The organism is Algoriphagus sp. (assembly GCF_029254265.1).
Taxonomy (GTDB): domain Bacteria; phylum Bacteroidota; class Bacteroidia; order Cytophagales; family Cyclobacteriaceae; genus Algoriphagus.
On record NZ_JAQWXX010000027.1, the window covers coordinates 1 to 57,671 of the forward strand.

At 39.0% G+C, this 57,671-nt stretch carries 48 protein-coding genes and 1 other RNA gene (1 of these 49 running past the window's edge); 13 read left to right on the forward strand and 36 right to left on the reverse strand.

What is annotated here, in order from left to right:
- Nucleotides 1-301: 301 nt before the first annotated feature.
- Complete coding sequence (locus P8O16_RS03525; RefSeq protein WP_300310925.1) at nucleotides 302-3,529, reverse strand: S41 family peptidase; 3,228 nt, start codon at nucleotides 3,527-3,529, stop codon at nucleotides 302-304.
- A 576-nt stretch (nucleotides 3,530-4,105) separates the two neighbouring features.
- On the opposite strand from P8O16_RS03525, the gene P8O16_RS03530 reads away from it, so the two are divergent.
- Complete coding sequence (locus P8O16_RS03530) at nucleotides 4,106-9,433, forward strand: CHAT domain-containing protein (protein WP_300310927.1); 5,328 nt, start codon at nucleotides 4,106-4,108, stop codon at nucleotides 9,431-9,433.
- A 36-nt stretch (nucleotides 9,434-9,469) separates the two neighbouring features.
- Here P8O16_RS03530 and P8O16_RS03535 read toward each other — a convergent pair whose 3' ends face one another.
- The 15 genes from P8O16_RS03535 to P8O16_RS03605 form a co-directional block, all read right to left on the reverse strand.
- Complete coding sequence (locus P8O16_RS03535; RefSeq protein WP_300310929.1) at nucleotides 9,470-11,038, reverse strand: glycoside hydrolase family 99-like domain-containing protein; 1,569 nt, start codon at nucleotides 11,036-11,038, stop codon at nucleotides 9,470-9,472.
- A 43-nt stretch (nucleotides 11,039-11,081) separates the two neighbouring features.
- The gene (locus P8O16_RS03540) at nucleotides 11,082-11,624 is read right to left on the reverse strand and encodes an N-acetyltransferase (RefSeq protein WP_300310931.1); all 543 of its coding nucleotides are present in this window, start codon (nucleotides 11,622-11,624) and stop codon (nucleotides 11,082-11,084) included.
- A gap of 86 nt (nucleotides 11,625-11,710) precedes the next feature.
- Entirely contained in the window at nucleotides 11,711-12,673 is a 963-nt protein-coding gene (locus P8O16_RS03545; protein WP_300310933.1) for a transketolase C-terminal domain-containing protein, read from the reverse strand.
- Nucleotides 12,674-12,697: 24 nt separating this feature from the next.
- Nucleotides 12,698-13,549 (reverse strand): transketolase, encoded by an 852-nt coding sequence (locus tag P8O16_RS03550; RefSeq protein ID WP_300310935.1) that lies wholly within the window; start codon nucleotides 13,547-13,549, stop codon nucleotides 12,698-12,700.
- Between the two features lie 10 nt (nucleotides 13,550-13,559).
- The gene (gene bcp / locus P8O16_RS03555) at nucleotides 13,560-14,009 is read right to left on the reverse strand and encodes a thioredoxin-dependent thiol peroxidase (protein WP_300310937.1); all 450 of its coding nucleotides are present in this window, start codon (nucleotides 14,007-14,009) and stop codon (nucleotides 13,560-13,562) included.
- A 30-nt stretch (nucleotides 14,010-14,039) separates the two neighbouring features.
- A complete protein-coding gene (locus tag P8O16_RS03560; RefSeq protein WP_300310939.1) occupies nucleotides 14,040-15,914 on the reverse strand; it encodes a M23 family metallopeptidase in 1,875 nt (624 codons plus the stop codon).
- Nucleotides 15,901-16,512, reverse strand: coding sequence for a fumarylacetoacetate hydrolase family protein (locus P8O16_RS03565; protein ID WP_300310941.1), 612 nt, complete (start codon nucleotides 16,510-16,512; stop codon nucleotides 15,901-15,903). The genes P8O16_RS03560 and P8O16_RS03565 overlap by 14 nt, the downstream gene beginning before the upstream one ends.
- Nucleotides 16,509-17,222: a hypothetical protein gene (locus P8O16_RS03570; RefSeq protein ID WP_300310943.1), complete on the reverse strand. Its 714-nt coding sequence runs from the start codon at nucleotides 17,220-17,222 to the stop codon at nucleotides 16,509-16,511. The genes P8O16_RS03565 and P8O16_RS03570 overlap by 4 nt, the downstream gene beginning before the upstream one ends.
- Before the next feature lie 111 nt (nucleotides 17,223-17,333).
- Nucleotides 17,334-18,020, reverse strand: coding sequence for a DUF4377 domain-containing protein (locus P8O16_RS03575; RefSeq protein ID WP_300310945.1), 687 nt, complete (start codon nucleotides 18,018-18,020; stop codon nucleotides 17,334-17,336).
- Nucleotides 18,017-18,718 carry an SGNH/GDSL hydrolase family protein gene (locus P8O16_RS03580; RefSeq protein ID WP_300310947.1) on the reverse strand — a complete coding sequence of 234 codons (702 nt, stop codon included), beginning with the start codon at nucleotides 18,716-18,718 and terminating at the stop codon, nucleotides 18,017-18,019. The genes P8O16_RS03575 and P8O16_RS03580 overlap by 4 nt, the downstream gene beginning before the upstream one ends.
- A 7-nt stretch (nucleotides 18,719-18,725) precedes the next feature.
- Nucleotides 18,726-19,769 (reverse strand): LD-carboxypeptidase, encoded by a 1,044-nt coding sequence (locus P8O16_RS03585; RefSeq protein ID WP_300310949.1) that lies wholly within the window; start codon nucleotides 19,767-19,769, stop codon nucleotides 18,726-18,728.
- A gap of 229 nt (nucleotides 19,770-19,998) precedes the next feature.
- Nucleotides 19,999-20,292 (reverse strand): D-alanyl-D-alanine carboxypeptidase, encoded by a 294-nt coding sequence (locus tag P8O16_RS03590; protein WP_300310950.1) that lies wholly within the window; start codon nucleotides 20,290-20,292, stop codon nucleotides 19,999-20,001.
- Complete coding sequence (locus P8O16_RS03595) at nucleotides 20,259-21,290, reverse strand: D-alanyl-D-alanine carboxypeptidase (protein WP_300310952.1); 1,032 nt, start codon at nucleotides 21,288-21,290, stop codon at nucleotides 20,259-20,261. The genes P8O16_RS03590 and P8O16_RS03595 overlap by 34 nt, the downstream gene beginning before the upstream one ends.
- A 10-nt stretch (nucleotides 21,291-21,300) precedes the next feature.
- On the reverse strand, nucleotides 21,301-21,681 hold the full coding sequence (locus P8O16_RS03600; protein ID WP_300310954.1) for a DUF423 domain-containing protein: 381 nt from the start codon (nucleotides 21,679-21,681) through the stop codon (nucleotides 21,301-21,303).
- A 28-nt stretch (nucleotides 21,682-21,709) separates the two neighbouring features.
- Entirely contained in the window at nucleotides 21,710-22,375 is a 666-nt protein-coding gene (locus P8O16_RS03605; RefSeq protein WP_300310956.1) for a YggS family pyridoxal phosphate-dependent enzyme, read from the reverse strand.
- A gap of 50 nt (nucleotides 22,376-22,425) precedes the next feature.
- Here P8O16_RS03605 and P8O16_RS03610 point away from each other — a divergent pair, with 50 nt between their 5' ends.
- The 3 genes from P8O16_RS03610 (at nucleotide 22,426) to P8O16_RS03620 (ending at nucleotide 25,581) form a co-directional block, all read left to right on the forward strand.
- A complete protein-coding gene (locus tag P8O16_RS03610) occupies nucleotides 22,426-23,979 on the forward strand; it encodes a GH3 auxin-responsive promoter family protein (RefSeq protein WP_300310958.1) in 1,554 nt (517 codons plus the stop codon).
- Nucleotides 23,976-24,590 (forward strand): LysE family transporter, encoded by a 615-nt coding sequence (locus P8O16_RS03615; protein WP_300310959.1) that lies wholly within the window; start codon nucleotides 23,976-23,978, stop codon nucleotides 24,588-24,590. Before P8O16_RS03610 ends, P8O16_RS03615 begins: the two co-directional genes overlap by 4 nt.
- 61 nt (nucleotides 24,591-24,651) lie before the next feature.
- Entirely contained in the window at nucleotides 24,652-25,581 is a 930-nt protein-coding gene (locus tag P8O16_RS03620; protein ID WP_300310961.1) for a nucleoside hydrolase, read from the forward strand.
- 169 nt (nucleotides 25,582-25,750) lie between these two features.
- Here P8O16_RS03620 and P8O16_RS03625 read toward each other — a convergent pair whose 3' ends face one another.
- Complete coding sequence (locus P8O16_RS03625) at nucleotides 25,751-26,143, reverse strand: DUF302 domain-containing protein (protein WP_300310963.1); 393 nt, start codon at nucleotides 26,141-26,143, stop codon at nucleotides 25,751-25,753.
- 121 nt (nucleotides 26,144-26,264) lie between these two features.
- Between P8O16_RS03625 and P8O16_RS03630 the strand changes: the two genes are divergently transcribed.
- Nucleotides 26,265-26,870 (forward strand): hypothetical protein, encoded by a 606-nt coding sequence (locus P8O16_RS03630; RefSeq protein ID WP_300310965.1) that lies wholly within the window; start codon nucleotides 26,265-26,267, stop codon nucleotides 26,868-26,870.
- 158 nt (nucleotides 26,871-27,028) lie between these two features.
- On the opposite strand, the gene ald is transcribed toward P8O16_RS03630, so the two are convergent.
- Nucleotides 27,029-28,147 (reverse strand): alanine dehydrogenase, encoded by a 1,119-nt coding sequence (gene ald, locus P8O16_RS03635; protein WP_300310967.1) that lies wholly within the window; start codon nucleotides 28,145-28,147, stop codon nucleotides 27,029-27,031.
- 434 nt (nucleotides 28,148-28,581) lie between these two features.
- Between ald and P8O16_RS03640 the strand changes: the two genes are divergently transcribed.
- Entirely contained in the window at nucleotides 28,582-30,996 is a 2,415-nt protein-coding gene (locus P8O16_RS03640) for a thiamine pyrophosphate-dependent enzyme (RefSeq protein ID WP_300310968.1), read from the forward strand.
- 44 nt (nucleotides 30,997-31,040) lie between these two features.
- On the opposite strand, the gene P8O16_RS03645 is transcribed toward P8O16_RS03640, so the two are convergent.
- Nucleotides 31,041-31,709: a hypothetical protein gene (locus tag P8O16_RS03645; RefSeq protein WP_300310970.1), complete on the reverse strand. Its 669-nt coding sequence runs from the start codon at nucleotides 31,707-31,709 to the stop codon at nucleotides 31,041-31,043.
- A gap of 67 nt (nucleotides 31,710-31,776) precedes the next feature.
- Between P8O16_RS03645 and P8O16_RS03650 the strand changes: the two genes are divergently transcribed.
- Nucleotides 31,777-32,772, forward strand: a complete 996-nt coding sequence (locus P8O16_RS03650; RefSeq protein ID WP_300310972.1) for an acyl transferase — start codon at nucleotides 31,777-31,779, stop codon at nucleotides 32,770-32,772.
- Between the two features lie 183 nt (nucleotides 32,773-32,955).
- Here the strand turns inward: P8O16_RS03650 and P8O16_RS03655 are convergent, their stop codons facing one another.
- Together P8O16_RS03655 and rnpB are read right to left on the reverse strand one after the other, a co-directional pair.
- Nucleotides 32,956-34,113: a sigma-54 dependent transcriptional regulator gene (locus tag P8O16_RS03655; protein WP_300310974.1), complete on the reverse strand. Its 1,158-nt coding sequence runs from the start codon at nucleotides 34,111-34,113 to the stop codon at nucleotides 32,956-32,958.
- A 17-nt stretch (nucleotides 34,114-34,130) separates the two neighbouring features.
- Nucleotides 34,131-34,537: RNase P RNA component class A (rnpB, locus tag P8O16_RS03660), an RNA gene on the reverse strand.
- A 224-nt stretch (nucleotides 34,538-34,761) separates the two neighbouring features.
- On the opposite strand from rnpB, the gene P8O16_RS03665 reads away from it, so the two are divergent.
- Both P8O16_RS03665 and P8O16_RS03670 read left to right on the forward strand, forming a co-directional pair.
- A complete protein-coding gene (locus P8O16_RS03665; RefSeq protein ID WP_300310976.1) occupies nucleotides 34,762-35,235 on the forward strand; it encodes a DUF4442 domain-containing protein in 474 nt (157 codons plus the stop codon).
- A gap of 50 nt (nucleotides 35,236-35,285) precedes the next feature.
- Nucleotides 35,286-35,849 (forward strand): DUF3109 family protein, encoded by a 564-nt coding sequence (locus tag P8O16_RS03670; protein WP_300310978.1) that lies wholly within the window; start codon nucleotides 35,286-35,288, stop codon nucleotides 35,847-35,849.
- A gap of 12 nt (nucleotides 35,850-35,861) precedes the next feature.
- Here the strand turns inward: P8O16_RS03670 and P8O16_RS03675 are convergent, their stop codons facing one another.
- The 3 genes from P8O16_RS03675 to P8O16_RS03685 all read right to left on the reverse strand — a co-directional run bounded on the left by P8O16_RS03675 (nucleotide 35,862) and on the right by P8O16_RS03685 (nucleotide 38,645).
- Nucleotides 35,862-36,416, reverse strand: a complete 555-nt coding sequence (locus P8O16_RS03675) for a DUF4287 domain-containing protein (protein WP_300310980.1) — start codon at nucleotides 36,414-36,416, stop codon at nucleotides 35,862-35,864.
- Between the two features lie 12 nt (nucleotides 36,417-36,428).
- Nucleotides 36,429-37,421: a hypothetical protein gene (locus P8O16_RS03680; RefSeq protein ID WP_300310982.1), complete on the reverse strand. Its 993-nt coding sequence runs from the start codon at nucleotides 37,419-37,421 to the stop codon at nucleotides 36,429-36,431.
- 78 nt (nucleotides 37,422-37,499) lie between these two features.
- Nucleotides 37,500-38,645: an acyltransferase family protein gene (locus tag P8O16_RS03685; RefSeq protein WP_300310984.1), complete on the reverse strand. Its 1,146-nt coding sequence runs from the start codon at nucleotides 38,643-38,645 to the stop codon at nucleotides 37,500-37,502.
- A 109-nt stretch (nucleotides 38,646-38,754) separates the two neighbouring features.
- Between P8O16_RS03685 and P8O16_RS03690 the strand changes: the two genes are divergently transcribed.
- Nucleotides 38,755-39,636: a PPK2 family polyphosphate kinase gene (locus P8O16_RS03690; protein ID WP_300310986.1), complete on the forward strand. Its 882-nt coding sequence runs from the start codon at nucleotides 38,755-38,757 to the stop codon at nucleotides 39,634-39,636.
- A gap of 94 nt (nucleotides 39,637-39,730) precedes the next feature.
- Nucleotides 39,731-40,951: a S8 family serine peptidase gene (locus P8O16_RS03695; RefSeq protein WP_300310988.1), complete on the forward strand. Its 1,221-nt coding sequence runs from the start codon at nucleotides 39,731-39,733 to the stop codon at nucleotides 40,949-40,951.
- Nucleotides 40,952-41,157: 206 nt separating this feature from the next.
- Here the strand turns inward: P8O16_RS03695 and P8O16_RS03700 are convergent, their stop codons facing one another.
- The 12 genes from P8O16_RS03700 to pdxA all read right to left on the reverse strand — a co-directional run bounded on the left by P8O16_RS03700 (nucleotide 41,158) and on the right by pdxA (nucleotide 56,167).
- Entirely contained in the window at nucleotides 41,158-43,392 is a 2,235-nt protein-coding gene (locus P8O16_RS03700) for an adenylate/guanylate cyclase domain-containing protein (protein ID WP_300310990.1), read from the reverse strand.
- 239 nt (nucleotides 43,393-43,631) lie between these two features.
- Nucleotides 43,632-44,366, reverse strand: a complete 735-nt coding sequence (locus P8O16_RS03705) for an SIS domain-containing protein (RefSeq protein ID WP_300310992.1) — start codon at nucleotides 44,364-44,366, stop codon at nucleotides 43,632-43,634.
- 3 nt (nucleotides 44,367-44,369) lie between these two features.
- Nucleotides 44,370-46,496 carry a c-type cytochrome domain-containing protein gene (locus P8O16_RS03710; RefSeq protein WP_300310994.1) on the reverse strand — a complete coding sequence of 709 codons (2,127 nt, stop codon included), beginning with the start codon at nucleotides 46,494-46,496 and terminating at the stop codon, nucleotides 44,370-44,372.
- 6 nt (nucleotides 46,497-46,502) lie between these two features.
- The gene (locus P8O16_RS03715) at nucleotides 46,503-47,957 is read right to left on the reverse strand and encodes a DUF1501 domain-containing protein (protein WP_300310996.1); all 1,455 of its coding nucleotides are present in this window, start codon (nucleotides 47,955-47,957) and stop codon (nucleotides 46,503-46,505) included.
- 1 nt (nucleotide 47,958) lies between these two features.
- Nucleotides 47,959-50,274, reverse strand: coding sequence for a PSD1 and planctomycete cytochrome C domain-containing protein (locus P8O16_RS03720; protein WP_300310998.1), 2,316 nt, complete (start codon nucleotides 50,272-50,274; stop codon nucleotides 47,959-47,961).
- Between the two features lie 222 nt (nucleotides 50,275-50,496).
- Nucleotides 50,497-51,846 carry an acetyl-CoA carboxylase biotin carboxylase subunit gene (gene accC, locus P8O16_RS03725; protein WP_300311000.1) on the reverse strand — a complete coding sequence of 450 codons (1,350 nt, stop codon included), beginning with the start codon at nucleotides 51,844-51,846 and terminating at the stop codon, nucleotides 50,497-50,499.
- Nucleotides 51,847-51,866: 20 nt separating this feature from the next.
- Nucleotides 51,867-52,340: an acetyl-CoA carboxylase biotin carboxyl carrier protein gene (gene accB, locus P8O16_RS03730; RefSeq protein ID WP_300311001.1), complete on the reverse strand. Its 474-nt coding sequence runs from the start codon at nucleotides 52,338-52,340 to the stop codon at nucleotides 51,867-51,869.
- Nucleotides 52,341-52,432: 92 nt separating this feature from the next.
- Complete coding sequence (gene efp / locus P8O16_RS03735) at nucleotides 52,433-52,996, reverse strand: elongation factor P (RefSeq protein ID WP_075352336.1); 564 nt, start codon at nucleotides 52,994-52,996, stop codon at nucleotides 52,433-52,435.
- A gap of 18 nt (nucleotides 52,997-53,014) precedes the next feature.
- The gene (locus P8O16_RS03740) at nucleotides 53,015-54,013 is read right to left on the reverse strand and encodes a beta-ketoacyl-ACP synthase III (RefSeq protein ID WP_300311002.1); all 999 of its coding nucleotides are present in this window, start codon (nucleotides 54,011-54,013) and stop codon (nucleotides 53,015-53,017) included.
- A gap of 232 nt (nucleotides 54,014-54,245) precedes the next feature.
- Nucleotides 54,246-54,437, reverse strand: a complete 192-nt coding sequence (gene rpmF, locus P8O16_RS03745) for a 50S ribosomal protein L32 (RefSeq protein WP_075352334.1) — start codon at nucleotides 54,435-54,437, stop codon at nucleotides 54,246-54,248.
- 17 nt (nucleotides 54,438-54,454) lie between these two features.
- On the reverse strand, nucleotides 54,455-55,033 hold the full coding sequence (locus P8O16_RS03750) for a DUF177 domain-containing protein (RefSeq protein ID WP_300311005.1): 579 nt from the start codon (nucleotides 55,031-55,033) through the stop codon (nucleotides 54,455-54,457).
- 111 nt (nucleotides 55,034-55,144) lie between these two features.
- On the reverse strand, nucleotides 55,145-56,167 hold the full coding sequence (pdxA, locus tag P8O16_RS03755) for a 4-hydroxythreonine-4-phosphate dehydrogenase PdxA (protein WP_300311007.1): 1,023 nt from the start codon (nucleotides 56,165-56,167) through the stop codon (nucleotides 55,145-55,147).
- A gap of 119 nt (nucleotides 56,168-56,286) precedes the next feature.
- Between pdxA and rsmA the strand changes: the two genes are divergently transcribed.
- Nucleotides 56,287-57,072 carry a 16S rRNA (adenine(1518)-N(6)/adenine(1519)-N(6))-dimethyltransferase RsmA gene (rsmA, locus tag P8O16_RS03760; RefSeq protein WP_300311089.1) on the forward strand — a complete coding sequence of 262 codons (786 nt, stop codon included), beginning with the start codon at nucleotides 56,287-56,289 and terminating at the stop codon, nucleotides 57,070-57,072.
- A protein-coding gene (gene mgtE / locus P8O16_RS03765) for a magnesium transporter (protein WP_300311009.1) crosses the window boundary here: on the forward strand, nucleotides 57,059-57,671 show its 5' end (the start). Its footprint extends 755 nt past the window's final position; only the first 613 of its 1,368 coding nucleotides appear in the window; the start codon lies at nucleotides 57,059-57,061; the stop codon falls past the right edge of the window. The genes rsmA and mgtE overlap by 14 nt, the downstream gene beginning before the upstream one ends.

The window sequence follows — 57,671 nt, forward strand, 5'->3', positions numbered from 1 at the left end:
GAAAGAATACCTCTGAAAAACTAGTTTTCAAAGGACTGGCTTCGTCGGCCTACGGCCTCCTCTGCCAGTCCTTTGAAACATAAATTTAAACCTAGACACAGTTTAATGAACTATCCCTCCAATAATGTACTGATTACTCCCCTTTAAACGATTATTTGACTACACTGAATAGGTCTACCATTTATCAGTGATCCTTTTGAGGCCTCCATGTCCATCTATCGGGAGTGGTCATAAAAAAGGTTCAAGTCCGAAGACTTGAACCAATTTGTGGATATTCAAAATCGGTTACCCGACATTTTAATCAATTTCCCTTCGGTCTGAAATATCGAATCGGAGCTTTTGGCTCAGGTTTCAATTCGATTCCTTCGGTCTTCAGCAATTCCAAAGCTACTTGTACTGCTCGCTCCAGTTGAGGATCTTTGCCTGCGATTACATCTTTTGGCAATTGTTCTACTGCGATATCAGGCGAAATACCGACACCCTCTACAGCCCATTCTCCATCTGTATCATAGAATCCACCTCTAGGAGCTACCATTCGGCCTCCATCTACAAATAGTGGCGTATCCCAAGTCCCAACTAGTCCGCCCCAAGTTTTGGTGCCAATCAATGGACCGATTTCCATTTTGTTGAATAGGTAGGGTAGAAGGTCTCCACCTGAGCCCGCACGCTCATTGATCAGCATGACTTTTGGTCCCCAGATTCCAGACATCGGTTGGGTAAAAGGTTTGTGATCATTGGCCCGCGAGTTGAAATAGCCGGTCAATTTCCGATTCATAATATCTACCATATAGTCCGCAGCTGATCCACCACCGTTATTTCGCTCGTCGATCACTGCACCTTTCTTATCCTGCTGCGCAAAATAGTACCGATTAAAAGAAGTGTATCCTGGCTGACCGGTATTTGGAAGGTAAACATAGGCTAGCTTTCCGTCGGAAAGTTCATCAACTTTTCTACGGTTTCCTTCGATCCAAGCGATGTTTCGCAATTGATTTTCATTACTTACAGGAACTACCAATATACTTCGTGAACCTTCCAATCCCGGTTTTGAATTCAGATGAATTTTGGTTGGAACATTGGCGGATCCTTCAAAATAGGTGTAGAGATTAATTCCTTTTTCGATTGCTTTTCCATTCACCCCAACGAGGTATTCCCCAACTTTCGCCTGGGCTCCCACCTGTGCTAAAGGCGCATCCAATCCAGGATTCCAATCCTCGCCATTATAGATTTTTTTGATTTTGAAATTTCCATTATCCATTTCAAAATCTGCTCCTAACAAACCAATAGGAACTCTGTCAATGTCAGGAAAGTCACCACCTCTGGTGTAGCTATGGCCTACTGCTACCTCACCACCAATGATATCAATGATGTAATTCATATCCGTACGGTGACGAACTGAGGCTACCCAAGGCTTGTACCATTCGAAGATTTCATTCCAAGGAGCGCCGTGTACATTCTCTACATACAAGAAGTCTCGCTGATAGCGCCAGCCTTCTCGATAGATCTGCTGCCATTCTGCCATCGGATCAACCTTAACTTTCATGGAAGCGATACTCTTCAAAGCGCCGTCCCCTACTTTTTTACCGGCTCCAGAAGTTTCTATGATTCCCCAGGTATTTCCAGACTGGTAAAGCAAAGATTTACGATCATTGGAAACTACTACTTGATTCACTTTCGGAAGAAAATCTTCAGACTTCCGCTTGATCAAATCATACTTTTTCATTGCAGTTCCTTCATTTGGAATGACTTCCATGTAAAAGATCTGATTCTCTGGAGCAGGAGCTAGTGCGGAATAGTTTCGGGTTGGGATATCAATTGCCACAATTCGCTGCTGAATACCTGCCTCCGAGATTGTCACAGTCACAGCTTCTTTTTCATCTTTCTTTTTTTCTTCTGTCTTTTCTTTTTCCTCATCACTTTGAGGAAGGAGCGGGGAAGAATCAGTAGCATTTAATACCGTGAAATATAATGCCCGAGTCACAGGATGATCGTAGCTACTCATATCCAGCCAGCCTGTATTTAATCCGAAATCAGTGCTTGCCAAGAAATAGAGGTATTTGCCAGAAGCATCCCATACTGGTGAAATGGCATCAGCCATGGTATCAGTTACTTGGATTTTCTTTCCTGAAGCGACTTCGTAGACAAAAATTGATTTCAACTGATTATCCATCAATCGGGAATAGGCAATCCATTTTCCATCAGGAGACCAAACTGGATTCATGCTTCGATTAGGATGAGCAAACCGATCAGTATCTGCGATTTTGCTTGTTCCCGAAGTCACATTGGTCACCCAAATATTGTAATCGGTATCCGTATAGGCGATGTGAATATTATCACTAGACCACTCGGGCTTAAAGAAAAAGCTTGGATCAGGAATAGCGATTGTCTTCGAAACAATGCCTGCTTGATCCGCAATGATCAATTGATATTCCCCTGAAGCATCAGAGAAATACGCGACGTTTTTCCCATCTGGGGACCAAACAGGAGAACGCTCGGCAGATCTGGATGTGTTAGTTAGATTTCTTCCGGCGCCATTTTCTTTGGGGAAAGTCAGGATCTCTCCTCTATATTCAAAGATTGCTCTCTGGCCTGTCGGTGAAAGCTGTGGGTTCTGAAGCCCATTTGCAGAGACACTCGTCCAACGCTCACGAGCCCAGTGAAAATCTCCATTTACTGTAATGTTGACTTGAGTTAAATTTCCATTGCTTGGATTATAAAGTTGGAGATAGCCTCCTTGTTCAAGAATGATCGCTTCAGGGCCGGCATCGATGCTTTTGATATCGAAATCTTTCAAAAAGGTCTCTTGCTTTTCTTGCTTTGTGCTAGGATCATAAGACCAAAGATTTGCAAGATTATCGCGCTCAGAGATGTAAAAGACTTTATTACCAAACCAAACTGGATCAGTATGACGTTCATTGTCAGTCTGAGGAGTCATCTGAAGTGAGTAATCTTTAAGGTCAAGAATCCAAATGGGTTTCGCTTGTCCACCGCGGTGATTTCGCCATTCTGGATCCCAAAAAGAAATTTGCTGATATGCCATGTGCTTTCCGTCTGAAGAAATCTCTCCGTTAACTGCTCGCGGAACGATCATTGGACTTGGCATGCCGCCATTCACACTCACTTCAAAAAACTTGGACTCTTGGGTCGCATGACCTTCTCTTCCTGAGGAAAAAATCACTTTAGATCCATCAGGACTCCAGCCGGTCACCATATCTGCACCGGGATGCCAAGTTAATCGCTTTGGTTCACCTCCTACAGAAGGGATCAAATAGACATCGGTATTGCCATCGTATTCCCCGGTAAATGCAATCCAATTTCCATCTGGAGAGAAATGCGGGAGACTTTCTTCTCCTTCATTGCTCGTCATTCGGATGGCATTTCCCCCTGTTCGGGGAGCTTTCCATAGGTCATTGGCATATACAAAGACAATCTCTGATTGGCTGAGCGTGGGTTGTCGGAGAAGCTGTGTTCCTTGGGAAAAAGCCGAAAAGGCAAATCCAAGAAGGAGGGAGGTGGTTATGAGTTTTTTCATATGCTTATATTTTTTGATTTTTTAATGGCCATATGGAATCTCGCAGAATATAATCATTCCAAAGTGTAACGTTCTGTGTCATGCTCGATTTCATAAATGATAAGAAAAGTGTTTGTTAAAAATAGGTCAATGCAAAAAGCTATACCAACCGATGGTAAAATATTTTATGATTATCCACAAGGATGGTAGCAGTCTTATTCCTTTGTTAATGCGGCTTGAAGACCGATGACGGAATATCGATTCTACGTGATTCATGAAATATCCTTCTTGCCCTTGTGGGCAACAATTAATTTTCTAATACTTCAGATTTTTAAGACTTCCAGATTTCTCATTTTAACTTTTTGATTTTTATACTTTCCGGTTGGAAAAATGAATGGGAATTATAGTAGTGGAGGTTTTCCATTCCTCAATAGTTTAAATCCTCTTAATAATTGAAAATCCACCCATAAATACTTATTTTAATGCCTCTGTTTAAAAGATTTTTCTCAAAAGTGGGCAGATAGTTTAACAGCTTTTATAGGGTATGGAACTTTGTTCCAAATCATTTATCCATCAACCGTTTTAAATTTTTAAAAAATGGCCAATCTAAAAATTAAATTAAAGGGTCAAGATCAGGCAGCATTTGTTACAGGAGAGGATCAGGGTTTTGAATTTTACCAACTGAATAAAGCCTTTTCTGTTCTCAGCCCAACTCGTGGAGACGTTCCTGAGCAATCTTTTGAGATCAGAGATGATCAACTTATCGAACTCAATCTATCAGATGACACAGTCTGGTTGGGGGATAATGATACCCTTCGAGAGCTTTTTCCATCTCAATTCAAAAGGTCTGGAGAAGGTGATGAGCTGTTTCTTCCGGATGAAATCGAAGTCGACGCGCAAAACAGGGGAGTAGTCAGCAAAATTGGGATTAAGATTTTAAAGATTTTCTCCAAAAAAGAAGTCGCTTTTCCCCTCGTCAAAAATCTGGCTAAGAATCTGGAGAACAAGCAACTTTCCATAGATGGGGTAGATTTCCAGCATGTGGGTGCAGGAGTTTTGCTTTCTTGCTCTTCGACTTTTGGACTCAAAAGAGCCGAAGCTATCGATGCCTCCAAACCTCATTTGTTATTCCTTCACGGTACTGCCTCGTCGACCTTGGGTTCATTTCTGGACTTTAAGGATTCGGAAGATTGGAAACAGATTGTACTACTTTATCCCAAAGATTCGATTTTGGCTTTTCAGCATCGTACGCTTACGTGCAGTCCGCTAGAGAATGTATTGGATCTCGTCAAGTCCCTTCCAAAAGGAATTCAACTGGATTTGGTCAGTCATTCCCGAGGAGGCTTGGTGGCGGATACCTTGGCTAGATTCTGTGTGCCTGATACCGAATCTAAAGGATTTGACGCTTATGAGCGATCGGTTTTGCTGGAAAAAGAGCGAAGTAGAGACTTAGAGCTTATTGCCGAAATTGAAAAAGAAGTCAAATCCAAAAACATCCAGATCCGAAAAATGATCCGGGTAGCTTGTCCTGCCAACGGGACCACCTTGGCATCGTCTCAATTGAATCTCTACCTCAATGTCTTTTTCAACATCCTTGGCTTGGCTACTGGGCAAGTGGGCAACCCGATTTTCATTTCGTTCAAAGAGCTCATTATGGCGGCAGTGGAGTCAAAAGACAACACTTCGGTGCTTCCTGGTCTGGAATCGATGAATCCCAAGTCTCCTTTTGTAGAAGTACTTAATTTTCAGGGTACTGAAATCAAAATTCAGGCACCACTATATGTTGTCGGTGGAAGCAGCGAACTGAGCATGCAATGGAAAAGCATAGTTGTTTTAATTGGTAAGTTTTTCTTTCTGGGAAAAAATGACCTTGTCGTCGATACCGAAAGTATGTATTGGGGTGGCGCTCGTGAAGAAGGCAAAGTTGCGGCATTTATCGAGGCCAGTGGTCAGATTGATCACATGAAATACTTCATTACGGAAAGTACTCGCGAAGCCATTCGCTTTGGACTGGAATCAGATGGATCTACCATTCCTCGCAAATTTGAGCTAGTCTCCAAGTCGACTATAGGACAAAAGGACCGTGGTGTATTTGGAATTGAAGGAGGGGAATACAAACGAGATCAGGCAAAAGGAAAGCGACCAATTGCGATCTTGCTTCCGGGTATTATGGGTTCCAATCTTCAGGTAGGTTCCAATCAAATTTGGATCAATTACATACGATTTCTAAAGGGAGAACTTACCCGTTTGGATTATGTGAATAATCCAGAGAAAGTCGAAGCAGATTCTTTAATAGGTACATCCTATAAAGGACTTGGTAAGAATCTTGAACGAACCTACGATGTGGTGACCTTTGAGTTTGATTGGCGCTCACCGCTTCCGGAAACAGCCAAGAGACTGAATCAAAAGGTTAAAGAACTATTAGCTTTCAACCAACCAATAAAGATAGTTGGTCACAGTATGGGGGGAGTTCTTGTAAGGGATTTTGCGATTTATTTCCCTGATACTTGGAAGCAATTGAATGAAACTCCCGGTTTCCGAACCTTATTTTTAGGATCTCCTTTGGGTGGATCGTATCGAATTCCATATGTACTTTTTGGCAAGGATGATATTATCCAATTGCTCGGAAAAATTGACATTAGAAATTCCACTAAAGGGCTTTTGAATTATTTCACGAATTTCCCTGGAATTCTAAATCTGCTCCCAATTAATCGATTAGGAAAGCATGATTTTTCGGATCGGGAATTCTGGAAAAAACTACGGACAGCATTTGGTGATCAATCATGGCCTATACCGGATCAGAAGTTCTTGGATGAATTTGGTAAGTATCAGGAGAAAATCCTGGCAGAAGCAGATCGATTGGATTATTCCAACGTGAGCTATATCGCAGGTCAAAGCCGAAAAGATAAATTTACGATCTCTGATCTTGAAATTGAAGACGGGGAATTGGTTTTCAAGGCTACAAATGCTGGAGACGAAAGCGTGACTTGGGAATCGGGTATTCCGAAGGAAATCTTGCGAACCAAAAATTATTTCTACGCGAATGCAACACATGGAGCACTTTCTACAGAAAGCAAACTTTTTGCTGCAATCGATGAGATCCTGATTTATGGTAAGACCAGCAAGTTGCAAAATAGCCTTCCCCAAGTGAGAGGAGTAGAAAAGGACTTTGTCGCAGAGCCAAATCAAGTGTTCGATCTTAGCGAGGAAAATGTCGAGAATACATTGCTTGGTTTGGGACAAACCGGTGAGCGCTGGATGAATGATCTTCCAATTCAGGTGACAGTGACCCATGGAAATCTTGTTTACGCTAGATATCCAGTTATGGCTGGACACTTTGAAGGAGATGCTATTTTGTATAGTGAAAGTGCAATCGATAAAAAACTGAATAATGAACTTAGTCGATTGCATTCTTTAGGACTTTATCCGGGGCCGATTGGTACCCATCAGATTGTTTTGAACCGGGGTTGTAGCAAGGGTGATTTTCAAGGTGGAGTAATAGTTGGCTTAGGAAAAACCGGAGAATTGACTGGCTTTCAATTGATGAATACTGTTGAAAAAGGGATTTCAAGGTATTTGACAATTTGCAACCCAACTGATAATTATTCAAACGATGAACCTTTGGGGATTTCAGTGATCGCTATAGGAAATTCATTTGGGGGATTATCCACCGAAAGTTCGATCAGAGCGATTATCCTGGGAATTCAAAAGGCAAATAAAAATATCACAGCGACTTACAAAGGGCTGAAAAAGGGAATAGAGGAAGTAGAAATCATCGAACTTTATCATGATAAGGCCTTGGCGATCTTGAAATCCATGAAAAATATTGAAGCAAATCAAAGTCGTGAATTCAATATTGTATTCCGAGGTACAGGAATGGAAACCAAAATTGGTAGACAGTGGCGAATTCCTCAGGAAAACTCTACGGATTGGTGGACCAGAATTACAGTCTGTGAAGAAAGTGGTTTTGAAGTACGTGGAGAATCCCCAGGTGGTAAGAAAATAAAAATGGCTCTTGCGACTACAGGGGCAAGTGAGCGTGTGGAATACATGCCTTCCAATACCAAAGTGCTGGAAATACTGTTGAATCAAATGACACACAAAAACATGTATTCTCCGGAGATTGCGAAGACCATGTATGAGTTGTTGATTCCATTGAAATTTAAAGAGGAGCTCAAGCGTCAGAATAATATTTCTTGGGTCTTGGACTTGGATACAGCAGAATTTCCTTGGGAAATGATGCAAGAGGATATAAATTCTGTTCCTCTTTGCATCAATTCTGGAATGGTGCGTCAATTGGCCACTGAGAATTCTAGGGGAGCGATTTCCAGAGTCTCCACCAAAAGTGCCTTGGTCATTGGAGATCCAAATCTGGAGGGTTTTATGGGGCAATTACCGGGAGCAAAACGAGAGGGAGAGCTCGTTACAGAACTCCTTCGGCAGGAGAAATTTGAAACAGAAAGCTTGATTTTCAGCAATGCTTCAAGTATTCTTCTAAAGCTTCTGACCAAAAAGCACAAAATTATTCACCTTGCCGGACATGGTCTCTTCAATTATGGAGAAGACAAAAATACCGGAATGGTCATTGGGAATAATACCTTTTTACTGCCAGGACAATTGGCAGGAATGTCTGATGTGCCTGAATTGGTTTTTGTCAATTGTTGCTACCTCGGACAGATGGACTCTGTGGAAGAGAAGGGAAGTCAGAATCGAAATCGTTTTGCTGCAAATATTGGTACGCAGTTGATAGATAATGGTGTGCGTGCGGTGATTGTAGCTGGTTGGGCAGTGGATGATGCAGCAGCCTATGATTTCGCAAAGCTATTCTACCAGTTTATGTTTGCCGGATTGGGATTTGGAGAATCTGTCAAAAGAGCTCGAAAGAAAATCTATGAGGATTATGGAAATAGAACTAATACTTGGGGAGCATTCCAGTGCTACGGTGATCCATTCTATACTTTGACTGATAAGAAGCAGTCAAAATCAGAAAATAACAGTCCTTTACTTCAGGAAGAAATTGAAATAGAATTGTTGAATTTGATTCATAAACTTGAGACCTCTAATTATGATGTAGATAAAGTTATAAATCGAGTAAAGGAAATTGATCAAATGATCTTCAAGGGTTCGGAGCGAAATGATACAATTTTGGAGTATCTGGCCAAGCTCTATGGTAGTTTGAATCTCTACAAAGACGCTATTCGAATCTACGCGGTGATGATGAAATCTAAGAAAAATGAATTTTCAGTTCAATCATTAGAGAAATATTGCAATGTCCGTGTGAAGGAGTGCCTTCTTCGATACAAATCAAAAACCACTTCTAAAAAAGAGGCCATTCAAGAAATCTCTGAGGTGGTGAAAGATCTTGAAAGCTTAAATCGTTTTGGGGAGACTTCTGAGCGTTGGAGTCTGATCGGTAGTGCTTACAAAAGATTAATTCAGTTGAACGATTCTGGTAAAATTCAGGAAATGCTTTCTGCTGTTATTAATGCATATGAAAGGGCTTCTGAACTTTCAAATTTAGAAGAAATCTATCCCCTGACTAACTGGCTTCAGTTTCTTCAGGTACGAAATGAATTAGAAGCTAAAAAAGGTTTGAAGTTTACTCCGATAAAAGCACGAAATGCGATGGCAGAATTACTTGATAAGCTCGAGAATAGCTATAGCCCAAAAAGCTCCTATTGGGATATAGCAGGAAAAGCAAATATTCTGCTCACACAAATGTTGATAGAAGGAACCGAAACAGCCCATAAAAGAGTTTCCGAAGCATATGAATTTCTTTGGAAAAAGGCGGGAACTCTTGGCCAAAAACAGGCTGAATTAGAGCATTTTGACTGTTTGCTACACACTCTTGGTGATCAGAAAACAGAAAAAGGACTAAAAGAAAAATTATTAGAAATCAGGCAAGAGCTTTCAGAGAATATGTAAACTATAATGGTCCTGAATAATACTCAGGACCATTTCTTATTTTTTGAAGGTATCTCTGATAGCTTCCAAATAATCAAACCCGTGACCTTCTGTCGGCTCGATGTAATTACCTTCCAGGTATTCATTCCAGCAGCAAATCATTACGGTATTGCCATTGGAGTTTCTGTATTTTCTGGATACAGCCTGTGCATCTCGAAGTTTTGCGGAGAAAGAAGCTTTATCTGAGTGAACTCGATCCTTTTGAGGTTCGCTTGGGAATCCGCTTTGCTGTGGCCATGTGCCACCAGCAGGTCTCATATCCCAGCCCATGGCTACAGGGACCTGGTATTCGAAGTTGGGATCATCTTTGAACTTCTCAGACCACATATTCCAATGCCCTTTGTAGGTCTCACGCATATCAGCATAGGATTTATTTGACTTTTCCATGAAGTTATGGTAAACATAACCTGTCATTCCCTCAAAGCCCATTCCTTTCAGTCTTGGCACATATTCTTGTAACAATTGCTTATTTCGGTATTCTCCACCTTCCCAGGGTCTTTGTGGGTTTTTGGGAACCCATTTGGTGGGAAGACCATAAGCTTTTTCGTTAGGCATCATTGGACCTGCTGTGATAGCTATGAATTTTATTCCAGGAAAACCTTGCTTTTTGGCGACTTCCTGTGAAAGGTCTAAGAGGTTCTTCAAGGTTAAACCATAATAAGCAGCTCTAGATTCTGCATCCTGTGGAAAATAGAAATAGATAATTGGCCGCCCATCAGGGGCTTTTAAATAGTCCTTTCTCTTGAAATAATTATCAGTCCATTGTCGTGTGATTTTCTCATGAACTTTCAGGTAAAGTTCACGATCAGGTTTTTCTCCATCATAGTTCGCTTTTCTTGCCATTTCATTCGGAGAACCAATTTTGAGCCAAGCCATCCAGCGCTCATGACTATCATCACACCAGTTGATCGCCCATTTCATTTGATCTTTTTCGGGTAAGCTGGAATTCACTTCCAGCATTACTTTCAGCTGGTCATTCCATTCTTCCAGCCCGGGAACAGCTACACGTCCATCGCGATTTGGATCTATTTTCCATCCTTCTGGATAGAATATTTTTGATTGAGGGCCAAAATATAAATGGTAATAATAATTTCTGCCATAAAACCAGTTATAGGCAAAAAAGTCAATGCCATAGCTTTTCATCATTTGAAGTTGCTTGCGAATTACTTCTGGGTCATCTCTTTTATAGAAGCCTTTCAATTCGGAAATTGGCTTTCGGTCGAGGTAAGGGCCTTCATAAGGATACTTAGCATTGTAAATTCTACCTTTTGGTCCCCAAATTCCTGGATTTTGTAGGCTTGAGCAATTGGCAGGATCTTGAAGGCAAGACCAGAAACTATCACGATCAGTAGCTGGGTCGGGAGAGGTATTCCAAGAAGGCATAAAATAAACTCCAACGAGTTCATCTGCTTCTGTATCTGTAGTATTTGAAATCAGATTTGACTCACTCAATAAACCCGCATTGAGTTTTATGAAATCAGAAGGTGGGGATTGTTTTGAGTGGGAATTACATCCTGCTATAGCTAATGCGGAAAAAAATAAAAACAGAATAAATCTCGTCTTCATAGTCTTAGAATTTAGTCAATAAGAATACTTCTAATTTAAAGTTTTACCCAGTAATTTTCTTTTGATAAGTCTGAATTCCTCTATAATCAGGCTTTAGTTGTTCAAAATCCAATTGGTAGGAATGAATTAATTCAAAACCCATTTTCTCGTAGAAACGCCTAGCCTGTGGTTTTTGCTCCATCGCCTCAAGCCAGATTGAATCGAGTTTGACTTCCATTGCAATTTTTTCTAACCAATCCATCAACGCCTTCGCAACTCCCGTTCCATGTAAATCTTCATGTAAATAAAGTCGATGAAGTTTCATGGAATTTGGGATCTCGATTTGCTTTGGAGAAAAAGGGAAATCGTATTTGAGAATTCCTGCTTTGATGCCGTTGTATTCGATGAAAAAATAATGTGAAGTATTCCTGTTGAGTTCTTTATTTAGGTTTTTGGTAGAAAAGCAAAGGTCCAAGTACCAAGAACAGTCATTTTTCCAAAAGTCCTGATAAGCAGATGTATAAATCTCTTGCATTAAAGCAAAAAGGATGGGTTGATCCTCAGGTTTGATTGGGCACAACGAAAGTTTAGAATTAATCGCAATCATTGGAATTTGAATCTAGGTGTAAAATAGAAAACAATAAAAAACCACAGCCAAATGACTGTGGTTTTAAGGCTAAAATAGCTTTCAATTTATTTTCTTGCCAAGGCCTTTTTAGCAGCTTTCACGATATTCTCAGCATTCAAGCCATATTTCTCAAGTAATTGGGCTGGTGTACCTGATTCTCCGAAACTGTCATTTACGCCAACATATTCCAGCGGAGCAGGATGATTTCGAGTCAGAGTCTGGGCGATACTGTCGCCTAATCCTCCATTGATCTGATGCTCTTCGGCAGAAACAGCACAGCCGGTTTTTTTCACGGACTCCAAAATAGCCTCTTCATCCAAAGGCTTAATGGTGTGAATATTGATTACTTCGGCATAAATTCCTTCTTCACGAAGCATCGCCTCAGCTACTACAGCTTCCCATACCAGATGACCAGTCGCGAAAATGGTAACATCTTTACCATCAATCATTTTCCAAGCCTTTCCAATTTCAAACTTCTGATCAGCAGGAGTGAAGATTGGCCAACTTGGTCTTCCGAATCTCAAATAAACCGGTCCCTCATGTTCAGCAATAGCTAATGTGGCCGCCTTTGTTTGGTTGTAATCACATGGATTGATGACTGTCATATTTGGAAGCATTTTCATCATTCCAAGATCTTCCAAAATCTGGTGTGTGGCTCCATCTTCTCCTAAAGTCAAACCAGCATGTGAAGCACATATCTTGACATTTTTTTCTGAGTAAGCTACGGATTGGCGGATTTGGTCATAAACTCTCCCAGTAGCGAAGTTCGCAAAAGTGCCTGCAAATGGAATTTTGCCGCCTAAAGCTAAACCAGCAGAAAGTCCAATCATATTTGCCTCTGCGATGCCTGTCTGGAAGAAACGTTCAGGAAATTCCTTTTGGAAATCTCCCATTTTCAATGATCCGATCAAATCGGCACAAAGTCCGACTACATTAGGATTTCTTCTTCCTGCTTCCAAAAACCCATCACCAAATCCGGAACGAGTATCTTTTTTTTCTGTATAAGTATATTTTAAGTCTAAGCTCATCTTTTGTCAATTTGAAAAATGGAATTAATAATCACCAAGGGTTTCCTCAAGCTGTGCCAAAGCTTTGGCAAGTTGCTCGTCATTAGGTGGTGAACCGTGCCACTTATGCGTTCCAACCATGAAATCTACTCCATAGCCCATCTCGGTATGCAAAAGATTCATTACCGGCTTGCCTTCACGTGTGAGGTTTTTCGCCTTTTCCAGACCGATCAATACAGACTCCATATCATTTCCATTTGGAGTCTCCATCACTTCCCATCCAAAAGCCTCAAACTTATCTCTTAAGCTTCTCAAGCCCATGATTTCCCGAGTGGGACCATCGATCTGCTGACCGTTAAAATCCACTGTGGCAATCAAATTATCAACTCCATAGTGCGCCGCATACATAGCAGCTTCCCATACTTGTCCTTCCTGAAGCTCTCCATCTCCCATCATGACGTAGACTAGTTTATCGTCACCGTCGATTTTTTTTGCTTGCGCAGCACCAAGTGCCACCGAAAGGCCCTGACCTAATGAACCTGAGGCGATACGTACACCTGGAAGATGTTCTTCCGTAGCTGGATGGCCCTGAAGTCTTGAATTAAGTTTTCTGAAGGTTTTTAATTCGGCAACTGGGAAATATCCACTTCTCGCTAAAACTGAATACCAACCTGCTGATAAGTGTCCGTTTGAAAGAAAGAAAAGATCTTCACCTTTTCCATCCATTTTGAAATCAGGATTGTGTCTCAACTGGTCAAAATAGAGTGCTACAAAGAATTCAGCACAGCCAAGTGGCGCACCAGGATGTCCAGATTGAACTGCATGCACCATTCTCAACACATCTCTTCTGAGTTGAGTAGCGATTTTCTGGAGTTGTTCGATTGATTGTTTTTCCATTAGGGCTGGGTTATTTTAAAATTTGTGCTGTGTGATCTTTGGTATTTACTTTTTCTATGATCTCAGCGATCATACCTTTTTCATCAATGATAAAAGTCGTTCGGGCTGTGCCCATGTATTTTCTGCCATACATGGATTTCTCTACCCAAGTGCCATAAGCTTCATGGACTTTCAAATCTGTATCTGCGATCAATGAAAAAGGAAGTGATTGCTTTTCAATGAATTTCACATGGGATTTTTCAGCATCAGAGCTGATTCCCAAAACAATGTATCCTGCTTTTTGCAAGGCTTCGTAATTATCTCTCAGATTACAGGCTTGAGCTGTACATCCTGGAGTAGCATCTTTAGGATAAAAGTAAAGTACTACCTTTTTGCCCAGGTAGTCTGAGAGTTTGATAGTTTCTCCTGTTTCAATTTTTGCTTCGAATTCTGGTGCCTTTTGGCCTACTTCTAACGACATATTTATTTAATTTTTCAATTGAATAATAAATTATAGTGTTCCTTTCCACTCAGTAATATTTCCTGCTTGGTCGGTAACTTTTAGAATAACAGGTCCTTTAAACGGTTGTTCATCTAATTTTTCGGACCATATGACCGACTGTTTGTGCTCGTATCGCATCAAAACCCATTTTCCATTAACCATTGCCTCAAAGCTCTCGATTCCAGATAAATCATCCTTGATGATAAACCTGAGCTCTGATGAAGTGACTCTCACAGGTGAGATAGTTGGTTTTTGCAAATCCTGGCCTAAAACAAAAGTACCAAAATTTCTGGTTTTGAACCGGATGGAATTGCCTTCCCAAGTTCCACCTACAAATGATTTCCTTCCATTTGAAGATTGTTGGTATACTTGATAAGCAGTTTTATTGCCTGAGAAACCCGAAAGATCCCAATTTACCTCTATAGAGTTCCATAGGTTATCCGAAGCATCGTTTATTTCAAGTTTAGGATTAGAAGGAGAATCCTCATGCTTGATTCTTAAAAATAAATCGTCTAAAACAGACTCTTTATCAAACCTGATCTGAACCTTTGGATCTGCATAGGAATGTTCTTTTCCAAAAGGTATTTTGGCTTTTATTGGAAGAATAATTACCTCTGAGCATACATCTATTTCCTCAGGAATCCCAAAATTCATATCCCAGAGATAAGTCCTGCTTTGTGCATCTTGATATGCTGGCAACATTTCAAAGGAGTTTGCTCCTACGTAAAATTTTGCCAGACCTCCATTCGGTGAGATAGGTGCTTTGATTTTTAAAATATCATCCAAATAGTAAACCGTAGATCTTGCAGGCGCTCCTCCGTCATTAACATTGTGCTCTAAGTCTTGACCCTGAAGGGTGAAGCTGATTTTACGTTCATTTCCATAGGCATCAATCAGGGAAAGCGAATATGATTTTTTCTCTTTTGGCTCCAATTCTAGATGTCCTGAATTGGGTTGCTTTGGATCAATAAAATCAAACTTCAGATTTTCCTGAAAGTACAATTTGCTGAAACGGTTCTGGTGGGTATAAAGTAAAAAATGCCTGCTGTAATTGAAATCTACTTTATCTACCACTTGCTTAAAAACTGTACTGTCGTTTTCCTTTAATATAAATGTGGGAAAACCGTTTCGATTGCTGGCTCCATCCAATTGATCAAAGCTTTGAATCTCAATCCCAACTTTTCCTGTGACTTGCACTGTAGCTGGGAGCCTGTAAGATGAACCGGCAGCGACTGGGGTGATTTCAAGTCGCTGGAATTTGCCATTGACACGAGAATCTATATCTAGCGGTACGATAGCGATTTTTTGTGGAGTAGGAGGGGTATTATCTAAAATCTCAGGAAATCCGAATAATAAAGGATCCATAGCGCGATCGAGACTATCTCTTATTTCGAAGTGTAAATGAGGACCTCCTGATGATCCTGTATTTCCTCCATTAGCGATTTGTTCTCCTTTTTTTACCGACAATTCTCCGGGTTCTGGATAAACTTCAAGATCGTTTGCCTTTGCTTCATACATTTTCTTTCGGATGTAGGAAGCAAGCTTTGGATTGAAGTTTCTCAAATGTCCATAGAGCGTGATATGTCCTGAAGGGTGCTTCAAATAAATAACATTTCCATACCCAAAAGTGGAAACCTTGATGCGATGTACCCATCCATCTGCGGCGGCAAAGATTGGTTCGCCTTCTTGACCACCAAACTTAAAATCTAAACCGGTATGAAAGTGGTTAGGTCGTAATTCAGAGAAATTTCCGGATAAGTAATTGCGTCCTCCTGGCTTTACAGGTGACTTGAAATAGCCTTTTTCAACTCCTTGAGAAAGAGCAATAAATGGAACAAAAAAAATAAACAGAATTAATTGGCTGAGGAATCTATTTAACTTCAAAATCAAGCATTTTTTTAGAGCCAATAAATCCTTCCAATCGATCACCAACAGCAACTGGTCCAACTCCGGCTGGGGTTCCTGTATAGATCAAATCACCTTTTTTCAAAGTGAAAAATTGGGAAACATATTCGATGATCGTTCCGAAATCAAATAGCATCAATGCCGTATTTCCTTTTTGCTTAAGCTCACCATTGATGGTCAGATGGAAATCAATATTCTTCAAATCACTAAAGTCTGCCACAGGAGCAAAATCACCAACCGGAGCAGCGCCGTTGAATCCTTTTGCAATCTCCCAGGGAAGACCCTTAGCTTTGCATTGGTCTTGTAAGTCACGCGCTGTAAAGTCTATCCCCAATCCGATCTCTTCGAAATAGCGATGCGCAAATTGCTTTTGAATGTATTTGCCTTCCTTACAAATTTTCAAAACTAATTCGGCTTCATGATGAATATTTTTTGAGAAATCAGGGTAATAAAAAGGACTTCCATTTTTCAATAAAGCCGTGTCTGGCTTGAGAAAAACTACTGGATTCCCTGGAGTTTCATTCTTTAACTCCTCAATATGTGCCGCATAGTTTCGGCCAATGCAAATAATTTTCATTTTTTTCCTGGACCGTATGGATTATAGCCTGGTAATCTTTTTAAAATTAGGGTGATTTTTTGATTTTGGTCTTTTAAAATCAAAGAATCAGAGTTTATCAAATTATATGATTTACTCGTCAGAATAGCATCTTTCAAACCGAAATCATCACATTCTGTATTTTCTGTAAAGTAATCAGTTGACAAGGAAAAGACTGAAAATTCAGATTCTCCTACCTTTCCAAGGTTCCCACTATAGAATTTACATTCGGTATTTGCAGAAATTATTCTTCTCCAATCCTCAAAATTAATCTTAAAATAGGCAAATTTCTCCTCTGGCACTTTAAAAGAATTAATTTGTAAAATATCCCATCCAGCGTTTAAATTCGTACTAAAGTCTTTTACTTTTTGAATTACATCAATCACCTTATAATCAAAAGGATTTGTGGAGCTTGCTTCTGGTATTTCTACTTTTAGCTGATAAAAATGACCTGACTGATAGTCAAAATCACTAAGAATGTATTTTTCATCTAAACGTATCCAATTATTGATGTCATAGTCTAGCGTATTTTCTTTCAGAACGAAAAGACATCGAATCGTGGTATCGAAATCACAAGGAATTCTAGATGTCCAAACCCAAAAAGTTTCCTCTATTATTTTTGGTGAATCTTGTTCTTTACAACTTGTAAAAATAAGAAGTCCATAAATCAAAAAATAGTGATATGCTTTCATAATCAAATAGTTATAAATTCATTACCAAGTTAATACTATTTTGAAAAGATCTCAAAAAAGGGATTTGTTCTTAGAAATAAGTTGATAGTAAGAAACTTTGACTTTTTGGATTTAATCAACGGCCATAAACTTAATTAATAATTTACCCTCTTCATTAAAAAGTAGGAGATGATTATCTTCGATCATGTATTTGCGACAATCTATTAAAGCCTTACCTATTGCTTGCTCCACTGACATGTCCGGACAGGCCATCATAGTGGAAGCTCCAGGGCCTAAGAGTAATTTTTCCCCATCATTTTCTTTGATTGAGCCACGAATCGAATTACATCCTGTATCTCCAAAATAAGTTTTGGCAGATGCATTGAATTCGAATATCAATGCTTCCTTTGATTTGAAATTGACAGGATTTTTGATTTCACCGACTTCTACCACTTTCCAGATATTGGTAATTCGTAAGCTTTTATCAACTTCCTTACTTATTACCTCTATTAATTTAAAAGTCTTTGAAGATGCATCAGCTGGGACCGGAGCTGGCCGATCTTCTATACTAAGTTTTATTTGGTAAATGTGACCAGGTTGGTATTCAAAGCCTTCAATGGTAGAATAGAAAAATTCCCACTTTTCAGAATCAATGATTTCCCCTTTTTGGATTTGCAAACAAGACATTGGAGCAACTCCAGTGCAGTCAAATTTTGCGCTATTGATCCACCAAGTCTCGACAATAGCATTTTCTTTTGAATCAGTACAATTAACTAATCCTAGTAAACTTAGCAATGTGAAGATTAGGGTTAGTTTCAATCTTTTAAATTTAAAGATTTCACTTGCTCAAACAATTTATCTGCCCAAAACGAATAGACTAATCCACTTGGATGAAGTTTATCGGCAACAACCATCTCGGTTTGCGCGCCAACAGCTCTGTAATGTTCAGTGATATCGATAAAGAAAACACCGAATTGCTTACAAATTTCTTTTTTAGCTGCGTTATATTCATCGATTTCTGAAGCCACTTTTAATTTATCCGATCCTTTTTCTGTTGCGAAAGGAGTTACTCCCCAATCTGGAATGGATAGAACTACAACATGGTCTGGAAGATTTCCAGCAAAGCCAATTGCTCGAAGAAGGACTTGCTTAAACTCAATTTTGAATTCTTCTACTGATCTTCCTCGATATTGATTGTTAACTCCAATGAGAAGCGTCACCAAGTCATAAGGCGGAGCAATGTTCTTGGATTTATTGATTCCTTCTTCCAATTCGTCTACAGTCCAGCCTGTTTTGGCAATAATAACTGGGTCACTCATGCCGATATTCAATTCCTCATTTAATCGCTTAACCAATTGGTTTGGGTAGCGATCTTCTTCCGGAACTCCTTCTCCGATGGTATAGCTGTCTCCCAGCGCTAAATATTTCAAAGGTCTTTTTGCGTCTCCCATTTGCGTATTTGAATCTGAGCAGGCTAAAAAGCTCATCATTACTAGTAGTGCTAATAAACTTTTCATTTATAATTTAAGATTGAAAAACTGATTCTATTAATTGAAATGTGCCAGTGGAAGCGTCCATTTTGACCCTTGCCCCAACCGGAATAATAAATTGCTTCGAGATATGACCAATCATCGCTCCCGTATAAGCTGGAATATTCAAAGGTAAAACATAATCATCCATTACCTGATCTACACTTAGCGAACCATAGCCACCTCCAGGCTCGCAATCGGAGCACTGACCAAAAATAAACCCTTTGATCTGAGCTAAGGTTCCGTTTAGCTTGAGGGTACTCATCATTCGATCGACTTTATAAGGATCCTCGCCAATATCCTCGATAAATAAGATCGAATCTTTAAAATCCGGATAGTAAGGAGTGCCTGACAAAGAAGTTAAAACCGTCAAATTCCCACCTAGAATTTTTCCTTCTGCCACGCCGTCTTTTAGTGTTTGAATTCGATTTGCTTTTATTACCAAATCATCTCCCTTTGGTTGCTCATTTTGGTAGTTGACCAAAGCTTTTTCAAAGAAGATTTGCTCAAACTGATTTACATTGAAACTATTCCAGCTCCCGGTCCCATTTGGTCCGTGAAAAGTAACTAAGCCGGTTTGAGAATGAATTGCGCAATGCAAAGCCGTGATGTCAGAATAGCCCATCAGCGGTTTTGGGTTCTTCTTGATCAATTCATAATCAATCATCGGGAGGATTCGAGCTGCTCCCGAACCTCCACGGATGCAGATTACTGCTTTTACTTCTTGATCTGCGAACATGCTGTTGAGATCCTGCGCTCGTTCCTCATCCGTTCCTGCCAAATGCCCACGACGGTTTTGGAGATTTTCCCCCAACTTCACCTGAAAACCCAGCGCTTCCAGAGCCTCCTTTGCGAAAGTGAATTGCATTCGATCTGAAGTGGCTGCCGATGGACTGATTAAACCGACTAGATCTCCTTTTTTTAAAGACTTTGGCAAAAGGGTTTTTGGATCAAAATTAGCTTGAGAAGTACTCCAAGAAAGTAGGGGAGCTACTCCAGCCATAAGCCCCAGAGATTTAAGAAAAGCGCGTTTTTGCATTCGTAAAGGTTTTTTACAGAATGTGAAATTAAGCTTTTTCTCTCTAGAGAGAAACCCAAATTTGACTAAGGGTATACGAATCCTAAATGGATTTCGACTTGCTTATAATTTCACCCAGTTAATGACTTAGAATTCGTAACGAAGGTTTGAAAAGAGATAAAAAGAATCGACTTTAAAGGGAGAAATTGGGAGAGAAAAAAATAATAGAATTTCAAATGAATAATTTGAATCAAAGCATATCCCTCACCATCAAAAGCACTTTTTCCATTTCACTTCTTACTTCAGATGCTTTGTTAAGGTAGTTTGAATTCATAAAAGCAAAACTGTAGGTCTTCCCACTTTTCGTTTTGATAAGACCAACAAGACTATGGTTATTACTCATTGTACCTGTTTTGGCAAAAATGTAAGGCTGAGCTGCCTGATAATTATTTTTGAGGGATCCGGACACTCCTCCGGTCGGTATTAGCTCAAAAAGCTCCTGATCAGGTATCATTCGATATAATTTCTCAAAAAGCGTAACCATAGTTCTAGGAGTGAATAGATTATGCCGACTAAGGCCACACTACCGTCCACCCATTTAGGTTGATCAGGGAGATCGAAGAGGTAAGTCTTAAGTATAAATTCAATTGCCCGCTCGGTATCCAATCGCTGAAAAAGGCGGTCAGAAACCATTAGCATCAATTGTTCGGCTAGGAAATTATCACTTTCAAGCATCATTTCTTTTAGAATGGGAAAGATTGGACTTCCTCGATAAGCAAGGTGATTTTCAGGCAATACATCACTTCGATAATGCCATGTTTTTCCTGTTGCTTCAGATGCGAGTTTGACAAAAAGCTCAGGAGAAGTCAAAAGTGGAATATATCGCTCCGATCCTCGAAAATTTGATGGATTGTAATAGAATTTATTTTGATGAAAGTCGCGTTCTAATTCGCGTATGGTTCGGCTGGTTTGGAAAACGGAATCTTGAAATCGCTTTGGAAACACAACAGGTCTTGTTCCTTCTTTTCGAACTTCAAGTAGATTGCCAAAAATCGGCAGGGAAGTCAGCTCGGCGGAATAATCGTAATAGTAATCGTCCCATTGCCAGCCATAGCCAAAAGCCGGGGAGTCCATGTTAGCATCTGAATAAACCACATGGGTAAAAGGTTGAATGAGTTTTTGGATACCGGGATCCTGAAATTTTTTATACTTCCAACTAGGATCTCCGCTTCCCCAAATGTGAATCGTATCCCCAGAGGTTACATATCGGAGTGTTTGCGTACTGTCATTTAAGATAGTGATCGCTGAAAAAAGCGTGAAAAGTTTGGTAGTAGAAGCCGGAATAAAATTTAAATGTGAATTCTTTTCATAGAGGACGGTTTTTGCATCCATATCTTCTAAAATGAACCCGGAAAGATGGTTATAAAAAAAACTTCCCGGACCTAGTGCCTTTTCCATTCTTAGAAATTGCTCAGGAGTCAACTGCCCTTTTGCAGCAAGGGAGATAAAAAATAGAAAAGCAAAAAGCAGTGATTTCTGCATGAAAATGGATTTATGAATTTTTTGTAGCTGCTAAAAATAGAAATGCCCAGCCTAGAATAAAGGCTACTCCACCCAGCGGAGTGATTACTCCCAGCCAAGTAATTCCTGTGAGGGAAAGGATATATAGCGAACCTGAGAAAATCAGAATTCCTATCATCATCAAGATTCCAGCAAGTTTTAATTGTTTCCAATCAGGCTTAAAAAGGAATAAAATCCCGATTATTAAAAGTGCCAAAGAATGATAGAAATGATACTTGACGGCAGTTTCAAAGGTTTCTAATCTACCAGTTTCTGCTAAAATGTCTTTCAATCCATGCGCTCCAAATGCTCCGATTCCAACAGCAATTGCTCCAAATATGGATGCCATTTGAATTAGTTTTTTTCCATTCATGATCTCAAACTCTTGATTTTAAAATGAACTACCGAGCTCCGAAAATTGCCGAACCGATTCTAACCATTGTACTACCTTCTTCCTGAGCAATCAGATAATCGCCGCTCATTCCCATTGAAATTTCCTCCAATTGTACAAAAGGTGGAAGTGATTGTGATTTCAAATCATCGAATAATTGCTTGAGCCCTCGAAATTCTTTTCGGACTTGACCCTGATTTTCCGTGAAAGTCGCCATCCCCATCAGTCCCTTGATTTGCACATGACTTAAAGTCAAAAATTCAGAATCTGCAAACATTTCGGTTAGTTCTGCTCTGTCAAAACCAAATTTACTTTCTTCCTCTGCAATATGAATCTGGAGTAAAACAGGAATTGCCCGATCGATTTTTTTCCCTTGCTTATTGATTTCTTTCAGAAGTTTGAAAGAATCCACTCCATGGATCAGATGGACAAAGGGAGCGATGTATTTGACTTTGTTGCTTTGTAGATGCCCAATCATATGCCATCTGGTATCAGCTGGCATTTCAGGCTGTTTCCATTGTATTTCCTGAACTTTATTTTCTCCAAAGTCTCTGATTCCAGCTTCATAAGCTTCTTTCAAGGCCTCGATGGGTTTAGTTTTACTAACCGCGATGAGTTTGCATTCCGGATTTTGAAAAGATTTTTTTACTGCTAGAAGGTTTGCTTTGATATCCATTGGCTATTTTTATTCACTAATTTTTTTGCCCGATTGACTAAAACAAAGATATGGCGATACTCAGTACTTTACTAAAGAAAGGCATTAGACTGAAAGAAAGTTTAGAGCAGGACTATTCAAGTCCGATTGATCTGCAAAGACAAACATTAAAGAAATTGATGATTCATAGCCGAGAGACAGCAATAGCAAAGCGATATGACTTTAAATCAATATTGTCGTCTTTTCGGAAACCAGGGGGTGAGTATTATACTAGGTTTAAAACACAAATCCCGATCTATGATTACGATAAGATTTATCAGGAATGGTGGCATTTATTACTTGAAGGCAAATCCGATGTCACTTCTCCTGGGGTTGTGAAGCATTTTGCGCTAAGTTCCGGAACTTCAGGAGCTACGTCCAAATATATTCCCATCACCAGAGATATGATCAAAGCCATTCGTAAGACTGGTGTGCGACAGATTCTTTCACTTTCTCATTTTGAAGGATTACCTGCTTCCTTGTTCAAAAGAGGGATTTTGATGCTTGGAGGAAGTACCGATTTAGAATTCAACGGCACGTATTTCTCAGGAGACCTTTCGGGGATTACCACTGGAAGGCTGCCTATTTGGTTTCAGCGATTTTATAAGCCAGGTAAACAGATTTCAAGAAATAAAAACTGGGGTGACAAGCTGGATCAAATAGTAGAAAAAGCAAATACTTGGGACATAGGAATTATAGTGGGTGTACCGGCTTGGCTGCAGATTTTATTGGAGAAAATCATCGAGTTTTACGATGTGAAGCATATCCATGAGATATGGCCTAATCTTCAGATTTTTGTTCATGGAGGAGTTTCATTTGAGCCTTACAAAAAGGGTTTCGAAAAGCTCCTTGGTAAACCGCTAACCTACATTGAGACTTATTTGGCCTCTGAGGGCTTTTTAGCTTTTCAGGCTTTTCCGAATAAGAAATCAATGCGATTGGTCCTGAATAATGGAATATTCTATGAGTTCATCCCATTTAATGAGGAGAATTTCGATAGCGAAGGGAATATTTTACCCAATGCCAAAACACTTAAAATCGACGAGGTAGAAGAACAGGTTGATTATGCCTTGTTGATTACCACTTGTGCCGGTGCATGGAGGTATTTAATCGGAGACACAATTCGTTTTGTCTCGAAAGAAGAAGCCGAAATTATCATTACCGGGCGGACTAAGCATTTTTTAAGTTTGTGTGGGGAGCATTTGTCAGTCGACAATATGAATAAGGCAGTTGAAATGGTTGCTGAAGAACTGAATACGAGTTTTACGGAATTTACCGTGTTGGGAATTTCGGAAGGAAATCTGTTTGCCCACCATTGGTATTTGGGAGTTGAAGATCAATTAGATACCCAAATTATACGGAATTTGATTGATCAAAAACTCTGTGAGCTAAATGATGACTACGCGGTAGAGCGAAAGCATGCGCTTAAGGAAGTCTATGTAACACTTTTGCCATCTGATCTTTTTTATGATTGGATGCGAACTCAAGGTAAAGAAGGTGGACAAAATAAATTTCCAAGGGTATTGAAAGGGGCGAAGGCGACTTCTTGGCTTGAGTTTCTTTCACTTAATTCGGATAAAAATTGATAGCTGCATTAGGAGAGGGGTTTAGTGTTGGGCTATTATTGTCGGCTTTGATAGGGCCGGTATTTTTTGCTTTGATCCAAGCTAGTCTTACCAATGGATTTCGCTATGCGGCAACTTTAGCAACAGGAATCTTAGCAAGTGATTTGATCTATGTATTGATCACTTTTTTTGGAATCAAGTTTATTGCGGGTTTTGAATCCTTCCAAACTTATTTGGGCTATGGAGGTGGATTGATTTTAATTGGCTTTGGCATCAGTTCTATTTTAAAGAAAAAAGTAAATCGTCCAAACTCCGGGGGAATTGATTTACCTCGTGCGAAAAAACGAACAGCATTTGCAAAAGGCTTTGGAATCAATGGGATCAACCCGTTTGTGATGCTTTTTTGGATCTCAATCGCTTCTGTAGTTCAATTGAAAGAGTCTTTCACTCAGTCTGATTTCCTTCTTTATTATGTAGGGATTTTAGGTACAGTATTTCTGATAGACTTACTCAAAGCTTTTATTGCGAAGCAACTGGCTCCTTTGGTCACCGATCGAGTACTTTTTTGGTTAAATAAAGCTGTTGGAGTATTGATGATCGGATATGGGATTCGGATGATATGGATGACTTGACAAAAAGGAACGAATGCCATCCTGAATTCTGTTGGTTAAAATATTCACATCTTTCAATCCTATGATTTTCGCTATAATTCGAGTTTTGGGCTTTTTTAGTTTTCTCATTTTTTTTCAGGAAAGCGATAAAACTGAAAAGCTTCAAGTAATTATTGACGCTGACACAGCTAATGAAGTGGATGATTTGTATGCTTTAGCTCGTGCGATTGAGGAACCTAACATCGATTTAATTGCAATCACTTCCGCGCAATTCCACACTTCACCTTTAGCTTCTGATTCTTCTGTTTGGGAAAGCCAAGAGATTAATGAAAAATTGGTTGAGCTGATGGGACGTGCCTCACTTGAATTGCCGCTTGGAGCCAATGCACCGATTGAGAATTTGTATGAGCCCCAAATTTCGGAAGCTTCCACTTTTATAGTAAATACTGCATTAAGTCTCAAAAAAGGAGAAAAGCTTGATCTGGTTATTTTGGGGAGCTGTACGAATGTTGTTTCTGCAATACTTCAGGATCCAAGTATAATTTCTAGAGTTCGGGTTCACTATTTAGGTTTTTGGCATGATCCGAAAACCAATATCTATAATCTAAAAGAGTTTAATTCTGGCAATGATACACTTGCTGTTCGAGTCCTTTTGGAAACAGAAGGTCTTGACTTAACTGTCATGTCAGCTACAACCAGTCAGAATTTGGTTTTTGAAAAAAGGATTGTCGACCAAAACCTTAAAGGGAAATCAGCTTTGGGAGATTATTTGGTGGATCGGTGGGAGACTTTTGAGCGATGGTGGACGAAAGCTGACCCTGAAAAAACCAAGTGGACCATGTGGGATTTGGCAATAATCGAAGCACTTATTCATCCAGAATGGACGAGCGTTTCTAAATTCACAACTCCTGAAGGTTATAAAAAAAGGGAAATTAAAATCCATACCGCTATAGATCGAGAAGCTATGGAAGCTGATTTTTGGCAGTCTATGCGAAACAGCAATGCCAATTAGTGAACTCTAAAAAAAATCCTTCAAGTTGAACGCTTGAAGGATTTCTGTTTTTGTAGTCAATTGATGTTAGTCAGCCACATACTTGCTATAAGGCATGTTGAAAGCTTCTTTATCAGCCGAATAGACGATATCGATATTAATAATATTTTACCCAGGTACTAATTTTGAATTAATTAAGCCCTTTCAATACATTCATCAGCTTTTCCCGAACCTCTGCTGCAAAGCTTTCAATTTCCGAATTATTTACGACTGCCATTGCTGTTTTTGGATCCATTACGGATACATCATATTTTTCAGAACCTATTTCTCTAATGACCACATTGCATGGTAAGAGAGTGCTTATTTGAGGGTCAATTTGTAATACTTTGTCTGCAAAAATAGGATTACAAGCTCCCAAGATCAAAAAAGGGGGATACGCTTTATCTAGCTTTTTCTTCATCGTTGCCTGAATGTCTATTTCGGTTAAAATACCGAAACCTTCTTTTTTTAGTAACTCTTCGACCTGCTCTCGGACAGTTTGAATAGATTTTGCGGAAACTTGTTTTGATTGAAAATAGCTCATGTTTTTGTTATTTAATACCTTAATTTACCATGAATCGATATGTTTTTCTTTGTGATTTATCACATTGGACCATTCATTCTTTAATCAAAAAACACTTCTTCTGAAAGCAAGTTTTATTCTTATGAAAAATCAGCCATATTTTATTTTTATAGCATTACTTCTACTATTTATTCCCTGGCATGCCTTTGCACAAGAAATCCCAGAGTTAAGTGCTTTCAATCAAACCAGGATAAATTACAATGAATCCGGAATGATCATCCTGGGTTCTTGGGCAGTTGGTAATATGATTTGGGGAGGCATTGGAGCTAGTAATTCTACTGGACAAACGAAGGCTTTTCACCAAATGAATATCTATTGGAACTCTGTCAACCTAATTATCGCAGGGTTTGGCTTCTGGCAGGCTAGTAACGAAGGGCTATCTAATGATCTCTTTGGTACATTGGATGCTCAACAAAAAATAGAGAAAATATTACTGTTTAATACCGCATTGGACGTGGCCTATATGGCAGGAGGGATGTATCTAAAAGAGCGGGGCCTTAGGTTGAATAAAGATAAGTTTATAGGTTTCGGAAAATCCATTATTCTGCAAGGAGCTTTTCTGTTTACGTTTGATGCGCTTATGTATACCTTTCACGCAGTCCATGCTAAAGAATTGCCAGGCCTTGTGCAACAAATCAGTTTAAATCCAAATGGTTTCACTATGACCATTCCTTTGTCTAAAAGATGAAAAAGCTAGTCTCAGCTTTAGAAAACAATTTTTTTGGATTTTTCAAATTCAGAAGTAATGGATTTTCTAATCTATAAATAGGAATGTCTAAAGTTTAAGATTGCAAAAAAAATCCCCCTTGTTTTCACAAGAGGGATTATATAGTGGACTAGTACAAATTAGTCAGCTAAATACTTGCTAACTGGTACATATGGCATATCAAAAGCTTCCGCAACTGCTTGATATACGATGTCTCCATTGATTACGTTCAATCCAGGTACTAATTCAGCGTTTTCTTGAGCAGCCTTTTTCCATCCTTTATTAGCCAATTGAATCGCATAAGGAAGTGTGGCATTTGTCAAAGCAAGGGTAGAGGTGTAGGGTACTGCACCTGGCATATTAGCTACGCAATAATGTACTACATTATCAATGACATAGGTAGGATCTTGGTGCGTAGTTGGCTTACAAGTCTCAATACATCCACCTTGATCGACTGCAACGTCGACGAGAACAGTTCCTGGAAGCATTTCCTTTAACATATCTCTAGTGATCAAGTGAGGCGCTTTTGCTCCTGGGATCAATACTGCACCAATAATTAGATCATGATTTTGAATCAGTTTTCGAATGTTGTATTCATTAGACATCATCGTATTCACATTTGCGGGCATTACATCAGCTAGGTAACGTAAACGCTGTAAATTAACATCCATGATAGTCACATCTGCTCCAAGACCAGCTGCCATCCAAGCGGCTTGAGTACCTACGATACCCGCACCCAAAATCAATACTTTAGCAGGAAGAACACCAGGTACGCCTCCAAGAAGAATACCTCTTCCGCCTAGCGGTTTTTCTAAGTAATTTGCACCCTTTTGAATAGCCATTCTACCTGCTACTTCTGACATAGGAACCAAAAGCGGTAAGCTTCGATCAGCTTTTTCTACGGTCTCATAAGCCAAACAAACTGCTTTTCTTGCAACCATTGCTTTGGTTAAAGGCTCATAGGAAGCAAAATGGAAATAAGTAAAAAGTAACTGTCCTTCTTTAATCAGGTTGTATTCTGCTTCGATAGGCTCCTTTACCTTCATGATCATTTCAGCAATTTCATAAGTTGCTTCGATGGTAGGAAGGATTTTCGCACCAGCCGTCTCATAGTCTTCATCCAAAAAACCACTACCTTCTCCAGCAGTATGCTGTACGTAGACAGTATGGCCTCTTTTTACCAATTCTTTTGCACCGGCAGGCGTAAGCGCTACTCGGTTTTCATTGTTTTTAATCTCTTTGGGAACACCTATTATCATGTCTTTGCTTTAGATGAAGTGAATAATGTCGCAAAGATAAGAAGCTAAAACAAACTGAAAAGTCAGAAAGAAAATAGTATTTGGTGTGATTTCGAAATATTTGGTTTTTCAAAACTTTCTACCGTTAAAATCACTGAAGATTAAGAAAATTTCAAAATATAAATTTTAAGCAAGGATAATTTTGCAAATTTATTTTCGTAAAAAAACTTATTTAACGAAAAGGATCGATTATCAAATTATCAATTAATTCGATTGTATTTTTTATTTTTTCAAAATAAAATTCTAAATGATTATCGATTATGCATTTCATTCCGAATTTTTGATTGATAAATTATATTAATGAAATTTGTAAAAAAATAAGATTTGGCTATTTTTGGAAAGAGGTAAATTGACGAAATTGCCTCAACCCAAAAATAATGATAGATTACAAGATCATGTCAAAAATTCAATCAGTCCCTAAAACCTCATTAACACCCGATTTAACCGTAGACGCAATCCTTGCTGATTTCCGTTTAGCAATGCTAAGTCGGCATGCCTCCTTAATTGGCAGAAAAGAAGTCTTTATGGGAAAGGCAAAGTTTGGAATATTTGGCGATGGGAAAGAACTAGCTCAGTTAGCCATGGCGAGAGCTTTCCAGATCGGTGATTTCAGAGCCGGCTATTATCGTGACCAGACTTTTATGATGGCTTTAGGCGAATTGAATGTGAGCGAGTATTTTGCTCAACTCTATGCTCATACCGATGTAGAGGCGGAGCCAGCAAGTGCCGGTAGATTGATGAATGGTCATTTTGCAACCCGATCTCTCAATGAAGACGGGAGTTGGAAAAATCTCACTGAAATGTATAATTCTGCGGCTGATGTTTCTCCAACAGCTGCACAAATGCCAAAACTTTTAGGCTTGGCTTATGCCTCCAAAATCTATCGTGAAAATAAAGGCCTTAAGAACCTGAATCAGTTTTCTATCAATGGAAACGAAGTCGCTTGGGGTACTATTGGAAATGCTTCTACTTCCGAAGGGATGTTTTTTGAGTCAATCAATGCCGCAGGAGTAATGCAGGTACCAATGGTTGTTTCTGTATGGGATGATGGGTACGGTATTTCAGTTCCCAAAGAATTTCATACAACAAAAGGCAGCATTTCTGAAGTGTTAGAGGGATTTGCAAGAACTGATTCTCAAGCTGGGATTGAGATCATCCGTGTCAAAGGATGGGATTATGAGGCGCTTTTAAATGCCTATTTAAAAGCAGGGGAATTAGCACGAGTTTCTCATGTACCGGTTTTGATTCATGTGGAAGAGTTGACACAACCACAAGGACATTCTACTTCCGGATCTCATGAGCGCTATAAGACTGAGGAAAGATTGAAGTGGGAGAAGGAATGGGATTGTATCAATAAATTTAGAGAGTACATATTATCCAACCAGATTGCTACTGCAGATACTTTAGAAGCAATCGAAGCGGAGGCAAAAGCACAAGCAAAAAAAGAGAAAGAAGCCGCATGGGCAAGTTTTTCAGGTGAGTTTAAAGCTGAGCTTGCCGAGGCAGTGAGATTAATCAATGAAGCTGCGGAAAACAGTACTAGAAAAGTAGTGCTGAATCAGATGGCACATGAACTGTCCAAAACAATCAATCCTATCCGAAAAGATGTTATTTCCACTGTTAGGAAAGTCTTATTAATGCTTCGATCAGATTCTCCTTCTACAAAAGCTGGCTTGAAGTCTTGGTACGAAAATCAAACTAGCTTGAACTTTGATAGATACAATTCACATCTCTACAGTCAATCGCAATGGAATGTGGGTTCAGTTGAAGAGATTTCACCGGAGTTTACCGAGAAATCTCCTATGGTAGATGGAAGGGAAATTTTGCAGGCTTTTTTTGATTATACATTGGAGAAAAATCCTGAATTTTTTGCTTTTGGAGAAGATGTGGGAAAGATCGGTGATGTGAATCAAGCCTTTGCGGGCCTTCAGGCAAAATATGGCGAGAACAGGGTAGCAGATACAGGTATCAGAGAGTGCACTATCATTGGTCAAGGAATCGGTACCGCATTAAGAGGATTACGTCCAATTGCTGAGATTCAATATTTGGATTATCTCCTTTATGGATTACAGATGTTGTCCGACGATTTGGCTTGTCTTCAATACCGAACTAAAGGAGGTCAAAAGGCACCGCTTATCGTCCGAACAAGAGGACATAGACTGGAAGGCGTTTGGCATTCCGGTTCTCCAATGGGTATGATCCTTTCCTCCCTCCGTGGAATGGTGATTTGCGTGCCAAGAGATATGACACAAGCAGCTGGAATGTACGCCACTTTGCTCAAGTCAGATGAACCTGCTTTGGTAATTGAATGTCTTAATGGATACCGACTGAAAGAAAAAATGCCCAGCAACCTGGGCGAGTTTACTGTTCCTATGGGTAAACCAGAAATTTTGAAAACTGGTAATGATCTTACAATAGTAACTTATGGCTCCATGTGTAGAATAATTATGGAAGCTGCGACCGAACTTGCTGAAATAGGAATTGATATTGAAGTTATTGATGTACAAACTTTGCTTCCTTTTGATATTTATGGAATAATTGCAGACTCTGTTAAAAAGACAAACAGAGTGATTTTTGCAGATGAGGATGTCCCCGGCGGAGCTTCTGCATTTATGCTTCAGCAAGTTATTGAGGGACAAGATGCTTTCAAATATTTGGATTCCGAGCCACAGACAATTACGGGAAAAGCTCATCGACCAGCTTATTCATCAGATGGCGATTATTTCTCCAAGCCAAGCGTGGATGATGTGGTAGAAAAAGTATATGCGATGATGAATGAAGTAGATCCCAAGAAGTTTCCTGGGATATAGATATCAAAAAAAAGACTATTCTTCAATAGTCTTTTTTTTTGATGTTACCGGGTGATTTGCCTTAGAGTAACCTCCTCGCTTGAAACTTGATTACTTCGATTAAGTGCACGATCTTGAATCTCTACATCGACTCGAATGGTGTCATTTCTGAAGATTGCCTCCCAGCCTGAGGAAAGCATTCCATACCTGATATTGCCCTCAATGGATTGTCCTTCCTCAGTGGTTAATATTCTTGGGAATCTTCCATTGAAAGTAGTGAAAAATGGAGGATCCTGCCATCTGAATTCCGTAAATGTTCCATTTCTCTTAATGAAAAACCGAACAAAAATATTGTATTGATTCGGGTTTTGTTTGATCCAGATAGTATCTCTTACGACTTGATTGTTGACAATTGGATCAATGATCCAATCTATGGGATTATAATTTGGGGCTTCGATTGGTCTTTTGCTGTAGGTGATCAGATTTCCTGCTGCGTCACGCTGATAGTTTACCGCATTGAAAGGAGGGTTGATGTCCGTTGCCTCTAATCCCAAATCACCTTCTGCATCTTGAAAATCAATCCCTATAATCAACGAATCCGGTCCAGATGTTGGCACGTATTCCAGTGATTCGAAGGTGATTGAAGGAACAGATGGGAAATTATCAGGAGGACGAATACAACCTGTAGCAGCTACAAACAAAAAGATAATCCCTAAATAGTTTTTGAAACGCATAAGGCGAAAGTAAATTTACATTCAAAGTAACATCAATTTTACTTCGATTGATGCAAAATATGAAACGATGCAGGATTTTAAAAGTTTTTCTGAAAAGCTAAAGAATTTATCCCAAGATGGATTTGATGAAATGGCTTTGGACATTTTTCAATTTCAAGCTTTTAACAATCCGGTATATTCAGCCTATCTCCAAGCAAGGCGAATAGTCCGAAATGAAATCAAAAAAGTATCAGATATTCCATTTCTTCCAATTCAATTTTTTAAAGATTTTGAAGTCATTTCTTTTCCCAGAGAAAATTATGAGGATTTTTTCTCATCCAGTGGTACTACTGGAATGATTACTAGCAAGCATTTTTATTGGTCTGAAGCTTGGTATAGAAAACATTGCCAAAATATATTTGAGGCATCCTATGGTCCACTTCAGAATTTCCATATTCTAGCTTTACTTCCGGCATATCTTGAGCGAAAGGGAAGTAGTCTTGTAAGTATGGCGGATCATTTTATCAAAGAATCAGGTTCTATTCATTCTGGATTCTATTTGTACAACCATAAAGAGCTTATCAATAAAATCAATTTCTTAAGCGGTGATGGAAAAAAGATTTTGTTGCTGGGAGTTACTTTCGCGCTATTGGACTTAGCCGAATCAGGTTTTAAGATATCTGATTCCCAAGATTTGATTGTCATGGAAACTGGAGGTATGAAAGGCAAGAGGAAGGAAATGATCCGAGAGGAAGTCCATGATCGCCTAAGATCCTACTTTCACAAAGATCAAATTCACTCAGAGTATGGTATGACCGAGTTGATGTCCCAATCTTATTCAAAAGGAGAAGGGAAATATACGATGCCTTATTCCATGCGCGTTATTCTACGGGATACAAATGATCCGCTTTCTATTTCTCAAAAACCTCAGGGTGGTATTAATATTATAGATTTGGCAAATTTCCATTCCTGTAGCTTTATAGAAACTCAGGATTTAGGTAAAATAGATGCGGATGGAAAACTGGAAGTATTGGGGAGATTTGATAGCAGTGAAATTAGAGGCTGCAACTTGTTGGTTCAGTAATTGCTATCTTAAAATTAATTAGACATATTTGAAAAGATCAAAAACTATATCATGAAAAAATTAGCAACGGCTGCATTATTGATTGGGATTTTAGCATTGGGAGCATGTGCTTCCAGCAAACCATGCCCGGCTTATGCCAAAGCCCCAACAGCACAAAAAGCAAATAGCTAAAAATATGCTGACTTAATAGTCAGCATATTTTTTTATATCCTCTAGGCTAATTTCCTGTTCTCCTAAAATCACAAGTCTTTCGACTACATTTCGGAGTTCCCGAATATTTCCAGTCCAGGGAAATTCCTGGAGTTTGGACATTGCAGCTTTGCTTATTTCTTTTTTCGCATCGCCATTTTCTTGGGCGATATCCTTCAAAAACTTTTCTACCAATAAAGGAATATCGTCTTCCCGGTCCTTTAGTGCAGGTACCTGAATTAAGATTACGCTTAATCTATGGTATAAATCTTCCCGAAATCGATTCTCTTCTATTTCCTTTTTCAGATCCTTATTGGTAGCGGCAAGTACACGTACATCTACTTTGATATCCTTATCACTTCCAACTCTATTGATCAGATTCTCTTGAAGTGCACGTAATACTTTTGATTGTGCAGAGAGCGACATGTCGCCGATTTCATCCAAAAAAAGCGTTCCTCCTTGAGCCTGCTCAAATTTCCCTTGCCTTAGCTTATGGGCTGAAGTAAATGCGCCTTTCTCATGTCCAAAAAGTTCGCTTTCAATAAGTTCTGATGGAATTGCTGCACAGTTTACAGCTACAAAAGGTTCTGAAACCCGATTACTTTTCTGATGAATCCAATGAGCAACGAGCTCTTTTCCTGTTCCATTCGGCCCAGTAATCAATACTCGCGCGTCCGTAGGAGCGACTTTCTCAATCGTTTCTTTGACTAGCTGTATAGGCTTGGATTCGCCGACCATATCAAACTTCTTCGAAAGCTTTTTCTTGAGAACTTTTGTCTCCTGTACCAATTCTTTTTTATCGAGCGCATTCCGAACAGTCAATAGTAATCGGTTCAGATCAGGTGGCTTAGGGATAAAATCAAAAGCCCCTTTTTTTGTAGCCTCTACAGCAGTTTCAATGCTTCCATGTGCTGAGATCATGATGAATTGGGGAGATTTATCTAAGGCTTTTGCCTGTTCTAAAACTTCAATTCCATCCATTTTGGGCATTTTCACATCACAAAGGACCAGATCAAAATCCTCCTCTTTGATTTTGGCGAGGCCTTCCTCACCATCTTTTGCCTCAGAGATTATGAATTTTTCATATTCTAAGATTTCCCGTAAAGTAGCTCTGATGACTTTCTCGTCATCAATGATCAGAATTTTTGACATGGGTTCAATATAAGGTAAAAAAGTGCAAGTCTATAAGCCGGGTTCTGTTTTCGCATAAGCGAAATCTTGCCATTTATCTAGTCCCGACTTCACAATCGGGATCCATCGATCTACCCACCTCGGAATCGTGATCCTGACCGAAATCAGGAGCGAATCGCACGAGCAGCGCTTTGCCCGAGGCCTATTTGATCTTTCAACCCATAAGGTTTGCCATGCCCCCGGCATCACTGACGGGGCGGTGGGCTCTTACTCCACCTTTTCACCCTTACCTTTCTTGCGAAAGGCGGTATTTTTTCTGTGGCACTAGCTGTGAACAGACCGTCACCAGTCTATCCCCTTCCCGTTAGGAAGTATGGTGCTCTGTGTTGCCCGGACTTTCCTCTCCTCCGATAGCTATCGGAGCAGCGGCAAGACGACTTGCACAATGCAAAATAAGTCATTTTATCTGAGATCATTTTTTTAAAATTCATGGAAGAATTTAACTTCTATTTAAAAAAACTTAAAAAGATTACTTTTTTCAAAAACATTTTAATCTTGGTCATGTTCTTATTGCCAAAGGCTATTAATAGCTTTTCTTCATAGTGCTGGGTTGAACCGCTCCTTAATTGGGGCGGTTCTTTTTTTATCCCGAATCTCTTATCTTTTGCCATGGATAAATCACGACAGAAGAAATTCCGCAAGCTAATCCGATCGATTAATTTCTATCCACCATATCTTTTTGCAGGTATCAAAATAGTGGATTTTGCACCGGATTTTTCCAGATTTCGAACTAGACTTAAACTTACTTGGTATAATAGAAACCTTCTTGGAACTGCTTTTGGTGGATCACTTTACTCAATGTGCGATCCCTTTTTCATGTTTATTTTGATGATTCAGCTGGGTGATGAGTACATTGTCTGGGATAAATATGCGTCAATTGATTTTGTAAAACCTGGAAAAGGGACTGTATTTGCAGAGTTTAAGCTTTCGACTTTACAAGTCGAGGAAATAAAAAAAGTAGTAGATCAAAAAGGGAAACATGTTTTTGAATTCCCGTGTGAAGTAAGAGATGAGGCAGGTTTACTAATAGCCAGCCTGAAGAAAGGTGTTTATGTACGCAGGAAGGATTATCGAAAGTCTTGATTCTATCTTTTGGAAGCAATGACTACCTTTGAGATCAAAATAATTACGATATGATTTTAGTGGGGAATGCAGTATTGTCAGATGATATTAAGGAAAACTTTTTTGTCTGTGATTTGGAAGCCTGCAAAGGTGCATGCTGCGTAGAGGGTGATGCTGGTGCGCCATTGGAGGATGATGAGACAAAAATCCTCGAGGAAATCTACCCTATTGTAAAAGATTACATTACCGAGGAGGGAAGAGCTGCCATTGAAAAACAAGGTACTTGGGTGATTGACAAGGACGGAGATAAAGGCACTCCAACTATAGGGGATAACCGAGAGTGTGCCTATGCTTTATACGATGACCGAGGGATTCTTAAATGCGGGATAGAGCAGGCATATCTAGCTGGTAAGATCGACTATAAAAAACCGATTTCCTGTCATATGTATCCGATTCGGGTTAAGAAATACGATGATTTTGATGCCTTGAATTACGATCGATGGCATATCTGCGATCCAGCTTGTCAACTGGGTTCAAGCCTAAAGGTTCCGATCTACAAGTTTCTCAAAGATGCACTTGTCCGAAAGTATGGGGAAGCTTGGTATGAAGAGTTGGTTGCTGAAATTGAAGGTTAATTATTTCTTGTATTAGTGAGCAGCATCGTAGGCTTTCTTTAACCAATCAACGATTTCAGGATTGAAGTCTTTTGTTTCTGCAATATTAATTTTATGGTTGCACATGCCATTGGTTTTTGTGTCAATCTCCAAAATCCCTTCAGGTTCTTGGCCTTTTAAGTTTATTCCAATTTCATAGCGGGTTTTTGTAGCTGGAATAAGCATGGCAAATTGCTTTCTTCGCTTTACACTGATGTAGGCGTTTTTAGGGGCGAATTCAATATCATTTCCAAACTCTGATATTATGGCTTTTAACTTTTCATAAATGGGAAGAAAGTGCTCCTTGCCTTTATATTGTTTTTCGATCAGATCATTCACATCTGGTGCTGAGCCTGCATCACTTTTTAAGGTTTTATGAGCAACTAGATTCGCAAAACCATGGGTAAATCCATGGTTATCTTTTAGAAATTTCATGATTTCTCCATGTTTTGCAAATCCTTCTTTTCTCACGATTTGAATCCATTGCTCCAATGTTTTCCCATAGTTCTTTTCCAAATTGGAAATCATAGTTTGTGCAGCATCTTCCATAGTTGTCGAGTTTTAGATTTCTATTTCTACCATAACTGGAAAGTGATCAGAAGCATTAAACAGTTGAGTTCGTAGATTTTGAATAATGGGATCATCTTTTTCCAAATAGGGGTTCCAAACTTTTCCATTTGAAAAATTTAGTCCTTGACTGGCTAATATATGATCGATTAAGACATTGATTTGATCTCCTGTAATCCGGTCTCTATATCTACTTGAATTAGGAGTGTATCCATAAGAACCCAATCTAGGTTTTGGAAGAACGGATTTTAAAATTAATTCAGGACTCCAAGTATCTCCAAGCAAAATTTCTACAGCGCTTTTACTGAATTTATTTTCGTAGAAATCCAAGTCAAATCCATCGTTTATATCTCCCATAACCATTACTTGTTGCCCTTTTTTTAGATAAGTGTCACATCTATCCCGGATTGACATGCATTCGGCAAAAAGTTTCAATCGATCTCGAGCAGATATCTGCTCAAATCTTGCATAATCTACCATGTCAAAAATCCCTTTAGATTTGGTGTGGGCTACGATTACTCTGGAAATAAATTCTCCGTCGGGAGTCAAGAGACTGAGCTCAAGTGGTGGACGATAGTGCTCATATTGCTCTTTGATAAGCCGATTGGTTGTATCTACTAAGAAAGGTTCGTCAAATCGCTTTCCATTTTCTGTGACAGGTGTAAAGAGCACCTTCAGCTTGTCCGGCTTATAAATTGCGGAAAGCTCCTGCTGACCAGCTGAGGGGAAACCATGGATTCCTTTATAAGCTTTTGAAGGGATGAAATGCTGAGTCCAAGCTTCTAATTGAGCTGAAGCGGTTTTAGCCCCACTCACTAAAGTGTTTGGCCCTTCGACTATTCCCATAAAATCAGGATCCATGGCGTCTATCACTTCTGCCAGTTGCCGACTACGTTCCCCATCTTTTCCAGTAGTGGTGGGAGAACCATCTGTTTCGAATAGATTTCGCATCCATTCTACATTGTATACTGCAATTTTCAGTTTCATAAAAATCTTTATTTAAATTAAAAATCAGTTTTAATTTAAATAAAGATTTGGAAAATGCTGGCTAACAAAGCATTAGGTTTACACTTTTATATAAACTTTTTTTCGATCCATCCAGTATCCAATTACCCAAATAAGTAGCATGTAACTAATCGCAAATAGGAAGGAAGCCAGCTTTGGGCTTAGCCAATTCGAGAAAAGATTAGAATAAATGGCTCCTTTAAGAGTAGTATCACCTATAGGAATCATCGAGAAAATCGAAATCACAATCCCTGAGGCTACATAGAGAATCAAAGGATTTCTACCAAAAACCTCAAAGAAATAGGTCCATCCTTTCCAGTTTCGAATCTCTATGAACCAGATCAAAACTGATAATATTAATAGGTCTCGGCCAACTGTATGGAGGACATATGAACTTGTCCAGATTTTTTTATTGATAGGGAAAACAATGTCCCAAACGTAGCTGAGAATGACTAGACCAATAGACCAAACTAATAAAGTACGGACGGTTTTAAAGTTGTTTCCATTCTTTTGAATGAAAATACCTGCTAGATAGCCGGCTATGACATTTACTATGGAAGGAAGTGTGCTTAGAATGCCTTCTGGATCAAAAGGAATTCCTTCACCTGTGTACATCCGCTCAGCACCAATTACCGCCAAATCAAGTTTGATGGCAGCATTGCCTTCCAGACCATATGGGTCTCCTGGATCCCCAAAAAAATACATTAGCCCCCAATAAGCTAGGAGCGCAATGCCAGAAAAGATCCATCCTAGTTTTGGACCGCCTAGGTATAAGACCAATGCTCCGAAGAAATAAGCTAAAGCAATTCGTTGTAAAACTCCGAAAAGTCTGACTTCACCAAGATTGATAAAAGTCATGCTACCAGATTCTGTAATTTCATAAAACGGAAATGCATTTAATAGCCATCCTATCAAGAAAATCAAAACTGTTCTTTTTCCTACTTTTTTGAAGAAGTCTTCTGCTGACATTTCACCTAATCGTTTCATAGCAAAACTCATTGCATTACCTACCACAAATAGGAAAGTAGGAAAAACCAAATCAGTCATAGTAAATCCATGCCAGGAAGCGTGTGCTAAGGGGCCGTATAAATTTGACCAGCTTCCAGGTGTATTCACGATAATCATAAACGCAATGGTCATTCCGCGAAGCACATCAAGTGCTAAATAGCGATTACTCATTGGGGATTGGAGAGAGGATGGTGTCATAGACTCTTTCTGGGCTTATTTTGGGTGATTATTCTTAGGGCTTTAAGATAAAACATTATATTGTTTTTTGCTTAATGCCCCTGACTTTGTCTTATTGAAATTATTATTTATGAAAAATATCCCTATTGAATCTCTAAAGGTTACAGAACCCATAAAACTGAATGAACTTCCGACTTACATTGATTTGGAATGTTCTGAAAAGAAAAAAGATAAAGTGCTTAATGAATACAGGGAGGCATTAAGTGACCACCAAGATATGATGTATGCACACGATAAATATAGTGTCCTAATTTGTTTGCAAGGAATGGATACTGCGGGAAAGGATAGCTTGATTCGTGAAGTATTCAAGGAATTCAACCCCAGAGGAGTAGTGATCGAAAGCTTCAAAACTCCGTCTTCGCAGGAATTGGAGCATGATTATTTATGGAGGCATTACATTGCCCTTCCTGAACGAGGAAAATATACTGTTTTCAATCGAACTCATTATGAAAATGTGTTAGTGACTCGAGTGCATCCAGAATATATTTTGAACGAAAATATTCCAGGAATCAATACCACGGATGATATAACTCCTGAATTTTGGGAAAATCGTTTTGATTCGATAATTAATTTTGAAAAACATGTTCAACAAAACGGAATCATCATTCTTAAGTTTTTTCTCCATCTAAGTAAAAAAGAACAGGGTGCCAGGTTGCTGAGAAGGCTTGATAAGCCTAAGCACAATTGGAAATTCTCCCCCGGTGATCTGAAAGAAAGATCCCATTGGGATGATTATCAAAAATATTATGAAGAGGCCATTAACAAAACATCAAAGCCTGATGCTCCTTGGTATATAATTCCTGCTGATAATAAAGAAACAGCCCGTGTTTTGGTAGCAAAAACGATCCTAGAAGAAGTTAGTAAGTATACTGATATCGTCTACCCGGAATTGAATGAAGCAATCAAAAAAGATATTCCGAAATACCAAGAGCAATTAAAAGAGGAGAAGTAGTAAATTGTTTGAAACTCTTTTTGTGTTATTTTAAGATAAAAATTATACTTATATAGAGTTTTAATTCAAATTTTTAAACAAAACAAAGTATTCAATGAGAAAATTATTCTTTCTTTTTTTAGCAGTTTTTCTTTTTGGTTCAGTAGAGGCCCAAAAAAGATATGTGGTAAAACTTAAAGACAAACCACTTTCTGAAGGTAGAGTCGAGACAGGAGATCGTGATACCAATAACGATCGTCAAAAAGGCCCGAGAAAAGATAAACTTGATAAGGTGGATCGATTAGCTAGGAGTAAAGGGGTCAATAATGTGTTTAAATCCTTTGCTGATGCAGAAGTAGGGTTTATTGCAGAATTGACAGAAGCACAAAGACAAGCCTTACAAGCAGATTCGGATGTAGAGTCTGTTTTGGAGGATTTTAAGATGCAAAGCAAACCAAGGATGCAAAGTCGTCCTAGAATGCAATCCAGACCAAGGATGCAGGTAGATTATGGCTATGATATTGACTTGGGTACTAGTTGTGCAATTGACCAGTCAGGCGGTCCTATAAAAATCAACGGAAGTGTGAAAAAGTCAATTTGGGTGATAGATTCTGGTATTGATGGTAAACACAAAGATTTGAAAGTAGATAAAAAGTACAGCAAATCATTTATTGATAATTCACCATTAGTGGATGGAGTAGGTCACGGAACCCATGTGGCAGGTATAGCAGCAGCCGATGGAAAGGGAAACCCAAGTAGCTTCAGAATGAGTGGAGTTGCCGCAGGAGCTAATCTAATTTCTCTAAAAGTATTAGACAGTAATGGTGAAGGATTTTGGTCAGATATCATTGCTGCACTGGATCATGTGAGCAAGTTTGGGATCAAAGGTGACGTAGTTATGATGAGCTTGGGAAGTTTTGAAATTGCTAATTGTGAAAATTCTAATCCTCAACTTAAGCAAGCAATTGAGCATGTTGCAGATTTGGGAATTTATGTGGTGATGTCTGCTGGAAATGATGAGGGAGATGCAATGCGGAATTCTCCAGGCTGTATCTCTGGACCAAATATTTTCACAATAGGTTCGATAGATTCCAGTTGTGCTGATGGTACAATTGGATGTTCTGAATTCTCCAACTTTGGTCCAAATGTAGATTGGGTCGTTCCTGGGGACAATATTTTCTCGACTTTCCCTGGAGATGAGTATGCTGTTCAATCTGGGACATCCATGTCTTGCGCTCTATTTGCAGGTATTATGTTAGCGACTGATGGTAATCCAGTGGTTTCCTCATCGATTAATTGTAGTGGAAGAAATTATTCTATTCCTAAAGTGAGATAGGAAATAATTATTGCCATTATGATTGAAGATTTCCTGAATCATAAATATTAGACTGCTTAGGTTAGCTGTCTATTGACTTTTGATCTTAGCAGCTACTTTCGAAGCTCAAATCTTTTCTTATTGGTAAGAATTTGGCCATCCTTATTTACTTATTCAAGAGGCTCAATTGAAAATCAATTGAGCCTCTTTTTTGAATTATAGTAGGTTTATTTGATAGGAGAACTAGCCCAAGAATTAAGAGCCATAACTCGGATTTCTCCTTTGATATTTGCCAAAAAGAGATTGAAATCCGGATTTGAATTTAAGCTTGTAAAAAGTGGATTGTTTTCGATCATGATGTAATCCTGGAAATTTAAATCTTTTGCCTTTTCCAGATAATTTAAAGCTTCTTGATTGTTTCCTTGTAGAGCTTCCAGTGCAGCCGCAAAAAAGGCAAAATCCTTATCTAATTCATCTCCTGACAATACTTCAATATAGTTAGCCAACTTGCGATCAATTAAATCCTGTGGTGCTAAAGTTTCTCCTTCATTACCTCTGAGGAATCCCATATCTTTTTTTAGAAGATAAGCTAAAAAGACTGGTGTACTGAAATAGGGGTCAGAATCCCAATTCTTTTTCATCTCCATGGCATCCTCAAATAAACTTTTAGCTAGTTTAAAATCACCTTTTAAGAATGCTAAGATCCCTGCAGATTGGTAAGTATAAGGGTTGCCTTTTTCCAAAGAAATTATTTTGGGTATCTGTGCAGCTACACTATCCATCTTTTGCTCAGCTAGAAAGCTAAGTCCCAATTGTTCGTATGTATCGTAGGATGGTTTTATAGTAATGGATTTGCGAAGCCAGATTTGAGCTTCTTTCTGATTTTCTAATAGTCTATAATTCCATCCAAGAATTTGGAATGGTATAAAACTTCTCGGGTTTAAGCCAGCAGCTTTCCGCTGAAGAGCCAAAGACTTATCTAATTGACCAGAAACAAAGTAAACGGTTGCGAGATTACCGACAGCCTGAGCATGATTATTACTTATTTCAACAGCCTTTACCAGATTTTCAGTGGCCAAATCATATTGATTATTATAATAGTAAGCAATTCCTAGGGCTTTGAAGGGTTCAGCTAGACGAGGATCCTTTTCAACTGCAATTTTTCCGGCATTCAAAGCAGAATCAATCCAAACACTTCCTTGATAAAAAACCCCTTCCATTTGAGCATAGGAATCAGCTAATCCAGCCCAGGCCAAAGCAAAATCTTCATCAATCTCTATTGCCTTTTTAAAGTTTGCGATGGCTTCAAAATTCCTAGGTAATTCATACTCATAGTAAAGCTCTCTGCCTTTAAGGTATTCCTCGTAGGCCTCAAAACTTTCCGTTGGCCTCTTTTTTAACTGATTTATTTCATCCAAAGTCACATTTGCTTTCAACTTTGCTGCGATTTCTTCAGCTATAGTAGATTGAATTTCAAAGAGATCATCGATCTGATCTAAATCGAATGTTTCTGCCCAAAGGGCTTGATTAGAATTTACATCAATAAGTTGAACTCTGATTCGAATTTTCTCTCCGGCCCATTGCACACTTCCTTCCAATAAAGTGCTGACTCCAAGCGAAAAAGCGATTTCAGCATTACTCTCTTGAGAATTTTTATACAATACTGTACTAGATCTTGAAATTACTCTTAAGGAGTTTATTTTGGAAAGTTGCGTAATGATATCTTCTGTAAGACCATCGCTGAAGTATTCCTTTGTCGGATCTGCATTCAGATTTTTCAGAGGAAGAACTGCAACTGATTTGTCGTTTTCCCAAGGATTAGTGGGATTGAGAAGGATTGTCCAAATCAAAAAACCTATAACTCCTATCAGCGCTACGATCCCAATCCAATATTTCCAAGGGTTTCGCTCTTGAAATTTGACTGTGCGGATCATTTCCTGGCGCTTTGGAACAGCTAGGATATCATTTGTCAACGCAAAAAGCTCCAGCTTTCGAGCAACATTCTTCAGATCAAAATAACCCAGATTAATGCATGGGAATATTAGTTTATCCTTGATTAGAAGTAGAACTTCTTTCGAAAATAAAATGCAGGAAGGCACACCGATGCTTTGTATTCTTGAAGCTACATTAACAGCATCCCCGAACACATCATTGTTTTCAAAAATAATTTCTCCAGAATGAAGCCCAATTCTCAGTTTAACTTCTGGATCATCATGCCAAAGGTTTTGAATCTCCAGACTTGCGTTCAAGGAATCCTCTGCAGTTTCAAAAACAGCCAGAATTCCATCTCCAAGTTCTTTGATAAGTCGGCCATTGTGCTTTTCAAATGCTTGCTGGTGAAAAGAAACATTCTTTTTCATCAGCTCAAAGGCTCTATCCTCGTCCTTTCCCATCAAGAGTGTGTAGCCAACAATATCTGAGAAAAATACGACCGAAAGTTGTCTCTTAAGGGGTTGATTCATATACAAAAACTAATTGGGAGTGCTCTAGTCAATTAGAATAGTTATTTGCGGCTTGGTCTTGCTATTTGTTCTGTCTTTATGAGAAGGCATTCAAAATAATACCTAATCAAAGGTTAAAATAGGACAAACAATTTTTAATCTCGAATTTATCACGAAGTGAATTTGGATTATTTTAATTTTTTCTGATTTGAAATCTTTAAAACCTTAAAAATTAACAAGCTTAAACAAGTTTAGATCTGCTAGATGGATTTTATTAAAGCTCTGTATTTTTCAGTCAAAACGGTATTTATTTCTTCCCCTTCATCTGAATTAGAACTGCTGAAGATTTCTGGTTGAAATCCTTGTTTGACTAGTATTTCGGTGGCTTGAACCATTATCGCCTGAACGATTGCTGCTCCAAGGACGGTAGAGGTAGCTCCAACCATTGTCGGTAAATCATTTATAGAAATGCTCGCGTCGCCAATCTCCCCAAAATTATCCAAATAAAGATCGCTGACCTCAAAAAGCTTCAATCCAGACGAATGCCTTGACTCCACCGATTTGGTATGTTTAAGATTTGTAAGACAGATTACTTTTGCTCCAGCAGCTTTTGCAATTTGAGCCATTTCGATTGAAACGGGATTTCTACCTGAATTTGAACTTATGATAAAAACGTCGGATGCTCCAAATTGATATTCTGAAAGAAGTTTTGCTGCGTAACCCTCCATTCGTTCTACTTCAGTACTTTTTGAGGCATTTTCATGGAGCATCAAAGCAGGATCCAGAATGGGGATAATTCTGGCAAAGCCACCGGCTCTGTAAAAAATCTCCTCAGCTAAAAGATGGGAGTGTCCAGTACCCGATGTAAAAATCCAACCATTTTGTTCTATAGAATCTGCAATCCAAGTTGCTGCTTGCTGGATTTTAATTTTTTGATCAAATGCTACTTTTAGTTTTTCCGAGATGGTTCTAAAATAGCGTTGGTAGGCTTCCATTATTCAATTCACTAAGATTTCATCCACAAAAACCCATCCTTTAGATCCTGCACCCGGATGCCACTTTGGTAAAGATGCAATGGGATAAAGCTTAATTCGTATTGCTTCATATTCAACTTTAGAAATATCATATTGAAGCATTCTAGATCTTGGTAATTCCACTTTCTGGGATTGCTCAGGTACTTCATTTATAATAGTAGTCCAAGCTCCGTTTTTAAAACCTTTTATTTCTACAGAAGCAGGAGGGAATATATATGCTCCTTCATGGTAGAGCAACCCAATCACCAATTCAGAATAGTTAACATCTGAATTCAGCGTCATTTCAAGTTCCAAAGCTTCATCTTGGAAACCAAGCCATTCTCCGGTAGTATGATTGTTTTGACCCTTGATTTGATCGAATAGTGTAGCAGCACCATTAGCTTTATACTGTTTGTTTGGAGTGCTTAGTAATTTGTATTCGGTAGGCGTCAGTCCCGATTTAAGAAATTGAAAATTGGCTTCAGGAGATCCAATCCAGTCTTTTGCAAATACTTTGGTGCGGAAAGTACTTGTCTTTTTTATCCAAATTGGTTCTTTATAAACTTCACTAGTTAAGCTATCTGGTTCTGATCCATCGAGTGTGTAGCGAATCTCAACTGTTTTGATAGGGTGAGTAATAACCACTTCCATACTATCTCTAAACATCATTTTGTCAAAACTCACCTTTGGGGAATTCAAAGGATAAATAGTGCTACTGCCGTCAAATCCAAAGTCAATTTCTGTATTTACTAACTTAGATTTTAAGCTGCTTTGATCTGATGAGGACAGTCCAGTCTGCCATAAATAGAGACTGATGAGCTGATCCATTTCACCCAATGATCTCAAAGCATCTGAATCGATTTTGTTGCCTGAAAGTGCTAAATGCTTCAATGTTTTGATTAAAGCTAAAACTTCTATCTGCTTAGAATCCAGATCTGTAAAATTAGCTTGAACTTCCTCTAAATGACTTAATTCTTTTAAAACAGAAAGATCTGCACCTGCCAAAGGCATTTTGTTCAAATTGAGTTTAACTACTTGGTCTTTTATTTTTTTAAGATCATTTAGTGAAGCGGGATCAAAAGCGGCAATCCCAAAATAGGAAACTTCCAATGCAGGAGACTCAGGATAGATTGCTTCGACTTTTCGGAAGAAATTATTTAACTCTTTTATATCTGAATAATCAGCCGATTCGAACGTATAGGTTTTCTTTGAGTCAAATTTTTTAGATGCTAAAACAAAAAGTTTATTCTCCGGAGCAATTTCCACCACTTTTTGTTCGAATGAAGCCCCATTTGCAACCCATTCTGTTAATATTTCTAACTCTTCTTCGGTAAGTTGGGCCTTGTTCTTTGGAGGCATATGCTTCTTTTCCTCCATTGGAAGATCTATTCGCTGGATTAAAAGTGAATTTTTAAAATCTCCTGCTAAAACAAATGGTCCGGATTTTCCTCCTTTTTGTAATCCCTCGATATGATCCATCCGAAGTTCTCCTTTGATTTTCCCTTCTTTATGGCAACTCATACACTTGTTCTCTAAAATTGGCAGTACCATATCATTGAAAACTTCTGCTTCTGCCAGCGGAGTGATTTCAGCTTCTTTTTCTTGAATAGGTGCCAATAGGAAGTCTTGGCCATGAGTAATGTTAGCTCCCCAATGCCCCGTAGCTGTTATTCCAGCAGCAAGCAAAAGACTGATTGGTTTCAGGACTTTTTTTGGTTGATCTCTAAAAAAATATAAACCCGTACATAAATAAAACACAGCAACTCCCGACCATTGATGCCAAAGGATTGCGTCTCCATCATAATCTTCTCTGGCCAAAATTAAACCTGCGACAACTGTAAGCCCCGCGAAATTACAACCAGCTAGTAATGCTAAATCTCCAATTTTTTTGAAATCTGGTTTTTGGTCAACTTCTGGTATCCAAGTAAATAAAAGACCTAAAAGTAGCAGAACGATAGGAAAATGAAGAAGTAGCGGATGGCTTCTCCCAATCACTTGAACCCAATCTGGAAGTAATAACCGATCTGCACCCAACGCTAAAACAAGGACTAACCCAACCCAAATAAAAAGGACATTCTCAAGAAGAGATTTTAGAGATAGAGATTTGAGCATGGATTTCTAGGCAATAATATCTTTAACAACCTTTCCTGATACGTCGGTCAATCGGTAGCGCCTTCCCAGATGTTTATAAGTCATTCGCTCATGATCTATTCCCATCAAATTCATTACGGTGGCTTGGAAATCGTGTACATGAACAGGGTTTTCTGCAATGTTGTAGCCGAATTCATCTGTCTCTCCGTAGACCATTCCTGATTTTACACCGCCACCAGCCATCCAAATTGAAAATGCTCTAGGGTGATGATCACGTCCATAATTGTCAGCTAGAATTTTTCCCTGACAATAATTTGTTCGACCAAATTCTCCTCCCCAAATCACTAAAGTTTCATCCAGTAATCCACGTTGCTTTAAGTCAGTAATCAAAGCCGCTGATGCCTGATCGACATCTTGGGCTTGAAGGGCCATTTCATTTGGAAGATTTCCGTGCTGGTCCCAGCCTTGATGGTAAAGCTGTACGAATCGTACGCCACTTTCTGAAAGCTTCCTTGCTAAAAGACAATTTGCTGCATAAGTGCCTGGAACGAGGCAATCTGGGCCATAAAGTTTGATGATGCTATCTGGTTCTTTTGAAACGTCTGTCATTTCAGGGACAGCAGTTTGCATGCGGAAAGCCATTTCATATTGCTGAACTTTTGCGGTAATCTCAGGGTCATTGAATTCCCGATAGCTCAGATCGTTCATTGCAGCGATTTGATCAAGCATTTTTCGGCGTTCATCCCGACTCATTTTATCAGGATCTTTTAAATAGAGCACCGGATCCTCAGAATTTGAAAACTGAACACCCTGATGTGTTGCGTCTAAAAATCCATTACTCCAAAGTTTGGAATAAACACCTTGCCCATTTCCTCTTCCTCGACTCAGCAAAACGCAAAATGCAGGCAGATTGCTGTTTTCGCTTCCTAAACCATAACTCAACCAACTTCCCATGCTTGGTCTATTTCCAACTTGTGCTCCCGTCTGGAAAAAAGTCAAGGCTGGATCGTGATTAATAGCTTCTGTATGCATGGATTTGATGATGCAAATATCATCCACGATTTTTGAAGTATGTGGGAAAATTGATGAAATCCAAGCTCTGGATTGTCCGTATTGTTGAAATGGAAAATAGGAACCAACCAAGGGGAATGAAGTTTGACCAGCAGTCATTCCTGTTAATCTTTGCCCTCCTCGAATAGATTCTGGAAGTTCTTTCCCCATTTGCTGATTAAGCAATGGCTTGTAGTCAAAGGTTTCTAATTGACTCGGAGCTCCATTCTGAAATAGGTAAATGACTCTCTTTGCCTTTGGAGCAAAATGAGGCAAAGCATTCATAAGATCTTCCTCGGCGGATTCTTTTCCCGAAAACAAATCCGGAATCAGCAAGGAACCCAAAGCAGCACTTCCTACTCCCAAACTTAATCTGGATAGAAATTTTCGCCGGTTTAAATTTAACCCTTGTTCTAATTCTTCCTTTTCCATATTAAATTTTGGTAATCGTTTCTTCTAAATTATAAATACTAACTATGACCTGCATCAAAGCGGCTGTCTCGGCATTTACTGCGGACTCCTCAAGTGGATATTCTCCTACTTCGAGAGTAGGTCTTATTTGCTTTTCATCTGATTGAAATCGCTCCAACTGATCTTCATAGTATTCCAGTAATAGTTGATGTTCTTTTGAACTCATTTCTCTACTGACGATCCTTAGAAAAGCTTGGTCAATTGACTTTTCTGCGTCCATCTCCTTGAGTAGGGATGAAGCTAGTACTCTTGATGCCTCCAATACCATCGGGTCATTCATCATTACCAAAGCTTGGAGTGGGGTATTAGTCCTGTTTCTGGAGATTTCGCATCGATCACGGTTACTGCCATCAAAAATGATGGCTTTGGGAGGCGGGACAGTTAGTTTGATGAAATTATAAATTCCTCTACGGTACAGATCACTTCCTTTGTCTTGTACATAAGTTGCAAGGACACCTCGACCTGAAGTAGCAGATTCCCAGATTCCTTCTGGTTGGTAAGGTTTTACACTTGGTCCCCCGATTTTTTGGTGGAGCAATCCACTACTAGCCAAAACCAAATCCTGTATGTTTTCAGCAGGTAACCGAAGCCTAGGCGCTCTTGCTAAATAAACATTCTCTGGATCGATATTTAGATGATTATCTGTGATTTTTGCTGATTGACGATAGGTAGACGACATTAAAATCTGTTTGATTAATCGCTTGATATCCCAACCATTTTCCATAAAATCTACTGCCAACCAGTCCAAAAGTTCAGGATGACTAGGCAGATCTCCTTGCATCCCAAAATCTCCAGCAGATTTTACAATGCCCGTTCCAAACAATTCTTGCCAGATTAGATTAACAAAAACGCGGGAGGTAAGTGGGTTGTCAGGGTCTGTAATCCATTTAGCAAGTCCAAGACGATTTTTTTCTAAGTCCTGAGAAAAAGGCAAGATGGATTTAGGGGTGCCGGGATCCACTGCAACAGTAGGTGCATCGTAAACCCCTCTGTCCAGAATGAAAGTGGTTCTGCTTTCTTCACCATCCAATTCATCCATAACAGATACGCTTAATTTGGTGGTGTCTTTATGATTGATAAAACTCATCACCCCACTCAAATCCTCCTGATCTACCCAAAGGATCGGGGTCTTGGCAGGTTTGGAAATACTTACATCTCCTTCATATCCTTTTTCGGGACTGTTGTTGAAAAAGGCATAAAATTGATAATATTCTTTTTGGGAAAAGGGATCGTATTTATGATCATGGCACTGTGCACATTCCATCGTGATGCCAAGTAGCCCTTTACTGATCGTATTTGTTTTATCCAGGACATATTCAACTCTGTATTCCTCATCTATTACGCCACCTTCTTCTGTGTATTTGTGATTTCTATTGAATGCGGTTGCTAAAATTTGCTCCTTATTCGCATTTGGCATTAAGTCTCCAGCAAGTTGCCAAGTAATAAATTCGTCGTAGGGTAGGTTTTGGTTAAATGCATGAATCACCCAGTCTCGATAGGGCCACTGCGTACGGATATTGTCATCTTGGTACCCATAACTATCAGCGTAGCGAGAAATATCCATCCAAAGCACTCCAAGTTTCTCACCGAAGGTGGGCTCATTCAATAGTCCATCAACTAAATCTTCATAGGAGCTTTCTCCGCTGAAATCTCCAAATCTATGCAATAATTCCGGGCTGGGAGGGAGGCCTGTGAGATCTAGGCTAACTCGTTTAATGAGTTCATTAGGTTTTGCTTCGGGATTAGGCTGAAGCCCTTTTTCGACTATTTTCTTATAGGTAAAGAAATCGATCTCATTTGTTCCCCATTTTTTATTTTTGGGTACTTCAGTCTTTTTTGGTTTTACAAAAGCCCAATGAGGTTCATATTTAGCTCCTTGCTCAATCCAAGTTTTGATCAAAGCTATCTCACCCTCAGAAAGTGAAAGGTTAGATTCTGGTGGCGGCATCAACTCTCCTGGATCTTCTGAAATAATCCTATGGTAGAGTATCGACTCCTCTAAATTGCCGGAAACCAAAGCAAACTTACCTTTGGATTCTTTAAGAGCTGCAAATGCTCCTTCTTCTGTATCTAATCTAAGGTCTGATTCACGTTTGTTTGCGTCGGGACCGTGACAGGCAAAGCACTTGTCAGAAAGAATTGGTCTAATGTGAAAATTATAACTGATTTGCTCTCCATTACTTAACTCAATGGAATCTGCTTGCTTTGTGGTGCAGTTCCAAGCGCATAATGTAATAATCAGTAAAAAAAAAGATTCGATTTTGAGAAGTGATTTCATTTACAGCAATGGAAATAGAATACAAAATATAGGGATATTTGCATTTACTTCCATCATGGATTATTGAAAAATTAAACGAAGTCTTACTTGTAAGTCAATTTTTTTTGAAAATAAAAAAATAAACTTTCATTGTTCTTTTCCAGAATATCAAAAAGTGATTTAGGTTTTCGACAAAAATAATGGTAAGAAAAAAGCCAGCTGTTATCGCAGCTGGCTTTTGATTTACTTTTTGATTACTGAAAAATCGAAGTCTTCCAGAAATTTTGTAGTGAAGTCCCCTTCAATAAACTTCTTATCATTTAAGAGTGCAATGTGAAAAGGGATAGTTGTTTTAATTCCATCAATTACAAATTCTTCAAGAGCTCTTTTCATCCGTACAATGACTTCATCTCTGGATTGACCACTTACAATTAGTTTGGCAATCATTGAGTCATAATTCGGAGGGATCACATAGCCTGCATAAACGTGAGAATCTATTCTAACACCTCTTCCTCCCGGAATGTGTAAGTTTTGGATCTTACCTGGACTTGGTCTGAAACCATGAGCAGGATCTTCGGCATTGATTCTACATTCCATCGCATATAGCTTTGGATAATAGTTTCTTCCACTTATCGGTTCACCTGCAGCTACTTTGATCTGTTCTTTAATAAGGTCAAAATCAGTTACCTCTTCAGTAATAGGATGTTCTACCTGAATTCGGGTATTCATCTCCATGAAATAGAAATTTCTGTTTTTGTCTACTAGAAATTCTATCGTACCAGCACCTTCATATTTGATAGCTTCTGCACCTTTGATAGCTGCTTTTCCCATAGCCTCACGAAGGTCATCCGTAATAAAAGGTGAAGGGGTTTCTTCTACTAGCTTCTGGTGTCTTCTCTGAATTGAGCAATCTCGCTCTGAAAGATGACAAGCTTTACCAGTGCTGTCTCCAATGATTTGGATTTCTATATGTCTTGGTTCCTCTACATATTTTTCCAGATACAAGCCGTCGTTTCCGAAAGCGGCACCAGATTCCATACGAGCATCATCCCAAGCTTTTTTAAATTCCTTTTCTTCCCGTACGATTCGCATTCCTCGTCCACCACCTCCGGCGGTAGCCTTCAAAATGATTGGATAACCCATTTCCTTGGCAATCTTTACGCCATCTTCAATGGAGCTTAAAAGTCCTTCGGAGCCTGGGATTGTAGGGACGCCTGCCGCTTTCATGGTTGCCTTAGCCGTAGCCTTGTCACCCATTTTGTCAATCATGTCAGCACTTGCACCTATGAATTTGATTCCGTATTCATCACAGATTTTTGAAAATTCTGCATTTTCAGAAAGGAAACCGTATCCTGGATGAATCGCATCTGCATTAGTGATTTCAGCAGCAGCAATTATTCTTGGAATGTTTAAGTAAGATTCTTTACTTGGGGCAGGACCGATGCAAACAGCTTCATCTGCAAAGCGAACGTGTAAGCTGTCTTTATCCACTGTTGAATAAACAGCCACAGTTTTAATCCCCATTTCCTTACAGGTACGGATGATTCGAAGGGCTATTTCTCCTCTATTAGCTATTAATATTTTTGAAAACACAAGTCTTATTTTTTAGAAAATTATCCCGCTGGGTCAACAAGAAACAAAGGTTGGTCATATTCTACTGGTGTAGAATTAGAAACGAGGATTTTTACGATTTTTCCTGAAATCTCAGCTTCAATCTCATTGAATAGTTTCATCGCCTCGATAATACAAACTGTCTGACCTGCTTTGATTACATCTCCTTCATTGACAAACGCTGGAGAATCCGGGTTTGGAGTCATGTAGAAAGTACCAATCATTGGTGATTTGATTTCAACCAAATTGGAAGGAGTAGCAGCAGGTGCTGCTGGTGTTGCAGGCTGAGGTGTAGTAGCGGCAGCAGGAATAGCGGTCACAGGAGCAGGCGCTGGGGCTGATTCTACATATCTTGTACCGGATTGATCCGCGTATTTCTTAATAGAAAGTTCAAACTCATCCGTCTTTATTTTGACTTCGGCAAGGCCCGAATTGGATATATAATCGATTAATTCTTGAATCTCTTTAGCTTTCATAAGTTTGTTTTTTTTATTGCCAAAGGCAAAATTAGGTTGGGTTTAAAACGTCAAAGCTGTGTAATTTACATTAAATAGACAGCTTTTCTAGCTTATTTAACTCTCTCGGAGTACGATCCGTCTCTAGTATCTACTTTAATCATGATGTCTTGCTCAACGAATAAAGGCACCATTACCGTTGCCCCTGTTTCCACAATTGCAGGCTTCAATGCATTTGTTGCAGTGTCACCTTTAATTCCCGGTTCGGTATAAGTGATCATCAATTCTACGAAAGGAGGAAGTTCAACTGAAAGAGGAGTTTCTGTTTCGTCGTGGATCAAAATATCTACAAACTGACCATCTTTTAAGAGGTTTGCTCTTTCAATCAATTTTTCTTCGATAGAGATTTGCTCAAAAGTATTCATGTCCATGAAATTATACCCAAGGTCATCTTTATAAAGAAATTGATGCGGTCTTTTTTCGACTCGAGCTGTTTCTACTTTTTCGCCGGCATTGAAGGTTTTCTCCAAGGTCTTTCCGCTTGTAAGTCCTTTTAATTTTGTTCGAACAAAAGCTGCTCCTTTACCTGGTTTGACATGCTGAAACTCCACAATAGTGAAGATATCGTTGTTCATAACCAGACATAGTCCATTTTTAAAATCTGCAGTACTTGCCATATTTTTATTCTTAGTTGATTATTTGGGGTCGTAAGCCCATTTTAAATAGATCGCTCCCCAAGTGAAGCCACCTCCAAACGCTGCCAATATTAAATTATCTCCTTTTTTCAGTTGCTTTTCGTAATCCCATAGACAAAGTGGAATGGTAGCAGCTGTGGTGTTTCCATATTTTTCAATGTTCATCATAACCTTCTCTGGTCCGATTCCCATTCGATTTGCGGTGGCGTCAATGATTCTTTTATTGGCCTGATGAGGAACTAGCCAAGCGATATCTTCACCTTGGAGTCCATTTCTTTCCATCACTTTTGCACTTACATCAGCCATGTTGGTCACTGCAAATTTAAAAACAGTGGAACCTTCTTGATAAGCAAAATGCTCCTTAGCCATTACTGTATCGACAGTTGCAGGTCTGGCACTTCCTCCGGCCTTCATGTGAAGGTAAGGTGCTCCAGATCCATCTGATCTCAAAATGGTATCCATTATACCAATATCCTCAGTAGTTGGCTCAAGTAAAACTGCACCAGCTCCATCTCCAAATAGAATACATGTAGTGCGATCTGTATAATCGACGATGGAAGACATTTTATCAGCACCAACCACAATAACTTTCTTGTGAGTACCAGTCTGAATGTATTGACTGCCCATATTTAAGGCAAAAAGAAATCCTGAACAAGCCGCCCCAACATCAAAGCTATAGCTATTTTTAGCGCCTACTTTGTCCGCAATTATATTCCCCGTAGCTGGAAAGGGCATGTCTGGAGTTACTGTAGCGCAGATAATCAAATCAATGTCTAAAGGATCTGTACCTGTCTTTTCTAAAAGTCCTTTGACTGCAGCAGCGCCCATTACTGAACTCCCCTGATCTTCTCCTTTTAAAATTCTTCTTTCTTTGATTCCTGTTCTAGAGACAATCCACTCGTCATTAGTTTCTACGAGTTTTTCTAATTCTTTATTTGTCAAGATGTAGTCCGGAACATAGCCTTGGATTCCGGTAATCATAGCTCTGATTTTATCCATTTTGGAGGGTTTAAGCTAATTTGAATCCAATCGGGATTCAGCAGTAACTGGGTTTTAGGAATGAGTTTTATCCTGTAAGGAAGGCAAAAATATTATAATTGTCAGTCTCAACCAAAACAATTCCTTAACATAACATTGGTAAAAACCTTCAAAGGCTGTAGAATGTGATTTTAACTAACAAAAAAATCCATTCGGTGGGGCCGAATGGATCTTAGTTTGTTTTGGATTTGGATTAAGCCAAAATCTCTTTTTCGATGATTACTTGTCCTTTGTAGTACAACTTGCCATCCAACCAGAATGCTCTGTGTGGTAAGTGCATTTCACCAGTAGTTTGACATTTAGCCAAGCCAGGAGCTTCTAACTTGTAGTGAGTTCTTCTTTTATCTCTTCTGGTTTTCGAAATTTTTCGTTTAGGATGTGCCATTTTATGCGTGGTTTATGTTATTCCTTGTTTTTTAACTTTTTTAATAATTCCCATCTGGGATCGGTACTTTCTTCTTCTTGTTTTTCTGAGTTTATTTCCTCCTCAGTCTCCTCGTCCTCAAAGGTATCCCCATCAATGTAGGCATACATTCCTTCTCCCTCGTAATCATCCTCATCCATCTCTGTTCTATAGTCTGGATGAATCCTTTTGGCGGGTAGGCCAAGTAAGACAAATTCGTAAATAAACTGTGCTACATTGATTTTTGGAGTGTCTCGAGTGATCATGTAGACATCTTCATTGATCTCTTGCTCCTCATCTCCATATTTGAAAATAATTTTCTCTTTTAAATCCAGAGGTTCAAAAAACTCCTCAAGACTTCGATCGCAGACAAGTTTTACCTCTCCTGAAATCAAGAAATCCATTTCAATCAAATTTGCACCTTTATCCATCAAGACTCTTACAGTCAAGTGACCTTCATCGAGCAATTCATTGTCTTCGAAATGTTGGAAGAATTCTTTCCCGATTTCGAAGTCAATTTCGTGCTTGCCTTCTAGGAACTTAATGACCTCAATATCAAATGTTCTTAAAAATTTCACGATACCTCCTCTCGATTTAAGAGCGCAAATTTAGGGAATTTTTATAAAAGGATAAAAGAGAATTTAAAATATTATTTGGTTACGCATAAGTATTTGAATAATTCTCTTGATTTAATCCTCATCCTCTTGAGGTTGATGCTGATTAATGATATCGATAGCTAGGAAAATCGCTGCTCGCATAGATCCTTCTTCTGCAAGATTTTTACCCGCAATATTATAAGCAGTCCCGTGATCAGGTGAAGTACGAATCACTGGGAGCCCAGCTGTAAAATTAACTCCTGTACTAAATGAGATCGATTTGAAGGGAATTAATCCTTGGTCGTGATACATAGCTAAAACGCCATCAAACTTAGTTTGATGCGCCATTCCAAAGAATCCATCAGCAGGATATGGTCCAAAAACCATTTTATTTTGATCTTTAAGCTCCTTTATTGCTGGTTTGATGATTTCTTCTTCTTCTTGTCCTAGTAGTCCATCTTCTCCCGCATGAGGGTTGAGTCCTAAAACAGCGATTTTCGGTTTATCGATCCCAAAATCCTTTTTCAATGAATTGAGTAAAAGATTGGCTTTTTTGATGATCCGTTCTTTGGTTATTGTTTCAGAGACTTTTCTTAGCGGTATATGTCCCGTCACTAAACCGACTCTCAATTGTTCGCTCACCATCAGCATCAGGCTTTCACTCGATCCCACTTCATTCGTGATGTATTCGGTATGGCCGACGAAAGGCAATTCTTCCGAGTTGATCGTGTTCTTATTTACAGGTGCAGTGACCAAAGCCTGTATTTTCCCTTCTTTTAGATCATTGACAGCCATTTTTAACGCTTCAAAAGCAAACTTTCCCGCTTCCTGTGTTTCTGCGCCAGGAACTATTTCCGGACATTCTTCTGTCACATTAATAACATTGATTCGCTTATGTTGAATTTCATCTAAGCTTCTTATTTGAGCAAAATTGAAATTTTCGAGATCCAGTTGTTTTTTATAAAAAGAAAGTGCTTTACCATGTGCATAGATCAGAGGGGTAACAGATTTATAAGTACGATTATCTGAGAGACTTTTCATGACGACTTCTGCACTGATACCGTTTAAATCGCCAATACTGATTCCAATGATGGGTTTTATCTTTCTTTGATTCATATAATTTGGGCTAAAAACTGCCAGAATGGTTTGGTTGGGTGTAAAGATCTTCTCTAGACCTTTAAGAATATTCCCTTAATTTTAGGACGCAATTTATAAAAATTTATCGGAGCGGAATGATGGAAAAGGTTAAAGCTAAGAAACACTTGGGTCAGCATTTTTTGACTGACTTAAGTATTGCAGAGCGAATCGCTCAATCGGTGACGGGCCATCATGGATCTGATAAAGTTTTAGAGATCGGCCCCGGAATGGGAGTATTGACTGATTATTTATTGCTTCTTCCTTTGGATTTGCATTTGATCGAAATTGATCGGGAGTCGATTGCATATTTAAATAAGAAGTATCCGCAGTTGGAAGGAAAAATCATGGAAGGTGATTTTCTTAAATTGAATCTTTCGGAGATCTTCAAGGGTAAATATGCCATAGCTGGTAATTTTCCTTACAACATTTCATCTCAGATTTTCTTTAAAGTTTTAGAAGTTAAAGATCAAGTGACTGAAGTGGTATGTATGCTACAGAAAGAAGTGGCAGAGCGAATCGCTTCTCCAAAAGGTAACAAAGACTATGGGATTCTATCAGTTCTGCTGCAAGCCTATTATGATATTGAATATTTATTTACGGTTCCTCCAGAAGTTTTTGATCCACCTCCAAGAGTAAACTCTGGAGTGATTCGATTGAAAAGAAATGAGGTTGAAAAGCTTGATTGTAATGAAAAACTCTTCAAACAAGTTGTAAAGGCTGGCTTTGGAAATCGAAGAAAAACCCTGCGAAATTGTCTAAAGCCATTTAATTTGCCGGCTGAATTCAATTCAAATCCAATTCTTGACAAAAGAGCAGAGCAGCTTGATGTTGCAGATTTTATATTTTTAACACAAACGATAGAAGCTTCTCGTGGAAATAATTAAGCAATTTGAACTGTCCAAAGAATACCTTGAAAGCCTTCAGATGGCAATTGAGGCTCAGGATATTGACTTCATTAGAGAGTCTTTTGACGGGGTCAATTTTGCAGATATTGCAGCTCTATTGGAGGAGTTATCCTTTGACGATTCTATCTATGTCATTCGAGCCATAGAAAGACAAAATGCCGCTGATATTTTAATTGAGTTAGAAGATGATACCCTAAGTAAAATCATTAGGGAGATGGAAGCTACTGAGATTTCAGGCTTCATTGAATTGATGGACTCTGATGATGGTGCAGATATACTCAATCTTTTTGCAGAGCGAGGTCGAGAGGAAATTATCAGTCACTTTCAGGATAAAGTCAAATCTGATCAGATTCTCGAACTTCTACGCTATGATGAGGACACTGCAGGGGGGATTATGGCTAAGGAATATATCCGAGCCAATAAAAATTGGAATGTTGTACAGACAATTAATGAAATAAGAAGGCAGGCTGAAAATGTAGATAAAATCTTCTCTATTTATGTAGTAAACAATCGCCAACAATTAATGGGGAGAGTTTCATTGAAAAGAATAGTACTTGCTGCAGAGGATACTAAAATTG

Coding starts and splice junctions, on each gene's coding strand:
- P8O16_RS03595 (WP_300310952.1), bottom strand. CDS start 21,290: ATGCAGAAATCACTGCTTTTTGCTTTTCTATTTTTTATCTCCCTTGCT.
- P8O16_RS03645 (WP_300310970.1), bottom strand. CDS start 31,709: ATGCGTTTCAAAAACTATTTAGGGATTATCTTTTTGTTTGTAGCTGCT.
- ald (WP_300310967.1), bottom strand. CDS start 28,147: ATGATAATAGGTGTTCCCAAAGAGATTAAAAACAATGAAAACCGAGTA.
- P8O16_RS03655 (WP_300310974.1), bottom strand. CDS start 34,113: ATGTCAAAAATTCTGATCATTGATGACGAGAAAGTCATCAGAGCTACT.
- P8O16_RS03680 (WP_300310982.1), bottom strand. CDS start 37,421: ATGAAACTGAAAATTGCAGTATACAATGTAGAATGGATGCGAAATCTA.
- P8O16_RS03600 (WP_300310954.1), bottom strand. CDS start 21,681: ATGAATGGAAAAAAACTAATTCAAATGGCATCCATATTTGGAGCAATT.
- P8O16_RS03565 (WP_300310941.1), bottom strand. CDS start 16,512: ATGAAAATTATTTGCATTGGCCGAAACTATGCGGCACATATTGAGGAG.
- P8O16_RS03640 (WP_300310968.1), top strand. CDS start 28,582: ATGTCAAAAATTCAATCAGTCCCTAAAACCTCATTAACACCCGATTTA.
- P8O16_RS03610 (WP_300310958.1), top strand. CDS start 22,426: ATGGCGATACTCAGTACTTTACTAAAGAAAGGCATTAGACTGAAAGAA.
- bcp (WP_300310937.1), bottom strand. CDS start 14,009: ATGTCGTTAGAAGTAGGCCAAAAGGCACCAGAATTCGAAGCAAAAATT.
- P8O16_RS03690 (WP_300310986.1), top strand. CDS start 38,755: ATGAAAAATATCCCTATTGAATCTCTAAAGGTTACAGAACCCATAAAA.
- P8O16_RS03670 (WP_300310978.1), top strand. CDS start 35,286: ATGATTTTAGTGGGGAATGCAGTATTGTCAGATGATATTAAGGAAAAC.
- P8O16_RS03525 (WP_300310925.1), bottom strand. CDS start 3,529: ATGAAAAAACTCATAACCACCTCCCTCCTTCTTGGATTTGCCTTTTCG.
- P8O16_RS03535 (WP_300310929.1), bottom strand. CDS start 11,038: ATGAAGACGAGATTTATTCTGTTTTTATTTTTTTCCGCATTAGCTATA.
- P8O16_RS03705 (WP_300310992.1), bottom strand. CDS start 44,366: ATGGAAGCCTACCAACGCTATTTTAGAACCATCTCGGAAAAACTAAAA.
- P8O16_RS03740 (WP_300311002.1), bottom strand. CDS start 54,013: ATGGATAAAATCAGAGCTATGATTACCGGAATCCAAGGCTATGTTCCG.
- P8O16_RS03675 (WP_300310980.1), bottom strand. CDS start 36,416: ATGGAAGATGCTGCACAAACTATGATTTCCAATTTGGAAAAGAACTAT.
- P8O16_RS03570 (WP_300310943.1), bottom strand. CDS start 17,222: ATGAAAGCATATCACTATTTTTTGATTTATGGACTTCTTATTTTTACA.
- pdxA (WP_300311007.1), bottom strand. CDS start 56,167: ATGAATCAAAGAAAGATAAAACCCATCATTGGAATCAGTATTGGCGAT.
- P8O16_RS03550 (WP_300310935.1), bottom strand. CDS start 13,549: ATGGAAAAACAATCAATCGAACAACTCCAGAAAATCGCTACTCAACTC.
- P8O16_RS03605 (WP_300310956.1), bottom strand. CDS start 22,375: ATGGATATCAAAGCAAACCTTCTAGCAGTAAAAAAATCTTTTCAAAAT.
- P8O16_RS03695 (WP_300310988.1), top strand. CDS start 39,731: ATGAGAAAATTATTCTTTCTTTTTTTAGCAGTTTTTCTTTTTGGTTCA.
- P8O16_RS03720 (WP_300310998.1), bottom strand. CDS start 50,274: ATGAAATCACTTCTCAAAATCGAATCTTTTTTTTTACTGATTATTACA.
- P8O16_RS03580 (WP_300310947.1), bottom strand. CDS start 18,718: ATGAAAAGTTTATTAGCACTACTAGTAATGATGAGCTTTTTAGCCTGC.
- P8O16_RS03625 (WP_300310963.1), bottom strand. CDS start 26,143: ATGAGCTATTTTCAATCAAAACAAGTTTCCGCAAAATCTATTCAAACT.
- P8O16_RS03700 (WP_300310990.1), bottom strand. CDS start 43,392: ATGAATCAACCCCTTAAGAGACAACTTTCGGTCGTATTTTTCTCAGAT.
- P8O16_RS03585 (WP_300310949.1), bottom strand. CDS start 19,769: ATGCAAAAACGCGCTTTTCTTAAATCTCTGGGGCTTATGGCTGGAGTA.
- P8O16_RS03650 (WP_300310972.1), top strand. CDS start 31,777: ATGCAGGATTTTAAAAGTTTTTCTGAAAAGCTAAAGAATTTATCCCAA.
- rsmA (WP_300311089.1), top strand. CDS start 56,287: ATGGAAAAGGTTAAAGCTAAGAAACACTTGGGTCAGCATTTTTTGACT.
- rpmF (WP_075352334.1), bottom strand. CDS start 54,437: ATGGCACATCCTAAACGAAAAATTTCGAAAACCAGAAGAGATAAAAGA.
- P8O16_RS03685 (WP_300310984.1), bottom strand. CDS start 38,645: ATGACACCATCCTCTCTCCAATCCCCAATGAGTAATCGCTATTTAGCA.
- P8O16_RS03665 (WP_300310976.1), top strand. CDS start 34,762: ATGGATAAATCACGACAGAAGAAATTCCGCAAGCTAATCCGATCGATT.
- P8O16_RS03530 (WP_300310927.1), top strand. CDS start 4,106: ATGGCCAATCTAAAAATTAAATTAAAGGGTCAAGATCAGGCAGCATTT.
- P8O16_RS03590 (WP_300310950.1), bottom strand. CDS start 20,292: ATGGTTACGCTTTTTGAGAAATTATATCGAATGATACCTGATCAGGAG.
- accB (WP_300311001.1), bottom strand. CDS start 52,340: ATGAAAGCTAAAGAGATTCAAGAATTAATCGATTATATATCCAATTCG.
- efp (WP_075352336.1), bottom strand. CDS start 52,996: ATGGCAAGTACTGCAGATTTTAAAAATGGACTATGTCTGGTTATGAAC.
- P8O16_RS03620 (WP_300310961.1), top strand. CDS start 24,652: ATGATTTTCGCTATAATTCGAGTTTTGGGCTTTTTTAGTTTTCTCATT.
- P8O16_RS03710 (WP_300310994.1), bottom strand. CDS start 46,496: ATGCTCAAATCTCTATCTCTAAAATCTCTTCTTGAGAATGTCCTTTTT.
- P8O16_RS03545 (WP_300310933.1), bottom strand. CDS start 12,673: ATGAGCTTAGACTTAAAATATACTTATACAGAAAAAAAAGATACTCGT.
- P8O16_RS03630 (WP_300310965.1), top strand. CDS start 26,265: ATGAAAAATCAGCCATATTTTATTTTTATAGCATTACTTCTACTATTT.
- P8O16_RS03540 (WP_300310931.1), bottom strand. CDS start 11,624: ATGATTGCGATTAATTCTAAACTTTCGTTGTGCCCAATCAAACCTGAG.
- P8O16_RS03715 (WP_300310996.1), bottom strand. CDS start 47,957: ATGGAAAAGGAAGAATTAGAACAAGGGTTAAATTTAAACCGGCGAAAA.